We start from the raw sequence: 56,655 nt of genomic DNA, 5'->3' as shown, positions 1-56,655 counted from the left end.
ACGAGTCGGTGATCACGATTCGCGACTTCGACCGTGACATGGAACGCCAGGGGCTCACCGCCGCCCGGATCTTTCAGAACCTGGCCGTTCTGGGGACCTACTCGATGGTGCTCGTCTTCGACCTTCAACGGGTCCTGGACTCCGCGACCGCGCGCCAGGGGTGAACGCCGGCGGTGAAGGGGCCGGAGGCCGGGTTACTGGTCCGCGCAGATCTTCAGGGCCTCCGGGCGGGCGCAGGGGAGGTGGCCCTCGTTGCGGACCACGTCCTGGCCGCCCGTGCGGATCAGGTAGTTGAGGAAGCTGGATGCCAGGGAGTCGGGGGCCGGGAGGCCGTAGGTGTAGCCGTATTCGATCTCGCGGTACGGGTAGTCGCTCTCCGCGATGTCGTTCACCGAAGGCGGCTGCTCGTCCAGCGAGAGGCGGTGCAGGCCGTCCACGCCCGTGCTGGAACGCAGTTCGCTGTAGCCGATCGCGCCCCGCACATCCTTCACCGTGTTGAGCACCTGCTCCGTGGTGTCGAGCTCGCAGCGGAACGTCCGCTGCGCCGGGTCGACCTCCTGGCGGCAGTCGTCGACCGTGTGGACCTTCTGCCTCTCCTCGTCGCCCGAGAGGATCTTGCGCTCGAAGATGTCGCGGGTGCCCGACCCGTCGGCCCGGCTGATGAGTTTGATGGGCAGGTCGGGACCGGGTTCGCCGTCACTGCCGCGGACCTGGTTCCAGTTCTTCACGTTGCCGCGGTAGATGTTCCGTACATCGGTGGTGCTGAGCCCCTTGAACGGCACGTCGTCGTGGACCACCAGCGCGAACACGGAGACCGCGACGCGGTGCTCCTCCAGGTCCGGGAACCCCACGGGCTTCGGTCCGTCGGTGAGGGTGACGACCGCCTTCGACGCGTCGTTCGCCAGGTCACGGACCCCTTCGAGGCTGCCGTTGGGGTCCACCTCGATGTCCGAGTCGGGGCAGTCCTCCTCGTACGACGTCGCCAATTTCCGTGCCACGGGCGCGAACGCCGTCGATCCGGTGACGGTCAATCTGCCCGTCTCGCAGCCCAGCGGCGTCGTGTCGGCGTCACCGCGCAGCATGATGATCGAGGAGAGCGCGATCAGGCAGACCGTCAGCAGGACCGTGATGAGCCGTGCCTGGCGGCTGAACTTGGGCGGTGCCTCGTCGGGGGTGATCGCGCGGTTCACGGCCACCTGCCCTCCGGAGAGCCCGCCGCTGACCTTGACCTCGTCCCCCACCCTGCCGCCGGTCAGCAGCACCAGCAGCTTGAAGTGCTCGCCCTTGTTGAGGGGGACCTTCGGGACGGTGAGCTGACTGCCCGAGCGGCGAAAACCCCTCGCGGGCGTGAAGTTGTCCATCAGGTCGGGGTAGTCCGACGGGATCGTGACGGCGACGGCCTTGATCCTCCGGTCGGTGAACCGGACCGTCAGGCCGTGGACGTTCGGCGACGTGTAGTCCCCGGCCGAGACCGGCTGCGAGCCGTCGTTCTCCAGGCGCAGCAGTACGAGTGTCGCGTCAGCCATGTCGGGGTCGTCGTCGAACAGTCCCAGACGTACGTTCGTCTGACCGGAGAGGGCGTCGTAGCCGATCCGCTTGCTGTGCGGCACCCGGCGCTCGTACCAGACCTGCCCGGCGGAGGTCAGCACACCCAGCACCATGGCCAGGATCGCAAAGACGTTCTCCCCGCTGAACCACTCCATGATCCGTCGCCCCCCGGCACTTTCCGACCCCGTGAGGCGACGGTAGGTGGGGATTTCGCGAACAGCAGTACGGTGAAGTGCTTTGATGACGGATGTTCACGAGCCGTTCCCCGTACGGTATTCGGTGTTCAGGGAGGGTCGGAGAAGCTGTCACGGTTTCGCGATCTTCGCAGGAGCGCCACATCGGGTTCGCACGGTCTCCGGCAGGAAGGGTTAGGTTGTTGGGCGCTCGATCCTGAGTGCGAAATTGAGACAGGTCGTCGACTTCCAGGCGGCGCAGTCAGCACAGGAAGATCGCGAATGGACTACTGCACCACGTGCCGTCGGACGCTCAACGGGGTTTTCGTGTGCCCCGGTTGCGGTGCCTACGCCCCCGACATCGCCCCCACCGGCGCACAGCTCCAGCTCACCCCCACGACCGTCGCGGTGATGTCCGACATCTCGCACACGCGGGAGTTCGACGCCTTCCCGGGTTTCGCGGACCCGGACCCGGCCCCGGACGTTGCCGTGGACGCGGACGCGCCCGTCGGTCCCGCCACCCGGTCGGCCACGGGCCGCGCCGCCCGTCGGCGCCGACTGGCGGACTGGAAGAAGCAGCGGCGTCGAGCGGTGGTGGCGTCGACGGTCGCGCTCGTCGGCGGTGGTCTGACCCTCGCGTTCATGCCGTCGTCCCGGCCCTCCGCCAGCCAGGCCCAGGCCTCCACGACGCCGGAACCGGTCACGGCTCCGTCCACGTCGTCGGGGGGCTTCGTCGACACCGGCTCGGAGCCGGACGCCGACCGGACCCGTACGCACGATCCGAAGCACGCCGAGCGCGGAACGGGCCGTCCGTCCAAGGACTCCAAGGACGCAAAGGACTCCAACTCGCCTGGCAGCGCGACCGCGATCACCCCGGTGGACGCGCCGGCGAAGCGCACGACTTCGCCCCAGACGACGCCGGACAGCGCGCGTCCCACGGAGGACACGCAGACGCAGCCCGAGTCGCCCTCGACGCCCGACTCGCCGCCGCCCACGGCGGAAACGCCCACCCAGCAGCCGAACAAGCCCACCCAGCCCGCACCTCCGCCCCCGAGCGCCGAGGAGCCGACGGACGACTCGGGGCTCTGCCTGCTCGTCCTCTGCGTCGACGTCGACTAGAACGAACGGGCCCCCGACTTGCTCGTAGTGGCGCTGGTCCTGTGCGTCGGCGCGGTCGTTCTCCTCGCCGTCTCGCGGGCGCGCCGTGCGCGGGCGGAGCGGCTTCTGCGCGGAGCGGAGACCCTCTACGAGGCGGCGCTCAGGTCCGAGGACGACCTGCGCGCGGCGTTGGAGTCCACGGACGTCAACCAGCGAGATTCCGAGGGGGATTCGGCCCTGCACATGGCGTACTACTTTGGCGGGGCAAGGGCCGTCGCCCGGCTCAAGGCCCTCGGCGCGGACGAGTATGTGCGCAACAACGAGGGGCTGACCCCCGAGGAGATGCGAGACGTCGCGGCGACCGAGGTTCTGCTGGAGCGGACGACGGCTTGTATGACCCTCAGCCACTGGATCGACGAGGCGCGGGGCCGGGTGCTGTACGACGAGCTGAGAGCGTGCCCACCGCGTATCTACAACCCCGCGCTCGTCCGGCTGTTCATGAGGGAGCGGCATCGTCGGCGGCTGGTGTACCTCGCGGTGAAGGTGGGGATCCCCGATTCGAAGGAGCGGCTGGCGCTGATCCTCGGGATCCACTTCGCCGGTAAGGAGGGGCGGGACATCGCCAACACCTTCCTGAACTCCGGCTCCCACGAACTCGCGGACGCGGCCGGGCAGTGGGCGCTGAGGAATGGGTACGACATCAACTTCCGCGTCTCCGGCACAGCCGCACGCTGGGGAGAGTTCTGAAGCGGATGATCGCGGACTTCGCCCAAAGTCCGTGGTAGCTACGGCTATTCGGCCCAGCCGAGGAAAGTCGTCCAGGCCGTCGGGGCGACCGTGAAGGTGGGGCCCTCGTGGACCTTCGAGTCGCGGACGTGGACGGCGTGGGGGCAGGTGGCCACCTCGACGCACTCGCCGCCGCTGGCGTTGCTGTAGCTGGACTTGTGCCAGTCGAAGGCGATTTCCACGCAGTTCCCGCCGCCGCTGTCGCTGTAGCTGGACTTGAACCACCGCAGGGTGTTGGTCATTCCTGTTCTCCCGCCAACCGCTCGATAAGGCCCAGCGCCTCGCGAGGACCCAGGGCCTGTGATCGGATCTTCGCATAACGCTGTGTGTAGGTGCTGACCTTTGTTGGGTCGGAGACCACGAGACTCTCCTCCTGGGCTTCGAGATAGAGCAGGCGGTCGTGCTCCGGGGTCTCCAACAGGGTCATGGCACCGTGACCTCCCGCGTACTCGCCGCCCAAACCGCAGTCCAGTGGCAGCACCTGAAGCGTCACGTTACGGCGCCTCCCGCACTCCGCCAAGTGGGAAAGCTGATCACGCATGACCTCCTGGCTCCCGATCGTGCGGCGCAGCACCGACTCCTCCAGGATCACCTCGATCAACGCCACCGGCTTCCGCTCCAGCAGCGCTTTCCGCGCCAACCTCGCCTCGACCAACTCCTCCACCCGCTCCTCCGGGAGAGGTGGATAGCCGCCGCCGATCAGGGCTCGCGCGTACGCCTCCGTCTGGAACAGGCCGTGCACCACCAGCGTCGCGTACAGAGACAGGCCCACCGCCTTCTGCTCCAGCAGCACGTAGTTCTTGAACTGTGCCGGGTACTTGTCCAGCCGTACGTACTCCCGGGCCTGCTCGAAGATGCCGAGCTCGTCGCCCAGCACCCGTCCCAGCGCCACCAGCATCTGGTCGCTCGCCGGTTGCGCGCAGGTCTCCATCGCGCTGATCGCCGCCGCAGAGAAGCCCGTTTCGATGCCGACCTGTTCCTGCGTCATCCCCTTTTGCAGGCGCATCATGCGGGCGATGTGTGCCACCAACCGCGTCGCATTTCCCGCCGTCACCTTGTTTTCCGCTCGCGCCATTGCGATCACCGTTTCGACTTGACCGGACTCAACCGGACACAACTGGACTGGACTGAAATCGACCTCACGTAACGTGAGTTCTTGCAGGTCAACCGGCTCCCGACGGCTCACGCCGTGTTATGGAAACGCTAGCGGTGACTACGCAGAATGTCCGCGTGAATACACAGAATCACCGTCCATGTGTCGACTGGCTCCCCAAGACCGGATTCCAACTCCGAAAAGCCGGGGTGAGATTCGACGCTGTACGCGTGGACGGGGCCGAGGGGCGTCGGCTCGCCGACATGATGGACTCGATCACGGCGGGCGATCCCGGCCCGATCGCCACCGAGTCGAACGGGTACCGGGCGGTGTACTTCTACCTCCCGGCAGGGAGCACCGCGAACCGGGTCTGGGCGCCCGGGGTAACGCGATTCAACTCCGCGAGCGGCAGCGTGAGTTACGTACCGGTGCCGGCGCTCGACGGGCAGACGTGGCCGCTCTTCTGGTACTGCCCGCCCGCGCACTCCGAGCGCTTCGTCCATCCCGCGATCCTGCGCAACGCGGCGGCCGCGCTGTTCGGGCATCCGATGTCGTTCGGGGCCGGGGAGGGGGAGAGCCGCTGAGCTGCGACGCGGGCCCGGCCTGGGCCCCGGGGTGGGTCCGTGGACCCTTCGGAATGGGTCTCGCGCGTCCGTACTGTGCGGACAGACGCGCCACGGCTGGACGCCTGGGCCGGACATCTGAAGCAAGTTGTTGGAAGGGTTTCCCCGTGTTGGACTCACAGGGCCTGGTGTTCCAGGCCGGCACCCCCGCGCACCGCTGGGAGTTGCCGAGGTCACTTGCCGCCACCCGGGTACTGCTCTACCTGATGTTCGCGCTCACCCTGCTGGGCGGCGTCGGAGTGCTGAACTCTCTGCTGGAGCTGGGTAGCCACATCACGCCGACGCTCACTCTTGCCGCGCTCTACGCGATGGTGCCGGGTGTCGCTGCCGTGATCCTGGCGCGTCGTCTGTGGACGGGTGGGAAGGTCGTCTGGTTCGCGTTGATCGGTCTCCAGGCGTGGCTGCTGGTCGGCAGTGTCGTCAATCTGTACGCGGGTTCGGCGCGCGGGGTCAGCCAGCTGCTGTTGCCGGGTGTTCTGTTGGCGCTGGTGAGTGTGGGTGCGAGCCGGGCTTGGTTCGAACTGCCGGCGGAACAGCGGGCGGTGAGGCCGCGTTGGACGCGTGAGCGGGTGCGTCGGGCGATCCCGTCGATTCCGCACATGATCGGTTGGCGCCGGAGCCGCGGTCAGTCGACGGTCGAGTACGCGGGCATGGTCGGTGTGGTCGCCCTGATCATTGGCGCGCTTCTTCTCACCGGCGTGGGACCCCAGATCGCGACAGGTCTCCAGACCGCGGTCTGCAACATCCTCGGCGGCGACTGCGAGAGCGACACGGTCGCCGGGGGCGGCGGCGAGTCGGGCGGTGGTGAGTCCGACGGTGGTGGTGACAACGGTGGTGGTGACAACGGCGGTTCGGACGGTGGTGGTGACAACGGCGGGTCGGACGGTGGTGGTTCCGACGGTGGGTCGGACGGTGGTGGTGACAACGGCGGTTCCGACAACGGTGGCTCCGACGGCGGCGGTGACAACGGTGGTTCCGACGGCGGTGGCGACAACGGTGGTTCCGACGGTGGCGGTGACAACGGTTCCGACGGTGGCGGTGACAACGGCGGGTCGGACGGCGGGTCGAGTGGTGGTGTCGTCTGCAATCCGGTGATGGCCCCCTGGGGCATGATGCAGAGCTGCACCGAGACGGGCACCGGCGGGTCTGACAACGGTGGGTCGGACAATGGCGGTTCCGACGGCGGGTCTGACAACGGTGGGTCGGACAACGGTGGGTCCGATGGTGGCGGGGACAACGGTGGGTCGGACAACGGTGGGTCCGACGGTGGCGGGGACAACGGTGGGTCGGACAACGGTGGTTCCGACGGTGGCGGGGACAACGGTGGGTCAAACAACGGTGGTTCCGACGGTGGCGGGGACAACGGTGGGTCGGACAACGGTGGTTCCGACGGTGGCGGGGACAACGGTGGTGAGTCCGACGGTGGTTCGGACGGTGGTGGTTCCGACGGTGGTGGGTCGAGTGGTGGTGTCGAGTGCAATCCGGTGATGGCCCCCTGGGGCATGATGCAGAGCTGCACCGAGACGGGCACCGGCGGGTCTGACAACGGCGGCGGCGACAACGGCGGGTCCGATAACGGTGGGTCGGACAACGGTGGGTCCGATGGTGGCGGGGACAACGGTGGGTCGGACAACGGTGGGTCCGATGGTGGCGGTGACAGCGGTGGTGGTTCCGACGGTGGCGGTGACAGCGGCGGCGGTGACAGCGGTGGTGAGTCCGACGGTGGTTCGGACGGTGGTGGTTCCGACGGTGGTGGGTCGAGTGGTGGTGTCGTCTGCAATCCGGTGATGGCCCCCTGGGGCATGATGCAGAGCTGCACCGAGACGGGCACCGGCGGGTCTGACAACGGCGGCGGCGACAACGGCGGGAGCAGCGGCGGCCAGGACGACGACAACAAGGACGACGACAAAGACGACGAGGACAAAGACGACGAGGACAAAGACGACGAGGACAAAGACGAGGACGAGGACGACAACGACGAGGACAAAAAGCCCGACTGCCGGGACACCAACGTCGCCTACGTCGGACCGGTGACCACCGGCTCGGCCGGCGACGGGCGCTACACGCTCGCCTCGGCCGGTACTCGCAACTCCGTTGTCTACAGCGGCAGTGGCTCCCTGCTCCTGGCCGCTCCCGGGGACCCCTCCCCTGCCGACATGGCGATGTCGATCTCCGCGAGCTCCATGGCCGGCGTGGACACGTACCAGGACATCGAGAACCAGATCAGCAACGCTCTCGGTCTCACCGATCCGCCGCCCCCGCCGGTCCAGGACGATACGAAGCCGAAGCCGCCGGTCAAGCCGAAGCCCCCGCACCTTCAGGGCTGCCCCGTCAAGACTCCGATGAACGTCCTGGACGACGTTCCGAAGTACAGCGAGTACGACAGGAAGACCTGGTCGGAGAAGGTCGAGGAGGAAGCCCGGAAGCACGAGCTGACGAAGGACTTCACCAAGGAAGACGCGCTCATCATCGCCGACTACACGGGCTCCTGGGCCGAGGACGCGAACAAGTACCTCCGCGGTCAGGGCATCCCCGGCAGCCGTAAGAACTCGGTCCCGAAGTTCATCGAGAAGATGGACACCGCTCTGGACCATCTGCCGCCCGTCAAGGGGACGTTCCACCGGGGCACGTTCATGCCGGACGAGCTGCTGGAGCGGTTCGCCAACGGTGAAGAAGTCGAGATGCCCGAGTACCTCAGCACGTCCAGCGACCCGGCGAAGGCCGACCGTGCCGCCCAGAACGCGAAGGCCAACGGCCGGAGCGGCGAGAACGTCGTCATGGAGATCACCACGGACAACGGCCGCAACATCGACCCCCTGTCCCGCTACGAGGGCAAGGAGTCGGAGGTCCTCATTCCGCGCGGCGGCAAGTTCGTGAAGACGGGCGAGACGACGAAGATCATCGGTGGCAAGGAGTACAAGGTCATCCAGGTGAAGCAGGTTCCTTGAGCCCACGGGTACGGCCCTGTGCGGCGACCGGACGGTCACCGCACAGGGCCGGTGTCATGCGGGGGCTCGGTGGATCAGCTCGGCGATCAGTACGCGTAGCTGGTGTTCCCGCCGAGGGAGGCGGCCACGTTCTGCACGGCCGGGTTGGTGTTGAGCGTGTGGACCGACTCCATGCTCGACATGGTGCTGCTGTTGCCGAGCTGGCCTTCGGTGTTGTGGCCCCAGGCGAAGATGTCCTCGCCGAAGACGGCGATGCCGTGCTGGGCACCGGCCGCGACCTGCTGGGCGCCTTCGAGGCGCGGGATGTCGATGGGGGCGGTGCGGTTCGTGAACTGGCGGCTGTCCTTCGCGGCCGGGTCGGCCTCCAGGAGCTGGTTGTTCTGGTTGTTGCCCCAGCCCCAGACGCGGCCGTCGCTGTCCACGGCGTAGTTGTGGTTGGCCCCGGCCTCGATGTTCTCGACGTTCTCGATCCAGTCGACGTCGACCGGGACGACGCTGTTCTTCGTGGAGGAGTCGCCGAGCTGGCCGGAGACGTTCTTGCCCCACGACTTGACCGTCTTGTCGGCGGTCAGCGCGAGCGCGTGGTGACAGCCGGCGTCGATCTCGGAGACGTTCTCCAGGCCCTTGACCTGACGCGGTACGGAGCTGGTGGCGCGGTTGCCGCTGCCGAGCTGGCCGTAGACGCCGCGGCCCCAGGCGTACACGTCGCCGTTCTCCGTCAGCGCGAGGCTGAAGTCACAGCCGGCGGAGACCTGCTTGACCTTGGGCATGCCCTTGATCGCGTCGGGGACGGCGCGCATGTCGCCCGTACGGTTGCTGCCGAGCTGGCCGTAGTTGTTGTCGCCCCACGAGAACACGCGGCCGTTGCCGTCGAGGGCCAGGGCGTGCTCGCCGCCCGCGGCGATGTCCTTGATGTCCGTCAGGCGCGACACGGCGGTGGGGACGTTGCGGTTGGTGCGGCCGCCGTTGCCGAGCTGGCCGGAGCGGTTGTGGCCCCAGGCCTTGACGGTCTCGTCGGTGAGGGCGAGCGCGAAGGAGTCGGACGACGAGGTGCCGCCGGCCGAGATCCTCTCGACGTCACCGCGGGCGAGGGAGGAGACAGGCACCGGGGTGGAGCTGTCCTTCATGGCGCCGTTGCCGAGCTGGCCGGTACGGCCGGCGCCCCAGCTCAGAACGGACGGGTTCTCCTGGACGGGGGCGGCGGAGACCGCGGCCAGGGGGGTGAGTGCGAGACCGGCGGTGAGGGTGGCGGTCAGGAGTGCGCGACTAGGGCGCATGGGAAGTCCTCTCGTGATGGTGCGGACCCGTCCTCGCGGGACCGCACCTGATCATCGATAGGCTCGACGTCCGCCTCCTGAGGCGCGACCGGTCGCACACTCGGATGGTCCCGAACAGCGACCCGAACGGCGTGCGGAGTGTGCGCCGAGTGCGCCGTCTTGCGCCCCCTGCGCCGTGTGCGCCGCCGATGGGTGCCGGGCATCGGGTATTGGGGGTGTGCGGTCAGGACGCGGTGCCGGGGCGGGGTGCCAGGACGGGGTCCGGGAGCCGCCGGAGGGCGGGGACAACGGCTCAGCGGGCCGTGTTCAGCCGGGTCGCCGTGAACGCCAGGTCCGCGAAGCGTTCGCCGATGCGGCGGTGGGAGGCGGCGTCCGGGTGGAGCTCGTCCGGGAGGGGCAGTTCGGCGTAGTCCGCCTCGCCGTAGAGCTCCCGGCCGTCCAGGTGGTGCAGGTTCGGGTCGTCGGCGGACCGCTGCCGTACGATCCGGGCCAGCTCGTCCCTGATGACGTTCAGCGTCAGCTTCCCGCTCGCGCGCTCCGCCGGGTCGCCCGCCGCCAGGAACCGCAGCTGCCCGTCGCTGATTCGTGAGAAGTCCGGGGCGGTGGGTCCTGGGGTGTCCTCGTGGATGCGGCAGTACGTCGGCGAGACGACGAGCAGCGGTGCCGTGGGGTGGCCCTCGCGGATCGTGTCGAGGAAGCCGTGGACGGCGGGGGCGAAGGCGCGCAGCCGCATCAGATCTGTGTTGACCAGGTTGATGCCGATCTTGACGCTGATCAGGTCGGCCCGGGTGTCCCGCATCGTGCGTGCGGTGAACGGGTCGAGCAGGGCGTTGCCGCCGAAGCCCAGGTTGATCAGGTCCACCCCGGCGAGGGAGGCGGCGAGTGCGGGCCAGGTCGTGGTGGGGCTCGCGGCGTCGGAGCCGTGGCTGATCGAGCTCCCGTGGTGCAGCCACACCGGTCGGGCCCGGTCGGTTACGGGGTCGACGGGGGCGTCCGTGCGCAGGGCGACGAGCTCGGTCCGTTCGTTGTGCGGCAGCCAGATCTCGACGTCCTTCTCGCCGTCGGGCAGGCCGCCGAAGCGCACGGTGCCGGGCGGGCCGGGCTTGTGCTCGGCGGTCCCGGCGGTCATGTCGATGGTGAGGATGTTGCCGCCCGCCACGGACGCCCGGTCGGTCAGCCGGCCGTCGACCAGCAGGTCGTACACGCCGTCGGGGCGGGGCGGCGCGCCCACGTACTCCCGCTTGGTGGGCAGCACGTCCAGTTCGACGGTCGTGGCCCGGGTGCGGAGGACGAGCCGTACGCCGGAGGGCTGGTCTTCCACCATCGCCAGGTTCGGGTCGGTGTTCTGCGCGCGGGCCCAGGCGGGCAGGCGGTGCGGCAGGACGCCGTGCGCGGTCTGCTCCAGATCGATGGCGCCGCGCAGGATGCCGGTGGTGATGGGGGTGGCGGTCCAGTTCTGCGGGGAGCCGGGTGTCGCGTTCTGCGCGGTGTTCCGCGTGCTCATGATCGGTCTCACTCTGTGGGTCGGGGGGTCGGTTCAGGGGCGGGCGCGGGGTCGGACGGCGCGGAGGGGGGCCAGGTGCGGAGCAGCGCGTCGAGGCGGTCCACGATCCACACCCAGGTCTCCCGTGTGTCGGGTGCGCTGTGGCTGAATCCGCCGGCCGTCTCCAGGCTGATGTAGCCGTGGAAGACGCTGCCCAGCAGCCGTACGGCGTGTGTCTGGTCCGGCTCCGTCAGGTCGTATCCGCGCAGGATCGCCCGTGTCATCTGGGCATGGCGGGGGCCGGCGCTCGCGGCGGCCGTCTCGGGGTCGAGTGTCAGCCGGGCCGCCGTGTAGCGGCCGGGGTGCTCGCGGGCGTAGTCGCGGTAGACGTTCGCGAAGGCCGCGAGGGCGTCCTTGCCCGCGCGCCCGGCGAGCGCCGTGGCGAGACGATCGGCCATCTCCTCCAGCGAGAGCAGGGCGATCCTCGTCCTGAGGTCCTGGGAGCTCTTCACGTGCGAGTACAGACTCGCGACCTTGACGTCGAACTGCCGGGCGAGCGCCGAGACGGTCACCTGCTCGAAGCCGACCTCGTCGGAAAGCTCGGCTCCCGCCCGGACCAGGCGTTCCGTGGTCAGTCCTGCTCGTGGGGACATGGGTGTCCTTCCTGCTTGCCTGAATCAATTATGCAGCTACCTAAAGTGTTTAGGCAAATGCCATAACTGATTCAGGCGTTGTCAGACCCGTCTGCCACCGTGGGGACATGGACGAGACGCAGCCGGCGGAGACGCTGGAAACGACGTTGCAGATCACGATCGACTGCGCCGACCCGGCGCGGCTCGTGGACTTCTGGAGCGACGCCCTCGGGTATGTGGCCGAGCCGCCGCCGGACGGAGCCGCCACCTGGCGGGAGCACTGGATCGCCCGGGGACTGCCGGAGGAGGAGCTGTCCGAGGGCGCCGGCGAGACCCCGGAGTCGATCGTCTCCCCGACGGGGACCGGGCCCCGGATCTGGTTCCAGCAGGTGCCCGAGGGAAAGGTCGTGAAGAACCGCGTGCATCTGGATCTGAAGGTGGGCGGCGGGCGCGAGGTGCCGCTGCCCGTGCGGAAGGAGCGGATAACCGCGAAGTCGGACCGGCTGGTGGCGGCCGGGGCGACGGTGTCGCGGGTGATGGACGAGCCTTATATGGACTACTTCGCGATCGTGCTGGCGGACCCGGAGGGGAACGAGTTCTGCGTGGGGTAGCCGCCCGGCGGCGGTGAGGACCGACAGGGGTGAGTGCGGACGTGCGGGGGCGATCAGCCGTTCTTCGTGTACGTCACGGACTCGCCGTTCGCGGTGGTCACGCGGCGCAGACGGCCGTCCGGGAGGATCGTCAGCTCCGTCGCCGCGCCAGGGGTGCATGAGGACATCGGCCGGCCCGTCGTGATCGTGGAGGGGCCGATCTTCAGCGGGCCGGAGTCCGGTGCCGCGCTGAGCGCCGCCTCGAACACGCACTGGTAGGTGCCGCCGGTGTCGGTCGGGCCTTCCGCCGTCAGTTCGAGCACGGTGTCGCCCACCTTGCCCTGCCGGATGGAGAGTTCACGGGTGTTGCTCCCGCCCGCGCCCTCGATGGTGCCGGACCAGGCACCGAGGTACTTCTTCGGTACGTCGCCGGGCCCGGCGACGTCGGATGCCGACGGGGAGGGGGACCGGGTGGCCGGGGGCGCGTCCTCGGACGGGGTGTCGTCCCCCGAGGAGGACGAGTCGTCGGCCGAGCTCTCCGCCTGGTTGTTCGACGTGTCGTTCTTCTCGCTGCCGCTGTCCATGAAGGCGTACACCGAACCGCCCGCGGCCAGCGCGACGATCACCGCGACGGCGACCAGCGCCACCGTGCCCCGGCCGCTGCGGCGCGGCGGCTCGGGCTGCGGGACGCGCGCCGGGCCGTACGGGGGAGTGGGACCGTACGGCGAGGGATGGCCGTAGTTGGAGGGCGGCGGGCCGTACGGGGGTGTCGCGCCCCACGGAGGGAGCGGGGGCTGGCCGGGCTGTGGGTAGCCGTACTGCGGGGGGAGCGGGGGGAGTGGTGCCTGCTGGGGTTGCCGGGGCTGCTGATTCTGCGGGTAGCCGTAAGGCGCCGGCTGCTGTTGGTGCTGGGAGTTCTGGGGTGGCTGCGGTTGGTGCGGTTGAGGCGTGGGCGGCGGTGTCGGCTGCGGGGGCACCGCCTGCGGGGACGGCGTGCTGATCATCGTCGCCATGCCGTGCACGGCGTTCCCGCCGCCCTCGCCGGGGCCACCGGGCGGAGGCGTTTCGGGGGCGGGCTCCGCAGGCGGGCCCGCCGGGCTCGGGCTCGCAGGCGGGCCCGCCGGCTTCGAGAACGCCAGCTCCGTACGCGCCCCCGGCTCCTCGTGGTCCAGCAACTGCACCGCGTCGCTGCCCAGTTGGGCGAGCAGCGGGCCGGGCAGCCAGGGCTCGTCGTCGTCCGGTTCGCCCACCCGGGCCAGGACCTGCGCCGGGGTCGGGCGCCCGGCCGGGTCCTTCTTCAGGCAGTCGCTCACCAACTCCCTTAGTCCCTCAGGGAGTTCGGACAGGTCCGGCTCCTCCTGCGCGATGCGGAACATCAGCACGTGCACGGCGGTGTCCGCCGTGCCGAACGGGAGCCGCCCCGTCGCCGCGTACATGAGCACCGAGCCCAGGCAGAACACGTCGCACGCGGGCGTGACCGCGGTGCCGCGCACCTGCTCCGGCGCCATGAAGCCGGGTGACCCGACCAGGCTCCCGGTCCGGGTCAGCCCGCCGTCGGTGACCGCCTCCAGGGCGCGGGCGATGCCGAAGTCGATGACCTTCGGACCCTCGATGGTGACGAGGACGTTGGACGGCTTGAGGTCGCGGTGGATCAGACCGGCGGTATGGATGTCCTGGAGGGCGTTGGCCAGACCGGAGCCGAGTATCCGTACCGAGCGCGCGGGCAGCGGCCCGTGCGGGCCCGAGACGATGCCCTGGAGCGCGGGCCCCGCCACATAACCCGTGGCGACCCACGGCACCGGGGCCTCCGTGTTCGCGTCGAGGACCGGCGCCGTCCACCGGCCGCCGACCCGCCGCGCCGCGGCGACCTCCAGCCGGAACCGGTTACGGAACTCGTCCTGTTCGGCGAGTTCCTTGCGTACGAGCTTCACCGCGACCGTACGGCCTCGGTCCGAGCGCGCCAGATAGACCTGCCCCATGCCCCCGGCACCGAGGCGGGCCAGCAACCGGTACGCGCCGATGCGCTGTGGATCTCCTGCAGCCAGCTTCTCCATGGCCGTACGGCCCTCCCCCAAGATGCACAAGCCCAACGCGCAGAGGATAGTGCCGCGTTCGCCGGACCGCGCGCTCGCGGGCATACCGGCGGTCAACCGCCGATCAGGGCGAGAACCGACCCCACGGCGCACGAACCCGAACGAACCCGTACGCGAAGAGACTGACGCGACCGCCGATCCGTTTCCCGGCCCCGGACCGGGTCGGGGCCGGGGCCGGCGGATCGCTCACTCCGAGCGGGAGCCGAGCGCGTCCATCGCCCGCGACAGCCGCTCCAGCATGCGTACGGTCTCCGCGAACTCCGCCGCTCCCAGCTCCTCGGCCAAGCGCTTCGCGAGAGCCGCGTGGCCTGGGGTGATCTCGCGGATCGCGGCGCGTCCCTCCTCGGTCGGGGTGAGCAGTTTCGCGCGCCGGTGGGCCGGGTTCGGTTCGTACGCCGCGAGTCCGCGTTCGACCAGCAGATCCGCGATCCGCTGCACGCTCTGCCGGGTGATGCCCATCTCGCGGGCGATCCCGGAGACGGGCAGCGGCCGTGGCAGTACGGCTCCGAGGACCTGCCACCAGGCCGCCGTCAGGCCCGCCGGGGCGGCCAACTCCTCCGCGACGGAGAGGAATTGGCCGTTCAGCCGGAAGACGCCGAGCGCGGTCCTGCTGAGCAGCTCCGGGGAGTCGGCCCGGCGGCCGGTCTCGGGCTCCGGCGCGGTCACGAGTTGAGGATCTCGAACGCGCTCGCGTCCGAGTTCTTGAACAGCCGGTACCAGGCGTCCAGCTTCTCGCCCTCGTACACGCCGAGCAGCGCGAAGATCTCGCGTGCGAACGCGACGGGCTCGGTCGGGCCGGCCGTGATCAGATTCCCGTCCGTGACCGCGTCCGCCTCGGTGTAGTGCCTGCCGCCCTGATAGCCGGTGGCGTCCAGATAGTGGCTGACGGCGCTGGTGTGCTTCCGCTCGTCCAGCAGCCCCTCCCGCGCGAGCCCGGCCGTGGCGCCGCAGATCGCGGCCACCGGGTAGCCCAGCCCCAGGAATCGCCCGGCGGCGCGGGCGAACGGCGCCAGGTCGTCCCCGGCGTCCCAGAGGGACGCGCCAGGGAGGATGAGCACTGCCGTGTCGCCGGGCTCGCCGAGCTGGTCCAGTGCGACATCGGGCTCGACGCGCAGACCGCCCATGGTGGTGACGGCGTCGCTGGTGGGGCCGACGGTGCGCACGTTGAAGCCGTTCTGGGCGAGGTGCGCGGTCGCGTACCCGGTCTCCCAGTCGGCGAGGGTGTCGTAGACGGCGAGGTAAACGGTCTTGCCGGTCATGGTGGCCTCCTCGGCTGTATGACAGCATGCTGTCATGTCGACAGTGTGCTGTCAATGTCGTTGTCTAGGGATTGCGGGGGGGGGGATTGCGGGCGGCCTGGGTGGGGCGACAGTCTGCCGAGTCACACCGCCAACACCAGACACCGTGTTCGCTCCCGCCCCCGCCCGCCGCTCTCTACGCTGTTCGCATGACCCCTCACCTCGACGTCAACCCTGTTGACACCGTCGACCCGAAGGCCGGGGCCGCCGTCAAGGCCGCCGACCGCGCGCACGTGTTCCACTCCTGGTCCGCGCAGGAATTGATCGACCCTCTCGCCGTCGCCGGTGCCGACGGCTCGTACTTCTGGGACTACGACGGCAACCGCTACCTCGACTTCAGCAGCGGTCTCGTCTTTACCAACATTGGCTACCAGCACCCCGTCGTCGTCGCCGCGATCCAGGAGCAGGCGGCCAGACTCACGACCTTCGCGCCCGCTTTCGCCATTGACGTACGCTCCGAGGCCGCACGTCTCATCGCCGAGCGCACCCCCGGTGACCTTGACAAGATCTTCTTCACGAACGGCGGCGCGGAGGCCGTCGAGAACGCCGTACGGATGGCCCGGCTGCACACCGGCCGCCCCAAGGTGCTGTCGGCGTACCGCTCGTACCACGGCGGCACCACCACCGCGATCAACCTGACCGGCGACCCGCGCCGCTGGGCGTCCGACGCCGGCAACGCCGGGGTCGTCCACTTCTGGGCGCCGTTCCTCTACCGTTCCCCCTTCTACGCCACCACCGAGGCCGAGGAGTGCGCCCGCGCGCTCGAACACCTGGAGGCGACCATCGCCTTCGAGGGGCCGGGAACCGTCGCCGCGATCATCCTGGAGACCATCCCCGGCACGGCCGGCATCATGACGCCGCCGCCCGGATATCTCGCGGGCGTACGGGAGTTGTGCGACCGGCACGGCATCGTCTTCATCCTGGACGAGGTGATGGCGGGCTTCGGCCGCACCGGCGAGTGGTTCGCCGCCGACCATTACGACGTGGTGCCCGACCTGCTGACCTTCGCCAAGGGCGTCAACTCCGGCTATGTACCGCTGGGCGGCGTCGCGATCTCCGCCGCCATCGCGGACACCTTCGCGACCCGTCCCTACCCCGGCGGTCTCACCTACTCCGGCCACCCGCTGGCCTGCGCCGCCGCTGTCGCGACGCTGCGGGTGATGGCCGACGAGAAGATCGTCGAGCACGCGGCGCACATCGGGGAGAACGTCCTCGGGCCCGGCCTGCGCGAGCTGGCGGACCGGCACCCGTCGGTCGGCGAGGTGCGCGGACACGGTGTGTTCTGGGCGCTCGACCTCGTACGGGACAAGGAGACGCGCGAGCCGCTGGTGCCGTACAACGCGACGGGCGAGGCGAACGCGCCGATGGCCGCCTTCGCCGCCGCGTGCAAGAAGGGCGGGCTCTGGCCCTTCGTGAACATGAACCGTACGCACGCGGTGCCGCCGTGCACCGTCACCGAGGGGGAGGCGAAGGAGGGCCTGGCGATCCTGGACGCGGCGCTGGCCGTGGCCGACGAGCACACGCTGTAGGGCGCGCCCGAACTCCGGCCGGCCGCTCGTGGCCGGCCGGAGTGACGGCACGGCCCCGCCCGAGATCGGTCGCGAGGGCCCCTCACGATCCCTGGCTTAAGGTGTGCGAAGCCGGATGAGGGGACGACCACCAATGCCCGCCAGCGGAGCTGTGACCCGCAACACCCTGCGGCAACAGATCGCGGACGCACTGCGTGACGAGGTCTTGGCGGGGCGTTTGCTCCCGGGCGAGGAGTTCACCGTCAAGCACATCGCCGAGCAGTACGGCGTGTCGGCGACCCCCGTCAGGGAGGCGCTGGTCGACCTGAGCGCGCAGGGGCTGCTCGACTCCGACCAGCACCGGGGCTTCCACGTCCACCAGTTCACGGTCGACGACTTCCGCGCCATGGTCGAGGCGCGCTCGCTGGTCTCGGACGGGATCTTCCGGCGTATCGCGGGGAGCGGTCTCGGGCGGGTGAACTCCGAGGCCCTGGTGTCGGTACGGCGCCGGGCGGAGGAGGCCGCGCGGGCGGCCAAGGGCGGCGACCTGGACATCCTCATCGGCTACGACCTGCGCTTCTGGCGAGAGCTGACGACGCTCGTCGCGAATCAGTACATCTGCGACTTCCTGCACCGCATGCGGGTCCAGGCATGGGTGTTCTCCGTGCCCTTCCTGCGCGAGGACGACGCCTGCCGCGACTGGCTGTGGAGCGGGTACGAGCAGATGGTCGACGCGATCACCCTCGGCGACCCGGACGCCGCGCGCGCGGTCGTCGACAGCTGTCACGCGCACTCGCTTGCGTGGGCGGACCGGCTCGATCCGGAGCTGGGACGTCCGCGGAGGTGAGCGGGTACGCGATGAGCGGGAGCGGGGGTCCGGGGCCGGGACCAGGTGCGGCGCCCGGTGCGCCGGGCATACCGGGCGCGGTCGGCGCGGCGGACCTGAGCGTCGTCGTCCCCGCGTACAACGAGGAGAAGCGGCTGCGCCCGACCCTCGACGCGATCCGCGCGTATCTGCGTGCGGACCCCGAGCGCTGGGGCGACTGGGAGCTGATCGTCGTCGACGACGGGTCGACGGACCGTACCGCCGCGGTCGCGGCCGAGGCGGCGGCGGACGAGCCCCGCATCCAGCTGCTGACGAGCGACGAGAACCGCGGCAAGGGGCACGCGCTGCGGCTGGGCGTGCTGGCCTCGTACGGGCGGCGTGTGCTGGTCATGGACGCGGATCTGGCGACGCCGATAGAGGAACTGGACAGGCTGGACGCGCTGCTCGCGGAGGGGGAGAGCGCGGGCGGGGGCGAGTCCGACGCGGACGGCCTGGTGTACGAGGACGGCGACGGCGACGGCGACGGCGAGAGGTATGTCTCCGCCGCCGCCGTGATCGGCTCCCGCGCCCTCCCCGACTCGCGTATCGACGTGCACCAGCGCCCGCTGCGCGAATGGCTCGGCCGGCTCGGCAACCGCCTCATCCGGCTCGTCGCCGTACGCGGCATCCGGGACACCCAGTGCGGCTTCAAGCTCTTCGACGGCGACAAGGCGCGCGCCGCCTTCGCCGCGTCCCGCCTCGACGGCTGGGGTATAGACGTCGAGATCCTGCGCCACTTCCGCCGCGCCGGCTGGCCCGTCGCCGAGGTGCCGGTGCGCTGGTCCCACCAGTCGGGGTCGAAGGTCCGTCCCGCGGACTACGGCCGCGTACTGCTGGAGCTCGTACGGCTGCGCACCCGCGTACGCCCGGTGGATCTCGCCGTCGCCGGCTTCTTCCTCCTTTCGTCCGTGCTCCTCTACAAGGGCCTGTGGGCGGACCTCGACCGCGCGTATCTCGCGGACTCGATGCAGGACCAGAACCAGTGGGAGTGGTTCTTCGCCGTCACCGCCGACAACGTCACGCATCTGCGCAATCCGCTCTTCACCACGTACCAGGGCTTTCCCGACGGCGTGAATCTGATGGCGAACACGGTCATGCTCGGCCTGTCCGTCCCCCTGACCCCTGTCACGCTCCTCTTCGGGCCGACGGTGACCTGGGCGCTCGTCCTCACGCTCGGTCTGACGGCGACGGCCGTCGCCTGGTACTGGCTGTTCGTACGACGTATCACCCGCGTACGCCCGGCGGCGGCCCTCGGCGCGGGACTCGCCGCGTACGCGCCGCCGATGATGTCGCACGGCACCGCGCACCCCAACTTCCTCGTGCTCTTCATGATCCCGGTGATCATCGACCGGGCGCTGCGGCTGTGCGAGGCCCGCGACCGTGGCCGGCGCGTCGTACGGGACGGGGTGCTGCTCGGGCTCTTCGTGACATACCAGATCTTCCTCGGCGAAGAACCGTTGCTCCTCGCGGCGATGGGGATGCTGATCTTCGCCCTGTCGTACGCGCTCGCACGTCCCGATGTCGCGCGCGCCGCGCTGCCGTCGCTGCTGCGCGGGCTCGGCGTGGCGCTGGCGGTGTGTCTGCCGCTGGTGGCGCTCCCGCTGTACTGGCAGTTCTTCGGCCCGCAGAGCTACCACAGCGTTCTGCACGGCGACAACGCCGGCAACAGCCCGCTCGCCTTCCTGGAGTTCTCGGGACGTGCGCTGCTCGGCGACGAGACGCGCGCCGACACGCTCGCCATGAACCGCACCGAGCAGAACGCCTTCTACGGCTGGCCGTTGACCGCGCTCGCCTTCGGCATCGTGGTGTGGCTGTGGCGTTCGGCGCTGGTGAAGGCACTGACGGGCACGGTGCTCGTGGCCGCCCTGCTGTCGATGGGGCAGAGGATCCGGATCCCGTTCACGGACGTGGTGCTGCCGGGGCCGTGGCGCGCGCTGGCGCATCAGCCGCTCTTCGAGTCGGTGATCGAGTCGCGGGTGGCGATGATCTGCGCCCCGGCGCTCGGCATTCTGCTCGTGCTCGCCGCGGAGCGGATCGCGGTCCTCGAACCGCGTACGCACCGGATGGTGGGGCTGGCCGCGATCGCCGTCGCGCTGCTGCCGATCATGCCGACGCCGCAGCCGGTACGGGAGCGGGCGGAGGTGCCCCGGTTCATCACGGACGGCATGTACCGGGACTACGTCACCGAGGGCGAGAGCGTCGTGCCCGTACCCCTGCCGAGTCCGGTCGGGGCGGAGGCGCTGCACTGGCAGTCGGCGACGGGCTTCGGCTTCTCCGTACCCGACGGGTACTTCAACGGGCCCTGGGGACCGGAGCGGATGGGCATCTACGGCGCGGCACCGCGCTACACCTCCAACCTGCTGCGCGACATCCGCTACGGCGCGCGCATCCCGGAGATCGGCCCGAGCTGGCGCGCGCAGGCCAAGCTCGACCTGGCGTTCTGGAAGGCCGGCGTGGTGGTGCTCGCTCCGCAGGACAACGACGAGGCGCTGTACGAGGTCGTGACGGAACTGCTGGGGCGGCCGGGGGAGCGATTGGGGGGCGCGTGGGTATGGGATATGCCAAAGGCGCGTTGAGGACGACGGATGCCGGTGGTGCCGGTCGTCTTCGCTGATCGCGTCCGCCGCATTACGCTGGCCCGACGGCTGGTTCGTACGTAGTCGTACGTACTCGTACGAATGTGATGGAACAGACGAAACCTGAAGAATTCGAAGAATCCGAAGGAATCCGTTCGAACTCGTTGGAGAGCGAGCCTCCCTTGGCCTGTGACCTGTGGTTGGTCCCCCTCGTCGATGTGCTGTGCTACAGCCCCGACAATCCCTTCGCCGAAGAGATCGCGGTCTACGACAAGGCACTCGGCGACGCCGGGCTGCCATCCGTTCCTGTCTTCGCCTACATGCCGGGTCTCTCCGGAGATGTCGCACCGGTCGCCGGATTCGACTACGACGCGCTGCACTTCCTGCGCCGCGCGTATCTGCTCCAGATGTGCGGCCTGGCGGTGACGCCCGTGGGCGAACTGGGCGGTGACTACGAGCAGTTGCTGGAGATGTTCGAGGCGACGGCCCAGCAGTCGCATCTGGTCTGGCACTACGACCACGCGGGCGCGTACGTCCCCGTGGACTACGCGTCTCCGCTCTCCAACGAGGAACTCCTCGCGGGCGGCGGCCCGCTGGGCTCGACGCAGGGGCTGCTGCGCGAGCTGGAACTGGTGGCCCCGTCGATCGGCATCGACCCGGCCAACCCCCCGACCGCACCGGCCCCGCCGCAGGGCCCCACATCCCTGGAGGAACCGGCGGGCCCGATCCCCTACGACGACAGCCCGTTCGCCCGCGAACGCCACGTCTGGCTGGGCCTGCACGCGGCGGCGACGCGGAGCCTGGGGCAAGGCTCGATGATCATTTTCAGCTGACGAACACGCCGGCCGCACGGCGTGCCCTCAATCGCCGGACGGGCTGCATACGGAGCCGTCCGGCGCTTGAGGACCAACCGCGCACCGGGCGGACCCCGCGACGCGCTACCGCACGTCCGGGGGCCGCTGCCGGGGCATGTTCGGGCGAGTACCGGGCGGCAGCGGGAAGCGGCCCGGCGGGATCCCGCCGCCGTCCGTCCGGGCCGTGGCCCCCAGGCCGGCCACCGCCGCCGACTGCGTCACCAGCGGCGCGGGCCCGGACCGGTACTCCACCATCCAGTCCGCCGTCTCCGCCCGTACCAGCTCCGTGACGTCCTCGGAGAACCTCCGCAGCACCCCCAGGCACCGCTCCGCCGCCTCGCTCGCCGTGCCGTCCGTCGGGCCGAGCACCTCCCGTACGCACTCCGACGCCCAGTCGTACTGGAGCGCCTGCAACCGCCGCTGCACCGCCTGCGCGGTCGCGACGTTCCGCATCCAGCCGGACGTCACGCCGAAATACCGGTCACAGCCCAGACAGGCCGCGGCCAGCAGCAGCGACAGATACCCCCACCCCGTCGCCGTTCCGCCCAGCACCTCCGTCAGGTCCAGCAGCGGCAGCACCGCGCCCACGACCACGCCGAGCGCCGTCACGGCCCGCAGGGCGCGGGCGCAGCGGCGCTTGGCGACCCGCTCCGCGCGGTAGCGGGCGACCGTGCGCAGCGCGCTCGCCTCGGTCCACCGGTACAGCTCGTCGAGCCGCTGCGCGGGCTCGCTCCAGTCCCCGGCGGGGAAGGCACCGGCGAGCGGGTCCCCGACAGTGCCGCCCGGCCCCGGCAGCGGCAGCGGCCCCGGCCCCGGCAGCGGCCCCGGCACGGGCCCCGGCCCCGGCGCCGGTCCGGGCGCACCCTGCGGCACGCCCTCGTCCCGGGCCGGCCCCCCGGGCTGCATGTCGGGCTGGCTCACCGGGGCACTCCTCTGCGTAGGTGCTGGGCTGAGTGGAAGATGGAGATGTGGGACGTGGGACATGAGTGGAAGGGGAGACGACGTGGCCGCTGATGCGTACCGCACTTCCTACCGCCGAATGGTGGGCCATGCGCCCGGAATCCCGACGCTTCCACCGCATGGGCCCCGTGATCAGGTAGAGGAGGCGGGCACTCTCACCCGAAAGAGTTCGTTCCTGTGGGGTAGGGCGGCCACCGTGGTGACCACGTAGGCTCGACCTGCCGATCAACCGACGTCGATTTGCCAGGAGTGACCGTGATTCCCGGTGGTGGCCAGCCCAATATGCAGGAGATCCTCCAGCAGGCCCAGAAGATGCAGCAGGACCTCGCGGCGGCCCAGGAAGAACTGGCCGCGACCGAGGTGGACGGTCAGTCGGGCGGCGGTCTCGTGAAGGCCACCGTCAACGGCTCCGGGGAGCTGCGCGGCCTTGTCATCGACCCCAAGGCGGTCGATCCCGAAGACACGGAGACGCTCGCCGATCTCGTCATCGCCGCCGTCCAGGCGGCGAACGAGAACGCGCAGCAGCTCCAGCAGGAGAAGCTCGGCCCGCTCGCACAGGGTCTCGGCGGGATGCCGGGGCTGCCCTTCTAGCGGGGCGCCTCAGCAACTACCGTACGAGCGGTAGGAGTCAACGACTTCCGTAAGCATCTCGACAGGCATCTCAGAGCAGCATCAGGAACATCAGGAAAGGGAATCCGTGTACGAAGGCGTGGTCCAGGACCTCATCGACGAACTGGGCAGACTGCCCGGCGTCGGTCCCAAGAGCGCGCAGCGGATCGCCTTCCACATCCTCCAGGCCGAACCGACCGACGTCCGCCGCCTCGCGCACACCCTGCTCGAAGTGAAGGACAAGGTCCGCTTCTGCGCGGTCTGCGGGAACGTGGCGCAGGAGGAGCTGTGCGGCATCTGCCGCGACGCGCGCCGCGACCTGACGGTCATCTGCGTCGTCGAGGAGCCCAAGGACGTCGTGGCCATCGAACGGACCCGTGAGTTCCGCGGCAAGTACCACGTGCTCGGCGGCGCGATCAGCCCCATCGAGGGTGTGGGCCCCGACGATCTGCGGGTCCGCGAGCTGCTGGCCCGTCTCGCCGACGGTACGGTCACCGAACTGATCCTGGCCACCGATCCCAACCTGGAGGGCGAGGCCACGGCCACGTACCTCGCCCGCATGATCAAACCGATGGGCCTGCGGGTCACGCGCCTTGCCAGCGGTCTGCCCGTGGGGGGCGACCTGGAATATGCCGACGAGGTCACGCTGGGGCGTGCCTTCGAGGGGAGACGACTGCTCGATGTCTGACGCAACGCTGCACTCCACGACGCAGGACCCGGACGACTTCGCGGTCCAGATCGCCGACCAGGTCGAGAGCTTCATCGTCGCGGTCACCGAGGTGGCGAAGGGCGACGAGCCGGACAGCGCCGTGCCCTTCCTGCTTCTGGAGGTCTCCCAGTTGCTTCTGGCCGGGGGCCGGCTGGGCGCGCACGAGGACATCCTCCCCGACGAGCGGTACGAGCCGGATCTGGGCCCGGAGCCGGACGTCGACGACCTGCGCGAGCGCTTCGCGGCGATGCTGGAGCCGATCGACGTCTACTCGGAGGTCTTCGACCCGTACGAGCCCCGCAAGGCACCGGTCCCGTGCCGGATCTCCGACGACCTTGCGGACATCGTCGCGGACCTGCGGCACGGCATGGCGCACTACCGCGCGGGCCGGACGACCGAGGCGCTCTGGTGGTGGCAGTTCTCGTACTTCTCCAACTGGGGCTCCACGGCCTCGGCCGCGCTCCGCGCCCTCCAGTCCCTGGTCGCCCACGTCCGTCTCGACCAGCCGCTCCCGGCCCTCGACGGCCTGGACACGGACCAGGACCTGGGCGAGGACGCGCTGGCGGAAGAGGCGGGCAGGGTGATGGCGGAGGAACTGGGCACGCTGGGCATACGCAAGGTCGCGGACCCGGCGTAGCGGGTGCGGCCGAGCAGGACCTATTGACAGTTACCCGATCGAACCGGCCTGCGTGTAGGGCCGGATGGCCACGATGACATCCATGTCGAACGCGTTGGCTCCCGCCGCGGACGGCAGACCGAGGGCCCGGTCGAGCACGCGGTTCAGGGGGCCGCAGCCCCTGGTGCCCGGGGCGGCGAACTCCGTGTCCTCGGCGCCGAAGGCGACGACCAGGGGATCCTCGGATATCACCCGGGTGGGATCGGTGTCCTTGAGCACCAGGTGGACCGCGTCCTCATCGCTGCCCACCGAGCAGCCCCCCGACGGCAGGGCCGGCCGTCCGTACGCCGAGCCGATGGCGAATTTGAGGTCGAACTCGCCGCGCCTGGTGTCGTCGGACAGGAAGTCCGAGTAGCCGCCGTACCGCGGGGTCAGGGTCAACGGGGTGCGTCCCACCCGGATCGGCGCGGCGGTCATCTCCCCGAAGACCTGCCGGAACTCACCGTCCACACGGCCTTCCGCGAAGGCGATCTTCATAGGCCTGGTGAGCGGCTCGTCGACGGCGCCCATGCGCAGATGCCCCGTTGCGTGCATGACCTCGCAGCGCCAGGTCCCTGGGTCCGCACCCGCGGGCAGTTCATCGGCGGCCGGGCAGGCGGAGAAGTCGAACTCGGGCAGCGGATCCGCGACCCGTTCAGCTCCATGGACGGGGGCGGCCCCCAGGGCGAGTCCGGCAAGTAGAGCCCCGGCGGAGGCGCTTGCGAAGCGGCGGATCGCGCGATTCAAGGTCATTCGGTTCGGCGTCATGCGTCACAGCATTGCAGAGATTCCTCTGCAGAGGAAGGTCTGCAGAGAAAGTGCTGTGATCCGGATAGACTGCCAACATGACGAATGAGCGGAGAGCGGAAGCCGCGGAGCGCCGCACGGTCGAGAGCCCCGAGGTGCTCAAGGCCCTCTCGCACCCCCTGCGCCTGCGCATCCTGCGGCACCTCGGCACGGCGGGCCCGGCCACTTCGACCACCCTGGCAACCGCCCTCGGCGAGAACACCGGAACGCTCAGTTACCACCTGCGCATGCTGGAGCGCAGTGGCCTCATCGAGGACATCCCCGAGCGCTCCAGCGGACGTGAGCGCTGGTGGCGCGGAGTACGCGGTCTCGACATCCGCAGACCGCCGCAGGGTGAGCTGACGGAGGCCGAGCGCGCCATGTCGGCCGAGCTGGAGCGGATGAGGATGGAGGAGGACGTCGAGCTGGCCCGGCAGTTCGCCGCCGGCCAGGCGGAGTCCGAAGGCTGGATGCGGGGCTCACGCAGCCTCAGCCACCTCACGAAGGCCGAGCTGGACGCGTTCCACGACGACTATCTGGCCCTGCTCACGCGCTACGCCCGCGGCCCCGAGGACGCCCCCGACGACGCACGACCCGTACTCCTCCGCTGGTTCGGCCTCCCCGCCGACTGACCGGCAACGCCCCGCCGACCGGCACCCGGTGCCGTACGGCGTTGTATCGCCAACTCCGAGACGCGGAGCGGTATGTCGTCGAGGACGGCTCAGCCCCGCACCGCCGCGAAGGTCGGCGCCACGCTCGGCCGACGTGTGACGTCACCGCAGGTCGCCCCGGGGCTTGAGCCTCGGGCTTCGAGCCCCTTTTCAGTTGAGTGGGAGGAGGGGAGGGAACCAACCCCCCTTCCAACTCCCCCGCTGACCAGTCGAGATGACTTTCTGTGGTCAGCTTGCGTCAGAGCGTATTGACGGTTTAGCGTTCATGGCATTAAGCGGCCCCGGCGGTGCGCCAACACCAACTCCGGGGCCTGACCAACGAATCGAAAGCGACTCGATCGTGGATTCCACAGAGCTTAGTGCCGCCCTGCGCGCCCCCGCACACCCCTCGGCCAAGCCGGGCTACGGCAAGCGCTCCGCGCCCGGTCAACGGCCCCGTACCGCAAGCGATTTCGCACATCTGCGCCCGAGGGAAGCGGCGCTCGCCGCGTACATCGACCGGCTGCCCGAAGGCGCCGCGATCGGCTACAAGCCCCTGGCGGCGAACGTCGCCGACTACGGGCAGCAGGCGTGCGCCAAGGCGCTCAAGTTCCTGTCGCACGAGGGACATCTGCGGCTGGTGAAGGAACACCTGTGCACGGCGGACAACAGCTTCCGCTGGGTGACGCGGACCTACTTCTCCCGGACGTCGAGGGACGACGACTGGTGGAAGGCGTACGTGGACAGCCTGCGCGGCATCGACCTCACGGAGCTGGAGCGACGGCAGCGCGACACAACCTCGGCGGAAACGGCCGAGACGGCGCAGGAGCCCGTACGGCAGCCCGAGCCGGCCGCCCCCGCCGCACCGTCCGCCGCCTACCGCACCCTGGCCCGGCTCGGGCGTACCGACCCTCGTATGACCCTGTCCGCCGCCGAATGCGCCGCGCTCGAATCGCTTGCCGCGCAGTGGCTCGCGCGGGGTGCGACGCCGGAGCACCTGACCCGTTCCCTGACCACCGGGCTTCCGCATCCGCTGCACAGCCCCGGTGCCATCGCCCGCAAACGACTGGAGAGCAAGATGCCGCCCGAGCCGTACCAGGCCCCCGAGTACATCACCCGAGCCGTGATGGTGTGCATGGGCTGTGAGCAGCCCGAGAACGTCGTCACGCTGATCAAGGGCATGTGCCTTGACTGCAACGAGGAGATGGAGGCGTACGACGTGGCCGAGGAGAGGGGCCTGGTCATCGACGCGATTCCGGACACCTTCCGTGCCGTCCCCGCCAAACAGGAGGTGGCCCGTCGTGCGGACGCCCTGCGCGCGGCGGCCGGCTTCAAGACCCGCCCCATCCCGCGCCCGACCCACGGCGAACTCGTCCAGGCCTACTCGCCCGACGGCGCGGACCTGCTGCGGGCGGCCGAATGAGCGTCCACGAGATGCCGGTCAGGGCACCATGGAGGGGAGGAGGCGACGCCATGACCCCCAGGACCACAGACCGGCCACAGATGTCCGTCGACGAGTTCGAGGAGCTTGCCCGACGCGCGCCAGAGATGGTGCGGCTGGAATTCATCAACGGAAAGGTCCAGGTCAAGTCCGTGCCGGACGGAAACCACGGCGAGATCGTCAAGTGGCTTCAGAAGCGCTGCATGCAGTTTCGCCCCGAGTTGTGGTTGTACGCGGAGCAAGGGCTGTGCGTCGATATGTACCGCAAGGGCCGGGCCCGGCCGGATGGAGCGCTCGCGCCGGACGACTACTTCGTCGGGCAGGGAGAGTGGTCCGGGGCTGAGGGAGTTCTGATGGCTGTGGAGGTCACCTCACGTGACGCGGACACCGAGCAACGCGACCGCATCGAAAAGCGCGACGGCTACGCGGCAGCCGGTATCCCCGTCTATCTCCTCGTCGACCGCGATGCCTCCTCTCTGACTGTGCATGCCGAGCCCGAGAAGGGCGAGTACCGTTCTGTCACCATCAGGCCCTTCGGTGCTGTCGTCGAGCTTCCCGACCCGGTCGGCATCACGCTGGAGACCGAGAAGCTCAAGGATTACGCGGACTGACAGGGCGCCCCGATGCCGACGTCGCGCCTCCTGTTGAGAAGCGGGCGGGGGTCGCGATCACGAGCGCCTCGCGTTCGCCGAGGCCCGTCCGTGAGCCGGTTGACCGACGATCCCGCAGGGCCGCGAAGACGCGAGCTGCGTCGAAGTCGCCCTTGCGTGGCGCAAGTCCACGTACAGCAACTTCGAAGACGCGAGCTGCGTCGAGGTCGCCGCCTGCCCCACCGCCGTCCACGTCCGGGACTCCAAGCTCACCGACAGCCCCGAACTGGCGCTCCCCGCCGCCGCCTGGGAGGCGTTCCTCGCGTACGGGGCAGGCCAGTGCTAGCGGCCTTGTGGGTCGATGTGTCGAGAGGTCAGGGGAGTGAGCGAACTCCGGGGCGACGGCCGCGACGAGTACGTCGCGGGCGGCGGCGGAAAGGGTTCGACCGCGCCGTGGGGCCGGTGCTCTACTGTCCCCCGGTCGCCTGCCGGTCGGGTGGGCGCGGGGCGGTGGAGGAGAGCGGTACGTGTCGAACGCGGGGCATCAGGACACCGTGCCGGAGATCGGTGTCGACCTTGTGCGGGGGCTGTTGGCGGCGCAGTTTCCGCGGTGGGGCGGGCTGACCGTCACGCGGCTGGCCGACGGGGGGTCCGATCACGTGATCTTTCTGCTCGGCGACGACATGTCCGTACGGCTGCCGAGAGGCGACTGGGCCGCCGGGCAGGCGGAGAAGGAGCACGCGTGGCTGCCGTGGTTCGCGCCCCAACTGCCCCTGGCCATACCCGTACCGCTCGGGCTCGGGGTGCCGGGGCTCGGGTATCCGTATCACTGGTCCGTCACGCGGTGGCTCGACGGGAGCGTCGCGACGGCGGACGGGTTCGCCGATCCCGAGGGGGCGGCCCGTCAACTAGGGGGGTTTCTCAAGGCACTTCAGCAAGTGCCTACGGTGGGCGACGGCCACGGTCTGAGCCGCTGGTCGCTCATCGCTCGCGACGACGCGACCCGCACCGCCATCAAGGCCCGCACCGGCGCCGCCGCCGCCGACGCCATGACCCGCGTGTGGGACGCCGCGCTGGCCGCTCCCGGGTGGGACGCGGCACCCGTCTGGTACCACGGCGACTTCCACACGGGCAATCTGCTGACCGCCGACGGGCACGTCAGCGCCGTCATCGACTTCGGCGGGCTCGGCGTGGGTGATCCCGCCTGTGACCTGATGGTCGCCTGGACCACTCTTTCGGCCGCGACCCGGCCCGTCTTCCGCGCGGCGCTCGGTGTGGACGACGCGACGTGGGCGCGCGGGCGGGGCTGGGCGCTGGCAACAGGGCTGAACGCGTACACGCACTACGCGGCGACCGACCCGCGCGTGGCGGCGCAGACCCGCCGTCAGATCGACGAGGCCATCTCGGACGAGTGGGCGGAAGCGGAGGCGGAGACCGGCGCCTGGAGGTAACCCTCCGCGTACGCGTCCTGACTCCCGTTGAACCCGGCGACCAGTTCCTCCGTATAGACCTAATGACGCCTCTGTCGGCGTTGGTTGGCACTCATCGGCGTTCATCGGCGTTCTTACGGAGGCCCCCGTGTACGGAAAGATCATCCAGTGCGTCGTCGCCGGAGCCATCGCCGCCGGTGGGCTCGCCGCGGCCGGCAGTCTCCCCGCGAACGCCGCCGCCGTGCAGTCGCCCGACGAGCGGGGCAGTGCTTACGTCACGCGGCAGGACAGCGATCCCGGCCAGGGCCGTTAGACCCGGGCCTGAGCGGCCGAACAGCCGGGCAGGCGTGTAAGCGGAACCGGAACAGGTCCAACCGGGGGTGATCGGCGTGTGACCCGGCCCACGTTCGGCGTGGGCCGCCTCATACCGGGCATGGATGTCCACCGGACAGCCGCAACGCTTCCTGGGTGATCAAGGTGTGAGCCGGGTATCTCACGATGCGATATATCCCAAGTGGAATGCGGCTGCTCGTTAGACTGAGCCGACCGCAGTGATGAACGACTGCGGCATGACTGATCGAGGAGCGCACGTGGGCCTTGTCGTGCAGAAGTACGGAGGCTCCTCCGTTGCCGATGCCGAAGGCATCAAGCGCGTTGCCAAGAGAATCGTCGATGCCAAGAAGAACGGCCACCAAGTGGTCGTCGTGGTATCCGCGATGGGCGACACGACGGACGAGCTGACCGACCTCGCCGAACAGGTGTCCCCGATCCCCGCGGGTCGGGAACTGGACATGCTGTTGACCTCCGGAGAGCGGATCTCCATGGCGCTGCTGGCCATGGCGATCAAAAGCCTGGGCCACGAGGCCCAGTCGTTCACCGGCAGCCAGGCCGGCGTCATCACCGACTCCGTCCACAACAAGGCGCGCATCATCGATGTCACGCCCGGCCGTATCCGTACCGCGCTGGACGAGGGCAACATCGCCATCGTCGCCGGATTCCAGGGTGTGTCCCAGGACAAGAAGGACATCACCACCCTCGGCAGGGGCGGCTCGGACACCACGGCCGTCGCCCTCGCCGCCGCGCTGGACGCCGAGGTCTGTGAGATCTACACGGACGTGGACGGCGTCTTCACGGCCGACCCCCGCGTCGTCCCGAAGGCCCAGAAGATCGACTGGATCTCCATCGAGGACATGCTGGAGCTGGCGGCGTCCGGCTCCAAGGTGCTGCTGCACCGCTGCGTCGAGTACGCACGCCGATACAACATCCCGATCCATGTCCGCTCGTCCTTCTCCGGACTCCGCGGCACCTGGGTCAGCAACGAGCCGCAAGGGGACCAGCAGGTGGAGCACGCCATCATCTCCGGAGTCGCCCACGACGTCTCCGAGGCCAAGATCACCGTCGTCGGTGTCCCCGACAAGCCCGGCGAGGCCGCCGCGATCTTCCGTTCCATCGCGAACGCGGAGATCAACATCGACATGGTCGTGCAGAACGTGTCGGCCGCGTCCACCGGGCTGACCGACATCTCCTTCACCCTCCCCAAGACCGAGGGCCGCAAGGCCATCGACGCCCTGGAGAGGGCGAAGGGCACGATCGGCTTCGACTCGCTGCGCTACGACGACCAGATCGGCAAGATCTCGCTCGTCGGCGCCGGTATGAAGACGAACCCCGGGGTCACGGCCGGTTTCTTCGAGGCGCTGTCCGACGCGGGTGTGAACATCGAGCTCATCTCGACCTCCGAGATCCGTATCTCGGTCGTCACCCGCGCGGACGACGTGAACGAGGCCGTACGCGCGGTGCACACCGCCTTCGGCCTGGACACCGAAACGGACGAGGCCGTGGTCTACGGAGGCACCGGACGATGAGCGGGAGTCGCGGAAGCGCGGGCCGATGAACGGCCGCCCGACGCTCGCGGTCGTGGGCGCGACCGGGGGCGTCGGCGCCGTCATGCTCCAGATCCTGTCGCAGCACGCGGACGTCTGGGGCGAGATCCGCCTTCTGGCCTCGCCCCGGGCGGCCGGCCGCAAGCTGACCGTACGGGGCGAGGAGACCGAGGTCCTGGCGCTCACCGAGGCCGCGCTCTCGGGCGTGGACGTCGCGCTGTTCCTCGTACCGGACGCCGTGTCCGCCCAGTGGGCACCCGTCGCGGTCTCCCAGGGCGCCGTGGTGGTGGACGCGTCCGCCGCGTTCCGCATGGATGACCAGGTGCCTCTCGTGGTGCCCGAGCTCAACCCGCATGCCGTACGGCTCCGTCCGCGCGGCATCATCGCGAGTCCGGGCTGCGCCACGCTCTCGATGATCGTCGCTGTCGGCTCGCTGCACGCCGAGTTCGGGGTGCGCGAGCTGGTCGTCTCCTCGTACCAGGCGGTCAGCGCCGCCGGGCAGGACGGTGTCGAGGCGCTGCGCCGGCAGCTGTCGGTCGTGGCCGGTACGGAACTGGGGACGAACCCCGGCGACGTACGGCGCGCGGTCGGCGACATCACCGGCCCCTTCGGCGGGCCGCTCGCGCTCAACGTCGTCCCGTGGGCCGGGTCGCTCATGGCGGACGGCTGGTCGTCCGAGGAGATGGCGATCCGCGAGGAGACCCGGAAGATCCTCGATCTGCCCGATCTGAAGGTCGCGGCGACGTGTGTGCACGTGCCCGTGATCACCACGCACTCGCTCGCCGTGCACGCGCGCTTCGAGGGCCCGGTCACGGTCGACCGGGCGCACGAGATCCTGGCGACGTCGCCGGGTGTGGTGCTGTTCGACAATCCGGCGGCGGGAGACTTCCCGACGCCGGCGGACGTGGTGGGGACCGACCCGACCTGGGTGGGGCGGGTCCGGCGTTCGCTGGACGACGAGCGGGCGCTGGAGCTGTTCGTGTGCGGCGACAACCTCCGTAAGGGCGCGGCCCTCAACACCGCGCAGATCGCGGAGGCCGTGGCCGGGGAGTTCACCGGTCCCTAGCCGGGGCGCGTAGACGGGCCCGGGGTGTCGTGAGGGGCTGAACCGGCGGTGGGAAGCGCGCACGGAGTTGAGTGGGTGCCCTCCCGGCCGGGCCCTCCGACGGTTTGTAGAATCTGTGAAAACGCTGTGAGCAAATCGCCGGTCTGTGCCACTTGAACTGGGGTGTTCCGGTGGCGGACGATGCTCATTCGACCTGGCGCAACCGCCGGTTGACCGGAAGCGTCTAAGGGGTCGCCCCTCCGTACCGCCGTTGGCAAAAGGGGCATGTGGGGGAGAACGGTTACGCATGAGGGCAATTGGTGCATCGTCAAATGTGGTGGCGAACGCGTACAACCCTGGGCGGGGGCAGCGTGTCCAACAGGCGTGGCAGAGGTTCTCGATTTCACAGCGGTCGTCCCGGTTCGCGGCACTTCGGTGCGGCCGAGCCGTCGACCCCGCAGGCCCGGTGGTATGCCGGTGATCGCTCCCATGCCCGCGGCGCGTACGGCCGGTATTCCGGACCGGCGCGAGGGCGCTGACGACGCGATGGCCGCAGGTACCACCGTCGATCATCTGACCGAGACCTACCGACAGCACTACCGCTCACTGCTCGGCCTCGCGGCACTGCTCCTGGACGACACGGCCTCCTGCGAGGACGTCGTCCAGGAGGCCTTCATCCGTGTGCACTCGGCGCGCAACCGCGTACGCGAACCGGAGAAGACCCTGGCGTATCTGCGCCAGACGGTCGTCAACCTGTCGCGCTCCGCGCTGCGCCGCCGCATCCTCGGGCTCAAGCTGCTCTCGAAGCCGATGCCCGACATGGCGAGCGCCGAGGAAGGCGCGTACGACCTGCTGGAGCGCGACGCACTGATCAAGGCGATGCGCGGCCTCCAGCGCCGCCAGCGCGAGGTACTGGTGCTGCGCTACTTCGCCGACATGACGGAGGCACAGGTCTCCGAGACACTCGGCATATCCCTGGGCTCGGTGAAGGCGTACGGCTCGCGAGGCATCGCGGCGCTGCGTATCGCCATGGAGGCCACGGCATGAACGGGCACGAGCATGACCAGGACCACGGAAGGCCGGAGGGGCCGGACGGTCCGACGAGCGAGTCGACTGGAAATGGAACTGTGAACCACGGGCCGGAAGAAGAACCGGGCGGAGACCTGCACAGTGCGGACGACGGCACGCCAGGCGCGGAAGGCGCCGCCGGCGGTGCCCCCCAGGCCGAGGTGGATCGGCAGACGGACGTGACTCAGCCCCAGCCCCTCGCGGCGATCTTCGGCCGCGGGGAAGGGGGCGCGGGCGCCGGTGACGGCGGCGGTGGTCACGGTGACGACGGCGGTCACGGTGACGACGGCGGTATCCCCGACGAGTTGGCGCTGCGCCGGCTCCTGCACGGAGCCGTCCAGGAGATCGAGCCGTCGCCCGGAGCCCTCGACCATCTGAGGCGGGCCGTGCCCGCGAGGCGCGCGCGCAAGCGCCAGGCCTTCGTCGGGGTCGCGGCTGCGGCGCTGCTGATCAGTACGGCGGTGCCGGCTTTCGTGCATGTCGCCAACACCGGCAGCTCCTCGGACGACAAGTCTTTCAACGTGGGCCACGGCGAGCAGGTGCAGGGCGGCACCGGCTCCGACGGCGGCCCGAAGGACAGTGAGACGCAGGGCTCAGGCCCCTCCGGCAAGACCGACGACGAACAGAGCGGTCCGGGCGACGAGGACTCGCCCGAGACGGGTATCGGCGGTTCCACCGGCGGTACGACCGGTGGTTTCGACAACGACCCCGAGAGCAGCTTCACCAGCTCCACCGCCACCTGCCACGCGAGCCAGCTCCAGGTGAGCTCCCAGGCGGGCGAACCGGACTCCGAGGGCGCGGTCTACGGCAGCTTCCGGATCTCCAACGTCTCCGGCACCAACTGCTCGGTCAGCGGCCACGGGTCCGTCGTCTTCCAGACTGCGGGCGCCGCCGACCCCGACAAGATCCAAGTGGTGGACCACATCGCCGGCGACGCCGCGACCGGCCTGCCCGACCCCTCGCAGGAGGCGACCAGCCTGGTGCTGCCGCCGTCGGGGGCGTACGAGGTGAAGTTCGCCTGGGTGCCGACGGAGACCTGTCCGACCGACGAGCCGTCACCGGACCCGTCGCCCACGGAGGGCGAGACGGGCGGGGCGACGAACGGCACCGGATCGACGCCGATCGAGACGGAGCCGCAGCTCGGCAGCGACGACGGGGAGCCCGAGGACGGCAGCATCGACGTCGTACACACGCCGGAGTCCGGCTCGGAGCCGGCGGCGGCGACGATCGACAACGCGTGCGCGGGGAAGATCTACCGGACGGGTGTGCTGGAGGCGTCGTAGGGCCTGGCGCCTCTGGGCGTGAGGACGGACGCGCCGGGGTCGGGCCGCCGGGGTCGGACACGGCGGAGTCACGCCGCCGAGGTCGGACGTGCCGGGGTTACGCCGCCGTCTCCAGGCCCAGCGCGCGGTCCTTGATGGCCTCTGTCTCGCGCCGGAACAGCCGGAACCACATGAAGATCACGAACGCGACGAAGACGAACCACTCGCCCGTGTACCCGAGGTTCTGGAACGCCTTCAGGTCGAGCCCGCTGCCCTGCGGCGCCTGCGCCGGTACGGGCGTGAGACCGGCCTCGGGCTCGGTGACCGTGACCCAGGCGTCGTACACCGCGTAGGGCACGAGGTTGACCAGTGACGCCCCGCTGATGATGCCGACCTGCCCGGGCGGCAGCCCGCCGCGGGAGTCGGCGCCGTCGGTGCCCGAGTTCTCCGGCGCCTGGAGCGCGCCGGTCACACTGACCTCGCCCTTCGGGGCCGGGGGCACGGCCTCGCCGGCCGGCAGCCAGCCGCGTACGACGGGCAGCGCCCTGCCGCCGTCGGTCCGCAGGAGCGCCAGCACGTAGGACCCGGGCTTCTCGTCCAACTCCCGGTTCGGGACGACGAGTTGGTCCGCGTACCTGCCGGTCGCCGTGGCATGCCGGCCCGAGGTCTCCTGATCGACCGGCAGCAGCTCCGCGAGCGGCGCGGCGGCCCGCTTCCCCGGGTCGGGCGCGGCCTCGGCGCTCCGGTGCGAGTCGACGCGGTCCTCGAAACGGCCGAGCTGCCAGGTCCCCATGAAGACACAGAAGGGGATGGCGAGCAGCACGAAGACATTGATGCCCCACCAGCGGGGCGTCAGCAGGAACCGGTACACCCCTCTACGGTACGCAGCGCCCGCGCGGGCGCTGGGGGCGGGTTCGGGCACGAACCCCGGACGGACCGCGGGCGCGGGCCGTCCGGGCTCCCGGAACGCCCTACCGGAGGTGCCGCTCCGCGAAGTCCAGCTCCAGCCGGACCTGCTTGATCCGCTCCTCGACCACCAGGGACCCGTGCCCCGCGTCGTACCGGTACACCTCGTGCGCCGCCCCGCGTGCCGCCAGCCGGTCGACGTAGTTCTCCACCTGCTGGATCGGGCAGCGCGGGTCGTTCAGGCCGGCCGAGATGTAGACCGGCGCGCGCACGTCGTCCACGTACGTCAGCGGCGACGACGCCTCGTACCGCTCGGGGACCTCCTCCGGCGTACCCCCGAGCAGCGTGCGGTCCATGGACTTCAGGGCCTCCATCTCGTCGTGGTACGCCGTGACGTAGTCGGCCACGGGGACGGCCGCCAGCCCCAGCGCCCACGCGTCCGGCTGGGTGCCGAGCCCCAGCAGCGTCAGATAGCCGCCCCACGAGCCGCCGGAGAGCACGAGCTTCGCGGGGTCGGCGAGACCGGAGGACACCGCCCACGCGCGGACGGCCGCGATGTCCTCCAGCTCGATCAGGCCGACGCGGTGCTTGAGCGCGTCGGTCCACTCGCGGCCGTAGCCGGTGGAGCCGCGGTAGTTGACGCGTACGACCGCGAAGCCGTGGTCCACCCAGGCCGCCGGGCCCGCCGTGAAGGAGTCCCGGTCGTGCGCGGTCGGCCCGCCGTGGATCTCGAAGACCGCCGGGAACGGCCCTTCGCCCGCCGGCCGCTGCACCAGCGCGTGGATCGGGCCGCCGGGCCCCTCCACCCAGACGTCCGTCACCGGCACGGACTCAGGCGCCTTCGCCCCCGGCGGGTCGAGCACGACACCGCCCGACGTGGACCGCACCACCGGCGGGTGGGCCGCCGAGGACCACAGGTACTCCACCGAGCCGTCGGGCCTGGCGGTCGCACCCGACACCGTCCCGGCGGGCGTCGCGACCTCGATCAGCGAGCGCGTCGCGAAGTCGTAGCGCCACAGCTCGCTGCGCGCCTCGAAGCTGTGCACGATCAGCAGCGCGGACCCGTCCGGATACCACTCGGCCGATACGTCTCCGGGCAGCTCGATCGCCAGATCGGTCTCCTCGCCGGTGGCCACGTCCCACACGACGGGCTCCCAGCGGCCACGCCGCTGATGCCCGACGAGAAGGCGGGTGTCGCCGTCGACCGGGGCGAAACCGAGGACGGCCAGGCCCAGTTCGAGCTTGCCGCCGTTGGTGTCGTCCAGCTCGGCGATCGTCGTGCCGTCGAGGCGGACCACGCGCAGGGCGGAGTGCATCGCGTCGCCGTGCTCGGTGTGCTCGACGGCGATCAGCGTCCCGTCGTGCGACAGGTCGCCGACGCCGGCGGACTCGCGGTGCCGGTAGATCTCGACCGGGGTGCCGCCGGCGGGGAGGACATGGATCGTCGAGCCGTCCTCGTCCGTGGAGCACCCGACGACCGCCGTCCCGTCACGGCCGAGGGCGAGCCCGCTGGGGTAGGCCGGGGCGATGCCGGGGGCGGCGGGCTCGTCAGGGCCGGTGGGCTCGTCGGCGCCGGCGCCGAAGGGCTGCCGCTTCCACACACCGAACTCGTCGCCGTCGGTGTCGCTGAACCACCAGATCCACCGGCCGTCCGGGGTCAGCACGCCGTCCGTGGTGCCGTTCGGGCGGTCGGTGACCTGCCGCTGGGCGCCGGTGGCGCGGTCCCACGCGTACAGCTCGTACGTGCCCGTCGCATTGGACACGAAGAGCGCGCGGTCGGGCGCGTCCTCGGCCCACTCGGGCAGCGAGACGCGCGGTGCCCGGAAGCGCTTCTCCCAGTCGGGCGCCGCGTCGGGCCGCGCCGTGCCGGGTGGCTGGTGGTCGTTCTTCTCAGTCATACCTCCCATTCTGCGTCTCCGGACCCGCCCCGCGGGGGCCGGCCGGGAGATGTGCCGAGCGCGAGGAGTACGAGGTCGAAGGGCCGTCCGGGCCGGGCGCGACCTCGCGGTCCTCCGGGAGGAGTTGCCGGTCGATGAGGGTGTCCAACTCGTTCTTGAAGCGCTGATTGGGTCCCATGCCGCACGATCGTACGTTCAGTTTTCTCAGAAAACTAGCCGAACGATCGTGCTAATGTCTCGCCGGACGCGGCGCCGACGAGCGGCCGGCCCGACCCCGAGCGACCCGAAGGAGAACGCGGCATGGATCTCGCTGTGACAGTTGTCCGCACCGCCCTGAACGGCGTGTCCTACGTTTCACCGGGCCTCGCCGGCCGGGCGGCCTTCCGCCTTTTCCGCAAGCCGCGCGGCCGCAGCCGGCTCCGGCCCGACGAGCGCCCGGTGATGGACCGGGCCGAGGTGGGCGAGATCGCCGTCGGCGGGGAGAAGGCGGTCAGTTACCGGTGGGGTACGGGCGAGCGTCCGGTGCTGCTGGTGCACGGGTGGGAGTCGCGCGGTTCGCGCTTCGCCGCGCTGGTGGGCGAGTTGGTGGAGCTCGGCCTCAGCCCGGTCGCCTTCGACGCCCCCGGCCACGGCGAGGCGACCGGCGAGAGCATGACGATTCTCGATCTGCGGGACATCATCGTGGAACTGGACGCGGCACACGGGCCGTTCGAGACGGTCGTGGCGCACTCGCTCGGCGTCACCGCGACATTCGTCGCCGTCCGGGAGCGCGGCGTACGGACGGAGCGGATCGTGGCGATCAGCGGGGTGCCGGACTTCGCGTATCTGGTGGACCGGTTCTGCGCGGGCCTGGGGCTGCGGGCGCGGCTGCACTCCGGGCTCCGGGGCCGTGTCGAACGGGAGTTGTTCCCCGGCGAGGAGGACATCTGGTCGCGCTTCTCGGTCCCGCGCACGGGGGTGGAGGGGGCGTCGTTCCTGGTCGTCCACGACGAGGACGACGACCTGGTCGATCCCGTCCATTCACGCGCTCTCGCCGATGGGCTGGGCGATCGCGCGGAGCTGGTCGTCACGCGCGGGCTGGGCCACCGGCGGATCCTGGGCGACCCTCAAGTCGCCGCCGCCGTGAGGGACTTCGCGGTCAGGGAGCGGGCGGGGCGGGAGGCGGAGCCAAATCCGTCGCCACAGCCTGCAGCCGGTTGAGGATGCCCTTGGCGGCCTTGGCGTAGCAGCTGAAGTCGTCGTGCAGGACGGACTCGGCGTTGGCGCCTTCGAGGAGCGACACGAGCTCGAAGGTGAGCTGGGGAACGTCCGTGTCGTCCCGTACCTCGCCCGCCTGCCTCGCCTCCTCGATGTTCTGGCTCACGAACGCGACCCAGTCGAGCCGGGCCCGGGCCACCGCGTCGTGGACCTTGCCCTCGCGTGCGTCGTACTCGGCCGAGACCGAGTAGAAGAAGCACCCGCCGGGGAAGACACGGCTTTCCGAGTATCTGAGCCATCCGTCGCACAGCTGCCGCACCCGGGCCAGCCCGGCGGGCATGTCCAGCACGGGCCGTACGACATGGTCGATGTAGACCTTGGCGGCGGCGCGGACGGTGGCGAGCTGAAGCTCCTCCTTGGAGCCGAACAGCGCGAACACCCCGCTCTTGCTCAGCTCCAGCTCACCGGCCAGCCGGCCGAGCGACAGACCCCCCAGACCTTCGACCGAGGCGATCCGGACGGTGTGCTCCAGGATCAGTCGGCGGGTCTGGTTCCCGCGTGCGATGCGTCCGTCGGTGCTCGTGGCTGTCACACGTCCAGTGTACTAACCGTACGACCGTGCGGTCATTGGTCGCGGGCGCATCGCCCGGCTGCGGTGTCGCGGTCGGACCGCGCCGATTGTCAGTGGCACGGTGCAGACTCCCCGTATGACCGAGCTTCGGAAAACGGTGGCGACCTACTGGGCCGCCGCGGACGCCCGCGACTGGACGACGTTCGCCGGGACCCTCGCGGACGACGTGGTCTACGACCTGCCGCAGACGCGCGAGCGGATCCGCGGCAGGGAGGCGTTCCTGCGCTTCAACGTCGAGTATCCGGGGGACTGGCGGGTGCGTACGGAACGGGTCGTGGCGGACCCGGACGCCGGGCAGGTGGTGACATGGCTGCGTGTCACGGTGGGCGCGGAGGAGATGTGCGCGGTCAGTTTCTTCACGGGGGACGGACAGGGGCGGATAACGGGGATCACGGACTTCTGGCCGGAGCCGTACGAGCCTCCGGCGGGCCGTGAGCACCTGGTCGAGCGGTACTGACCGGCGAAGGGCGCTTCCGCCGGACGCGGGTCGCGGTCCAGGCTGACCTCATGACTGACATCGCACCAGGTAAGGGACCGGGTTCAGAGCCGGGGACACCCGCGGGAAGCGGCACGGGGGAGCACCGTGGGAAGCGGTACGGGACGCGTCGCCGTGGTGACGGGCGTGGCACAGGGCATCGGCCGCCGGGTCGCCGAAGTCCTGGCCGGGGAGGGGTACGCGCTGGTTCTCGCCGACATCGTGGACCCGGTGGACACCCTCGCCGCCGTCCGCGCGGCAGGGGCGGAAGCGGTGGCCGTGGTCGGGGACGTCGCGTCGGAGGCGTACGTCACCGGGCTCGCCGACCGGGCGCGCGAGGGCTTCGGCCGGGTGGACGTGCTCGTCAACAACGCGGGCGTGTCCCTGCTCGTACCGGCCGAGGAGACCACGGCCGACCAGTGGCGGCGGGTCCTGGACGTGAATCTCACCGGCCCGTTCCTGCTCTCCCGCGCGGTGGGCCGGCTGATGCTGGCAGCCGGCGGCGGCTCGATCGTGAACATCGCGTCGATCGCGGGACTCCACGGAGTCTCCGACCGCGCCGCGTACAACGCGAGCAAGCACGGACTGATCGGCCTCACACGCACGCTGGCGGGGGAGTGGGGAGGCAGGGGCGTACGGGTCAACGCGGTCTGTCCTGGCTGGGTGAAGACGGAGATGGACGCCGCCGACCAGGCGTCCGGCGGCTACAAGGACGAGGACATCGTGGAGCGGGTCCCGATGGGGCGGTTCGCCGCGCCCGACGACATCGCGCAGGCGGTGTCGTTCCTCGCGGACCCGGCGCGCAGCGGCTTCGTGAACGGCACCGCGCTGCCGGTCGACGGCGGCTGGACGGCCGACGCGAGCTGGACGTCGCTGCGCCTGCGTAAGCGGTGACGGCCCGGGGGCCATCATCGGACCGGTGAGAGTCGGCGCCTCATCGGCGGGCTCCGCGGTCTCCACGGCAGCGGATCCGGCAAAGGGCACGGGAACGGGAAACGGGAACGGGAAACGGGAACGGCGAAGGGTGAACCGAATGGCGACCGGCGCGACCAATCTGCACGACGTGCTCAACGCGCATGTCAGCGAGGGCCCGCTGCCGGGCGCCGTCGCCCTGGTGGCGCGGGGCGACCGGGTCGAGCGTGCGGAGGTCGGCTCGGCCGACGCCGCGGGCACCACGCCCCTGACCAGGGACTCGATCTTCCGTATCGCCTCCATCACCAAGCCGGTCATCGCCGTGGCCGTGCTGATGCTCGTCCAGGACCGCCGTATCGCGCTGGACGAGACGGTCGACCGGTGGCTGCCCGAGCTGGCCTCACCGATGGTCGTACGGACGCCCGCGAGCCCCGTCGACGACCTGGTCCCGGCCGTCAGGGAGATCACGGTCCTCGATCTGCTCACCTTCCGGAGCGGGCACGGCTTCCCGTCCGACTTCTCGCTGCCCGCGGTCGCCCCGCTGTTCACCGAGTTGAGGCAGGGACCTCCGCAGCCGCAGCACGTCCCCGCGCCGGACGCCTGGATGGCGGCGCTCTCCCGGATCCCCCTGCTGCACCAGCCGGGGGAAGGCTGGCTGTACAACACCGCGTCCGACATCCTCGGTGTGCTGATCGCGAGGGTCTCGGGGCGGTCGCTGCCGGAGTTCCTTGCGGAGCGGGTCTTCGAACCGCTCGGCATGGCGGACACGGGATTCGAGGTGCCGGCGGCCAAACGCGACCGGGTGCCCCACTACTACCGGCAGGACGGGTCGGGCGGTCTCGAACCGCTCGACACCCCGGACGGCCAGTGGAGCACGGTGCCGCCGTTCCCGTCGGGCGCCGGCGGTCTGGTCTCGACCGTGGACGACTGGTACGCCTTCGCGCGGATGCTCCTCGCGGACGGCAGGGCGGGCGACCGTACGCTGCTGTCCCCCGTATCCGTACGGCAGTTGACGACGGACCATCTCACCCGGCCGCAGCGCGATGCGAGCACCCTGTTCCTGGAGGGCCAGGGCTGGGGCTTCGGAGGCTCGGTGGACGTGACGGAGACCGACCCCTGGAACGTACCGGGCCGCTACGGCTGGGTCGGCGGCACCGGGACGGCGGCGCACATCACGCCGTCCACGGGCGCGGTGACCATCCTGCTCACGCAGTTGGAGGCGAACGGCCCGGTCCCGTCGACCCTGCTGCGCGACTTCTGGCGCTACGCGGCGGCCTGACGCCCGTGAACCGTACCCGCCCGCGCAGCCCACCGGTCAGCGTCGGCGGCTGCGCCCCCGTGCCTGCCACCCGGCTCCGACGCCGGCCAGGTGCAGGGCGACGAGGGTGAATCCGACGAGCATGAGACTCGTCGTACCGAAGATGACCTCGGTCGACGTCTCGGTGGCGTTGATGATGAAGGCGATGAAAAAGACCACAGCCGCCGCTATTGCGAGCATTTGCTCTCTCCTGACGATTCTGCTGGTGTATGGACAACCAAACCCGGAATGACGGTGGTTGGGTCGTTGCCGACCGTGTGCCCCGGAGAAGTCCCGCCAGTCCTGCGAGACTGTGGCGATGAGCGAAGTACCCACGGCGCGCGGCGTCCTCGGAGTGGTGGCGTCGGCGGCCGGCGGGGTGGCGACGCTCCGCACCGGTCTGGTCGAACCGGCGATGGCCCGCGGCTGGCGGGTGGCGGTGACGCTCACCCCGGCCGCGGGGCGCTGGCTCCGGGCGAGCGGCGAACTGGCCCGACTGGAAACCCTGACCGGCCTCCCGGTCCGTGACCGGCCCCGGCTCCCCACGGATCCCCGCCCCCACCCGCCGGTGGACTGCTTCGTCGCCGCCCCGGCGACGGCCAACACGGTCGCCAAACTCGCCCTGGGCATCGCCGACAACCAGGCCCTCACGCACCTCACGGAGGCCCTGGGCACCCCCGGCGTTCCGGTGATCGTCTTCCCCCACATCAACGCGGCCCACGCACGCCACCCGGCCTGGCCCACCCATGTCGCCAACCTCCGCCGGGCCGGGGTCCATCTGATCGAGGGCCCTGACGTCTGGCCCCTCCACGAGCCTCAGGCGGCCCCTCCGGCCCGCGAACTCCCGTGGGCGGCGGTCCTGCGGGCGGTGGACACCGCGACGAGGTGACACCTCGTCCGGGATGAGCCGGATGAGCGGTGCGGGCGGTGCCACGCGGCGGACATCCCCGCAAACCTCCGCACGGACCCGGCCGCCCACGGGCCGGAGTGAGGCGGGGCCGCCGCGTCCGAACCGACCTGGGCGACGGCGCGGCGGCCCACGAGGCTACGACTCGTACCAGAAGACCCCGTCGAGACCCTCCTCCGTGATCGTCCGGGTCATGACGTTCCCGTCCTGGAAGTACTTCCGGTGCTTGTCGGTCAGGAAGAGGTCGAAGGCGGCGACCGGCGTCGTGGCGTCGCAGACCAGGTCGCCGCGGATGCAGAAACGGGCGACCGGGACGCCCGGGAACTCCTCGGGGCCCGGGCCGGCGGAGGTGAAGCCGAGGGCGCCCAGGCCCTTGGGGACCTTGGCCCACAGGCCGGTGCCGGGCTGCTTCGGGTCGGCGTACAGCATGCCGTTCACCAGTTCCCGGGGGATGTCCGTGGCGCCGGCCGCGATCGTCTCCAGCACCGCGTCGGCGGCCTGCGCGCCCTGGGAGTAGCCGACGATCGTGAGCCGTGCGGTCGGGTCCTCGCGGTGGGTCTTCTCGGCCGCGGCCAGAAGATTCGTGTATCCCCGCGCGACGCTGCTGTCGAAGCTCGGAGCGAACAGGTCCGGCGCGTTCTGGCCGTTGAGCCAGGGGCCGGCGCTCGCCGGGTAGCAGACGGGGACGTGGGTGCCGCCGTCCAGGTTCTGGTTGGCGTAGTAGTACGTCAGGGTGCAGTCGGGCGCGGGCGCCGCCGAGCCGGTGCCGCCGAGCTCGATGTAGTAGCGGTGAGGTGCCTCGTCGGCGTGCGCGACGGTGGGTGTGAGAGCGGCGGCGGCGACCGTCGCCACCGCGAGGGCGACGACCCTGGCGCGGCGCGTGAGTCGTTCGGTCTTCCCCATGTGGTGTTCCCCCGGATCCGGTGCCGTGCTGGTGGTTGGTGGGACGGAGCCAGACGCTAGGCAGCGGCGATGAAATCGCCGTGAAACCGGATCAGGCGGAGGCTTCATCTCCGTCGGTGGGCCTGGACGAGATGACGTTGCAGGCGGGCGTGGCGGAACTGGTAGACCGCGCCGGCCCGGCGCAGCACACCGCGCCGGTAGGCGTCGTCGAGGAACGCGACGACCGCCCAGGGGAGGCGTCCGGTCAACGGCAGCCAGACGCGGGAGAGCAGGAACCACTGGCCCCACGCGGTCAGGGTCAGCGTGTACCCGAGGGCGCCGCCGAGGCCGCTGATGGTGCCGAGCATGCCCCTCTCCTCCGCGGCCCACGCGAGCCGGCCCAGGTGCCCTTGGAGGAGGTCGACCGCCACCCCGATGCCGAATCCGACCACCAACCCGAACGTGGGTGCCCAGACGAGCAGTTGGGTGGCAACGGTCCTGCGGTTGGTGTTCAGGACGCTGCGCGGGCTGACGGCGGAGTCGATGTCGAGAGGCGTTTCGAGGAGGCCGATGAGGCAGAAGGTGAACCCGGTACCGGCGCTGAAGACCAGACCGAAGACGATCGCCTCGACGAGCCCGTTGCGCAGCATGGCCGAAGTCCCGGCGTTCCAGCCGGAAGCATGCACGAGGCCGACCGCGAATCCGTAGGCCGAGCCGAAGAGTCCTCCGCCCAGCACCCCGATCACCAGTCGGGGGCCCGCCGTCCATGTGGTGGATTCCGGCCGGCCGCGGATCTGCAGACGTACGGCGGAGGGCGCGACCTCCTTGCGCGTGACCGTGTACGTGAGCCAGTGCACCAGCCCGAACATGAAGCCGGCGAGGAGCCCGACGATCACCGCGTCGAGGGCGGGGCCCGCGAGCGAGCCGATGAAGGCGGCAGCGACGACGCCGTCGACGAGGCCGATGGCCAGTCCGGTCATGAGGGCGGTGACGAGGGTACGGGTGGAGCGGCGCAGCCCGTTGCCGAGTCGCCACCAGGCCAGGTCGGGGGTTTCGAGCCGGGTCAGGTGGTCGGCGAGGTAACCCAGCCAGTGCCGGGCGCGGTCCGGGTCGAAGTCACGCGAACCGTGCCGGGGCCGCCGGCGGTAGACGGTGGGGATGAAGTTGTCGAGGAGGTGGTCCTCCAACTCCTCGGGGGTGCCGAACCGTTCGGAGTCGAGGAGCGAGGCCGGATCGTGGTCGGGGGTGTCGCTGTAGATGGTGCGGGCGAGCGCGACCATCAGCGGTGTCGCCAGGACCGTGGCGAGCGGCGGCACGGACCCGTCCGGTAACCGCTCGCGCAGTTTCTCCAGTACGGGGTCCCAGGCGCCCGCGCCGGGATTCGAGACGGCGGTCTTGCGGGTGGTGCGGGGCAGATAGTGGTCCAGGTCGTCCAGGGTGAGGTCGGTGAGCTCGATCGGGGCGGCGGAGGTCAGTACGTCGGTCTCGTCGACCGCGGCCTCGTACTCGGTGGGGCGGCTGGTGAGCAGGAGGGGGAGGGGCGTGGCGTTGAGCGCTTCGAGCGCGGGGCGGCGCAGCCCGTCGGCCATCTCGTCGAAGCCGTCCAGTACCGGGAGCACGCGGCCGGATTCGACCAGCGCGGCGGCCAGGCTCGCCCTGCCGGGTCCTCGGGCGGCCGTACCGGGGTGGTCGCGCACCAGCTGTTCGGTCAGCCAGTCGCGCAGGGCGAGGGTCGTGGGGTTCCAGGCGCCGATGCTGAAGACCACCGGAACGGGCTCCGCGGGGGTCCGGGACTTCAGATGGTCGAGGACGAAGCGCAGGGTCAGGACCGTTTTCCCGGAGCCGGACCTGCCGAGTACGACCAGCCGCCCGGAGGGGATGCTCCGGTACGTCTCCGCGATCTCCTCCAGCCGGCCGCTCAGGTCCAAGGGGGCGGCCGCGGCCCCGGGCGGGAGGCGGCGGATGTTGGTCCAGTGGTCGGTGAGCTTCGCGGGGGCCGCCTTCCAGCGCACGGGCAGCGGGTACGGGTCCTGGATCTGCCGCTGTTCCTCCTCGCGCTGCCACCGGGCGGCCACGGCCTTCGCGAGTTGTTCCGCGGCGTCGGTCAGCGCGTCCGGTGCCGTCCGAGGCTGCTCTTCCGGCCCCGGCTTCTCGGCAGCGGGCCCGCCGTTGTCCGGGCCTCCGGGGACGGCGGCGCTCAGCAGCTCCTCGCGGTCCTCGGGCCGTACGGCGAGCGCGTCGGCCAACCGCTGCACCGTGGTCATCCGCGGATTGCGGCGCTTGCCGGTCTCCAGCCCCCGGATGGTGCTCACGCTGATCCCGGAACGCCGCTCCAGGTCGTCCTGGGTCAACCCCTCCTGTTCGCGCAGCCGTCGCAGGACCGCGCCGAACTCACTGGCCACAAGGCAAGGCCCTTCCCCGTGAGTCGTCGCCTCAGAGTTGGTGACGTAGTTGGTGTCTTTCCGCAGGTGGGGGACTTTAGCGCGGTGACCGGTCACATATGACCGCTTCAATGCGCTGTCCACGTTTCCTCCACGTCGGCCAGCTTTGACGGCATCGACGCGATCGACCGGCCCGAGTGGAGCGACCGGTCCGGAGAACGGGGAAACCGCCATGCCGACGACGACCGCAGCCCAGGGGCAGACGACGACCGCGCCCCAGGGGCACCCGGGCGTCACGGTCCTCACCGCCCAGGAGCGCGAAGTGCTCCACGCGCTCGGATGCGGCCTGGGGGACGCCGAGATCGCCGACGCCCTCACCCTGAACGAGCGTGTGGTGGCGGGGCGGTTGGGGCGGGTCCTGGTGAAGCTGGGGCTGCGGGACCGGGCCGCCGCCATCGTGTACGCCTTCGACTGCGGTCTGGTCCGGCCCGGACAGGGCCCGCGCGGCCGGCCGGCGGCTCCGCGGATCTGCGCCCGGCAGGGGACCACCGTCCGCCAACGGACGGGCCCCGCGCCCGGTCCCCGGCTTCGGATCTCGGTACTCGGCCCGTTACGCGCATGGCTCGCGGAGCAGCCCGTGGACATCGGCCCGGTACGGCAGCAGGCCGTACTCGCGGCGCTGGTGCTGAGCCCGGACCGTACGGTCAGCAGGCGGCAACTCCTCGACGGCGTATGGGGAACGGAGCAGCCGGACGGCAACGTCGTACCGGTCTACGTGTACCGGCTGCGCAAGAGCCTGCGTCTCGGAGGGTGCCCGGACCCGGTGATCAGGCGCGACCGGTACGGGTACGGACTGGTCCGTGGTGTCGCCGAGCTGGACGTGCTGTGCATGGAGGACCTCGTCACCGCGGCCGGGGAGGCCGAGCGCACCGGTGACCTGTCCGAGGCGGTGCGGCTGTGCGCTCGCGCTCTGGAGCTGTTCCGCGGCGAGCCGCCGGCCGGACTGCCCGGCTGCCTGGCCGAGTTGGAGCGCCTGCGGCTCGCCGAGCGCAGGGTCGCCCTGGCGCGGCGGAAGGCGGACTGGCAGCTGAGGCTCGGCCGGGGCATCGAGGCGATCACCGAACTGTCCGCCCTGGCCCAGGAGGAGCCGCTGAACGAACCGGTCGCCGCGACGCTCATGCACGCGCTGCGGCGCGGCGGCCGGCGGGCAGAGGCGCTGGCCGTCTTCGACCGGGCCGGCCGGCGGCTCGCCGACGAACTGGGGGTGGCGCCCGGCGAACCGCTGCTGCGGGCACGGTGGGCCGTCCTGCGCGAGGAAGGCGCCTGCGCCGGTCGGGCGGGTGCGGCGTGAGAGAGGGGAACTCGCGTGGCCGCGAGGAGGAGTTGCTGCTGGCCCGGATCTCCGCGGCCGCCGGTCTGGCACGCCTCGGCAGACGACGCGCCACCTATCAGGCCCCGCGCACCACCCCCGGTTTCTGGCGGGCCGCCGCCGCGGGCGCGCGCCGCCTCCTGCGGTCCGTCGGCGGGAGGGGAATGAGACCCGGGGCACGGCTGGACCTGTACGAGCACGGGTTGACGCTCGCCGTCGGCGGTCGGATCCATGTCATCCGCTACGACACCACGGTGGTGCGGCGGCGCAGGGTGCCGTCCCCGAGAGGCATCACCCGCGCCCATGTGCTCGACGACGTCGACGGAGAGCAGATCGTGCTGCGCTGCGGCGACTTCGGCCTCCCGGAGGTGTGGGGGCCCGTGATCCGCCGGGCCGTCACCGACGCGCAGATGCCGCCGGCCCTGGCCGCCCTGGAGCGGGGAGAGCGGCTCGTCTTCGGCCCCGTATGGATCACCGCTGACGAGATCGGCTCCCGGCGGACGTCCCTGCGATGGGCGCGAGTTCAGCGGATCGAGATCCTCAACGGCTCCGTCGCCGTCCGCGCCGCCGGGCGGTGGCAGGTGTGGGGCACGGCCGGGTCCGGAATCCCGAACCTCTGTGTCTTCCGCGCCCTCGCCGAACACCTGGCCGGTGCCGAGGAGGACGACTACTACTGACGTAAGTGGCGTAAGGCCGCAGCGGGGATGCGGGCGGCCACAGGCAACTCACCGAGCACGGAAGGAGACAGGCGTGGCCGACAGCTACCGATACCGGTGCGGCGAGTGCGGGCACCGCACCGCCTGGGGGAGCGAATCCCGGGGTTGGCACGCGACCGAGGCCCACTACGACCGAAGGCATCCGAGGGTCGTCCCCGGCGGGATGGTCGAGTTCCGCGAGGGGTCCTCCTCCGGCGCCGGCGGATGCCTCATCGCCCTGGGAATCATGCTCCTGATCATGATCATCGCCGCCCGGTGATGACGACACGTACAACGGCCGGAAGAAGGAGAATCACGTGGTAGCGCTGGGTGGGGACATGGCGAACACACTGATCGACAAGGCCAGGGCCGAGCGCGAACGCCGGCGGAGCGGACGCAGCCGGATGACCGCACTGATCGGGCTGGTGGCGGCGGGCGGCCTCGGGCTGCTGCTGGCCCTGACGGTCGGAGGGGACCCGAACGAGGCGCCGACCTGCGACGGCGAGACCATGAAGCGCGACGACACATGCCTGATCATTTCCAGCCGCGGCGGGGGCGGATCCTTCTCGTACGAGGAGATGGCCGACCGCCGCGAGTCCGGCAACTCCGCCGCGCGCGGAATCGGGTTCGGCCTCGCCGGCCTCTGCGCGGTGCTGATTGTCCCGACGGCCCTGCGGTTGGAACCGTCCAGGCCCTGGGGTGTCCCGGCCGCCGGACCCTGCGGGATGTGCGGCAATACGAACCTCCGGGAGAAGAAGACCACGCACAGCGTCTCCCAGGGCCAGATGACGTACAGCTGCACGGGCGTCGTCGCCCTCTGCGACTTATGCGGTTCCAGCTCCGTCAGGCAGCCCTGACCGCACCGGAGGCCACCGAGCCGACGTACCCCGAGAACGAGAACACCGAGAACACCGAGCTGGAGTTTCACCCATGAACACCGACCCGGAGGCTTGACCGACTCATGTCCTTTTCCTTTCGCCCGAGCCGACGCTCCCTGCTCAGGGCCGGTATCGGCCTCTCGCTCACCGGAGCGGGAGGGCTCGGCGCCACGCCCGCCACGCCCGCCGTCGCCGCCGTCGCCGCCGGCCAGAACGGCACGCTGCTGTGCGAGCAGCCCGGCGACTCGGCCAGTCGGCAGGGACTGGGCTCCGGCGACCTCGCCATCCCCTACTACCGCGAGCACGACGGCAGTTGGGGCTACGTCTTCGGCGACGCGTGGACGGGCCCGCAGCAGGGCGGCGACTACCTCGGCTCCCCGGTGATGCTGAACCAGGCGAGCTTCGACGCCTCCGGGGCGACACCGATCTCGTTCACCTGGGCGATGCCGACCGAGGGCCGGGCCGGCCAGCTGTTCAACTACCGGCACGACACGGACAACGGGCACGGCCACGAGGTGAGCCGCATCCCCAACGACTGCGTCGAGTTCGGCGGCCGGACATACATCCACTACACGTCGGTGGCCACATGGACACCGCCGGCCGGCTACGACGGCTCTCTGATGTCCGGCGTCGCCTACTCCGACGACTACGGGGTGACCTGGCACGACTACGGCCACCACTGGCCCGGCGACACCCAGGGAGCGAACCAGTCCCTCTACGGCATGTGGTCGTTCGCCGGCATCGACCCCGACGGCTGGCTCTACATCTTCTCCAAGCGCTGGAACGGCACCCACCGGAACACGGCCGACGGCGGAGCCATCCAGCTGTTCCGCATCCAGCCGGCCGACTTCCGCGCCGGCGACTTCGGCGCCCAGCAGAACTGGGCCTACCTCAACGGCTCCTGGCAGTGGACCACCGCGGCGCCGCCATCGGTGATCCTCACCGGCCACCACACCGGCGAGTTCTCCGTCAAGCGGATCAACGGCACCTACTGCATGAGCTACTTCGACGTCACCCTGGGAGCGATCTGCACCCGCACGGCCTCCCGCCCCGACGCCGCCTGGAGCATCCCCGTCCCCCGGATCACGGCCTTGACGGTCCCCAACCTCTACGGCGGCTACATCCACCCGGCCAGCCCGAGCCCGACCTCCCTGACCCTGCTGGTCTCCCAATGGAACGGCACGCCGGGCCACCCGTACCGGGTACGCCAGTTCGACAACATCCCAGCCTGACACCGGGCGACCCACCGAGCACGGCACCTGAACCCAGGCGAGAGCCCCACGGTGGAGAGGCAGGAGACCACCCTCCGAGCCGGGCCCCCAAGGTGGCCCTCCGAGTTGCTGCTTCTGCAGTCGGGGCCGGGATTTGAACCTATGACTTCTTCGTCCCGAAGCAACTTGGGTGGGGGCGGCGCCTTGGGCTGCGGTGGTTTTCGCCTGCGCTGATGATCCGCAGACGTCTGCGGTCGTCCGCCGGTGTTCGTTGGCGTTGTCACGCAGTTAGACACTCATCGGGACACAGCCTGGACGTCCGACCTTCTGATCCGTAGCTCTAGCCAGGTCGGCACTTGCGGTCATGCCAGCCGCACCAGGGCCGTACGAGTGCGTTGCGATGGTGTTGGTTGCTGGGGTTGCCGTACTTCGCTGCTGTACCGCAATCACAGATTCACGCGGGATTCCGTCTCCGGACTCCCCCGGCGCAACACGAGGTGGGCTGACCGCATCGGTAGGCTACGAAGAATCGGCTCTATGACGTTGAAGGCGCCTTGCATCCGGACCGTAGCCGTACACCGGGACCTCGCCGGCACCGAATTCGTTCCCGTCGACCTCGCCGACTCCCCATTTCTCAACCGCCGCCGACATCACCCGCGAGGCTTCGAAGATCGCTCCACGCTCAGCCTGTGAGCCGTACTCATCGCCGCTCAGGCGGTAGTGAGCGATGACGGCCTGCTCCGGCGCCACCAACTAGGGGAGATCAGATAACGAGTCCATCCCCGCACGATCTCATCAGTCTCTGACACTGACTGTAGTCGCATCCCGTTGCGCGAGAGCGCAAGCTTTCCAAGTCTGTTGGTGGGGTGTTGGGCTGTGTGCAGGGGCGTTCACCTGCGTTCAGGATCAGCCGGTTGCCAGTGCCGGGACGGCTGTGGGTCTCGTCTGAACGACCATGAACGCGGCTGAATGAGACGGAAACTGAGACGGGCACTCTTGTCATTGCAGCATGTCGGGCGCGGATCGCCAATGCCTGCTCCCGGACCGCATCACTCGGCCCAAGTCGCTGGCATGGGCAGCGAAGTGGTGTGCAATCATGCCCATCTGCAAGCCTCGGCAAGCGGTGCCCGTGGTATGGCCGAGACCTGCAGACTTCATAAATTTCCTAGGGCGGGTTTGCTTCACCGGGAGACGAGAGCGTAGCCGGGAAGCGAGGAATCCTTGGTCGTCCAGGTAATCAGCTTTCCGTCAGTTGCTCCCGAGGCCTGAGGGAGGATGAGCGTGAAGGCCATGACCACATTGCTGGCAGACAACTTTCCCTGCACGGGAGCGTCCCTGGGCACCATGGGGTAGAGCAGCATGCCGCCTCGGGTGGACCCTGGACGGTTCGCGATCGGCTGGATGAGGGATCGGTCGGCCGGCTGTGACTTCGCCTGGAGCTTTCCATTGATGACGCGGCGACGGTGGACGCTGAGCGGTCCGACGCCTTCGATAGTCACCTGGGCGTCCAGCCCCTTGAGCTGAGGTAGAACGACATGCCAGTCCGCGATCATGTCGGGTTTCGCCTGGCGAAGGTAGTTGAGGTCGGGGCGGAACGAATCCTCCTTAGCCCATTGGAGTTGGCTCAGGATCGAGACCAAGTCCTCGTTGCTCATCTGTGTGCTCAGGACGCTGACGGGTCGCCCCTCCAAGTCGACCACCTCCGGGTTAGCAACCGCAGACGAGAGAAGCGGCAGGAACTCTCTGGTGTTCTGGTCGAGCGATGTCTCGTCGGAGACGATGGGGTAGCCACTGCTCGGTTCCTTCATCGGCGTTCGCCGTTGCTCCACCCGTGCGTTGTACATTTTGTTCGCCCCTGTCGGTTTGATCTTCGGGTGGTGCTGGGCGACGAGCGGGGGAATCTGACTAGGTGTGATCTGCGGCAAACCGTCGGCTCCAAGTGGAGCGTACTGGCGTAGTTCGTCGCGGAAGAACTCCTCGTCCTGGCAAATATCCTCAAATTCGTCGTACAGAGCTTGCGTGGTGTACAAGCGCACCAGGTCGCGGTAGCCGGTGCGATATCCGAACCAACGACCCATTTGCATCATGGTGTCGGCTTGCCGGGACTGACGCAGGTAATAGGAGATAGTCAAACCCTCGACGGTGAAACCGCGGGCTAGCTTGTTACCTCCGACAAGGACCCTCCAGACATGCGGATCTGTCGCGAAGTCGAGCTCTTCTCCCTGGATCTTGTCGCTGTTTACTACAAGGACTGGATGCCCGGTTCGTCCGATGCGGCTAACCGTGTCCCCGATGAATGGTACGAGATCGTCGAATTTTGACGGCGCTACACCACCGTCTGGACGTCCTGTAACCGGCAAGATGTCATTTTCATAGATGTCGCGCAGTCGTTCGAAACATGACGCGGAACGGTATCCGGAACGGTCCCACATTTCCTTGACCCTTTCCCGCTGTTCGCGATGAGTATCCTTCTGCATCGCTACGTGGTAGAGCATCGTGTGATGACGGAAAATGTCGCAGCTGACGCTCTCTCTATAGAGCTTTACCGCGCCAGTGAGGACGAATGTGTCAAGCGCGTGCTGGAGATCGGCATCCTGCTTTTTCTCATCTTCATTGACGATGTGTACATGAGCCTTCTCGGCGGAGTTCTCCTTGGTGCGTTCTTCGAGGGGGATATCCAGGTACAGATCGTGGAAGTCGCGCGCGCCCATGTAGCTCGGTCCTGGAGGCAGGGCGATTAGGAAGTTCTTGGGAAAGATGTCCTCGGCGTCGTTCGGATCGATGAATACGTTGGCGAAAGGAGTCGCCGTGTATCCGACGTACTGCGCTCTAGGCAGCATCTTCAACAGTTCCGCGATGTGGCGGTTGATGGCGGAGCGCTTCTTCTTCTCGTCTGCGGAGAGTGGCTTGGGCCTACTGGTGTTGACAGAGGCCTGATCGGACTCATCGTCAATGATCAGAGTAGGGACCTCTTCGAGTCGTGTCGTGATCTTATTGAGGTCTGCGACGAGTTTTTTGAGGACCCCGGCGTTTTTCTTCACTACCGCCAGGCGTGTATCTCCAGCAAATAGGTTGGATGGGTGGAAGAAGGGTAGGCGCCGTTCCCGCTTAATGAAGTCCAACGCGGAGATGCCAAGTTCCAGGCTCTTGTAGTCGAAAGACTTCTTCGTCAGCCGATAGAGGTCAGAACCGCCCCCGTCTGATGGTCGCACGCCGTGTTGGACGAAGCGGTCCCAGTCCGGGTCGCCCCTGACGTAATCCGTGGCGTCCAATGCCGCTTCGTCGTTAGACTTAACGCCTCTGAGGATGTTTTCTTGGCCGACGAGTTCCATGTCCAAGCGGCGTTGTGTCTGCGTCCGAAGCAGGTCCGTGGTTCCGCTGAGGACGATGATCAGCCGGTACCCGGCATCGATGGCCTTGGCGATTACGCCGGTGAAGTTGGCGGTCTTGCCGCTTTGGACGTAGCCCACCACGAGACCCTTGGCCTGGTAGGCCTTGGTAGCGGTCGGGTTCGCCAGCCTCTCCACAACCCGATCCGTGGCCTGCTCCAGTGCAGGGATTTCCTTCGGATCCAAATGTGGGGCGGCCTTGAGGGACTCAGAGTAGTGCTGCCAGTAGAAGTCGCGGCTACGTTTGATGTCCTCTGTGTACCAGGGCGTCCAATCGTCGGCTATGACGATGGGCTCGTCGAGGTTGGCAATGGGGATGAGATCGCCCAGCAGGGCTGCGGTCGCCTCCTCGACAGCAAGTGTGCGTAGCACGACCTCGCGGCGCTCACGCGTGTTCGGGGCGGTGTCCTCCGTCCAGGCGACACCCGCAGGCTGGTGGTCAAGTGTGGCCAGCCGCAGACTCAGCGCACGACGCAACTCGTCGTTCGGGTTGGCTTCTGCCAAGTGGGAGCGCAGCTCGGACTCTGCCACCAGTGCGGGACTCGCGGCAATGAAAGCGGCAGTCTGGCCTAGAGGACGTGGGCCGGTGCTTTCCATCATCTTCAATGCACCTAGATAGGCATCGACTAGATTCATACGGTTCCTCCGGAGGTCAGGGCTGATTGTAGGTACGAAGGAGTGTGGCGGCTGTGGGGCACCGCTGAGAGGTCGAGCCGGTACCGAACCTCAGTGATGGAGGACATATGGACGCCAGCTCCGGCCAAACTCGCTGGCGTAAGGCGTGGAAAGGTCTCGTCGACTAGATAGAGAAGCGGTGAGGTTCGAGAGCGGAGGCGTCGGCCGCCCTCCTTCGCCATATCCCTGTGCCAACCAGCAGCTGTCAGGCGGCGATCGAAGTCCGCCAACACGACTCCGCTCAGCGCTGTTCGAACCTCTGCGACGAGTTCGGCAAGCGTCCTGCCTTGACCAGGCCCTGCAGTGGTGAATTGGTGCGAGACGAACCACAACGGCTTGCCCACCGTCGGCACTAGCTGGGTGAGGCTAGAGATCCAATGCTGGCGAGCCTCCGCGAGAGTAGATTTCGCCTCAAGATCGACCCGTCGCAGGCTGAAATCGTGCTCCTCAGCGACGGGACCGAGCCATCCGCCCACAGCATCTTCCGAGTCGATGCAGCCGATCAAGGACCTGAGCGTTACCAGTTCGCTGAACAATCCGACCTCGCCCTCGGGCGAGAGTACCCCTTGACCGCGAAGCAGTTTCCCGAGGGAGTGAATGGTCTCCGTGACGGCTGCTGAGACACTGAGACTTGCAAGCTGGATTCGGTCTGCAACGAGACACAGGAGTGCGTAACCTTCGGCGAACATGTCGGGATCATCGACGACGACCTCGATGTGTTGACTGCCAGCGAGCAACACCGAGCGGCACGAAACGTGTGTCAGGCCTGTCTCGATCTTCCCCTCCCGCGAGGCCCGTGGCGCCCGCAGACCTATCTCGTGGCGAGTGGGATTGATAAAAACGCTCAGTTTCGGATTGCCCGTAATCGGGTGTTCGAAGGGTATGCCGAGGGACACAGCCTCCGCGAAGTTCTCCGGATCTAGATGGCGGTCGTCACTCACCCACGTCCACCTTCGCCGCCATGCTCAAAATCTCCTGCCACAGCTCGATGTTGTCTCGGTCGCGGACCCCTAGATACTCGCCAGTGAAGGCCTGCTCCATGAGGAGGTACAAGAGGGACTTCAGCAGCGCAGCGTCGTTCGAACCTCGGCGACTCTTCGCCGGTGGCCTGAAGCGTTCGTTTAGCCAGAGCACACGTTCGGCTCGGTCGACGCGGAAGAAGTCGTCTCTGTCCGCGCGATCGAAGCGTGTCCAGCGCATCGTGATGGGCACCTGGTGATCTTGCAGCGGTATCTCGTCTCGGATCGCGCGCTTTAGCTGCGGCGCGAAGCCTTTGCCCGGCGGGATCATCGACTTGCGTGCCCGCCGTCGCTTGCGTGACTCCCTGAACCGCTCCTCGGCGTCCGCCAGGTAGTCGGCGAACGCGGTTCCGTTGTCAGCCACTGCGGAAGCCGCTACTGCGGCGAAGTCCGGGCCGACTTGGACACGTGACTTCTCTGGATTCATTGCGAGGAGGCTGTGCGGTAGTCCATCGATGTCGACCTCGACCCGGGCCAGCTGCCGCTCACGAGTCGCGACGCTGACCCCGTCCCAGCTTCCGCCTGCCTGAAGGAGCCGGCCACGCCGATAGAAGAAAAGTCCTTGGTGTTTCTCTGCCCCCGTGACAAGGCTGAACTCCAGCATTCGCGACTGCGGCGGCCAGATGTGACACTTGAAAGCCACCTGCAGGTCACCGTGGCGTGCGAGAAGGTCCTTCGGGTAGCCCGCCTTTCCGGGTCTGGTGTAGCCGAAGGGATCGATCGCATCTACGCGCGAGCGCGGACCGACCAGGTCTTGGTCCACGTCCTCAACGTCCAAAAGGATCTCGATGCGGCCGTCCTCGATGACACGATGGAGGATCAGTCCCAAGTGGTTGATGATCTCTGTCATCGACCTGGTGATGAACTCCTCGACACGGGTGGGGTCGTCCGTGGCGGGATAGCCGAAGACCTCATCCCAACGCACGATAGTTCCTGTTCCGGACCAGGGAATTCCCCACCGGCGAGACAGCTCGGACTTGGCGAACGCTGGGGCGACGACATCGCAGTGGAATCCACGCTTATTGGGATCGGCTTCCAGGCGCCGGCCCACTGGAGCGTGCCCCGTCGCACATGACACTACGGTGACGGCCTTCGCATTGCTGAACGAAGCTGCTTTGAGCCCGATGCCGAAGCTTCCCAGGTCCTTTTCGGCATACTCTCGACGTCCGCCGAGCGTCATTGCCACGTTGATGGCTGCGTCGGTCATGCCTTTGCCGTTGTCCACCACGTACAGTCCGCGCAGCCGGCCGTGCTTGCGAACAAACCGGATCAGCACGTGGCTCGCGTCGGCGTCGATCGAGTTGTCGACCAAATCTGCGAGAGCCGTCCGCAGCGAGTGATTCTGGCCCAGGCCGTCAAGAGCGCGACGGTCGGGAGGTAGCTCGACGGTGCCATCGACTGGC

Annotated in this window: 54 protein-coding genes (2 of these 54 running past the window's edge); 33 read left to right on the top strand and 21 right to left on the bottom strand. The window is 69.4% G+C overall.

Going from position 1 to position 56,655, the window contains the following annotated elements:
- Window positions 1–164 carry the 3' end of a hypothetical protein gene (locus IEY79_RS20230; RefSeq protein ID WP_189108930.1) on the top strand. It extends 199 nt beyond the left edge of the window, so 164 of the gene's 363 nt are visible here — the last part of the coding sequence; the start codon falls outside the window, past its left edge; its stop codon occupies window positions 162–164.
- A 30-nt stretch (window positions 165–194) separates the two neighbouring features.
- On the opposite strand, the gene IEY79_RS20225 is transcribed toward IEY79_RS20230, so the two are convergent.
- Complete coding sequence (locus IEY79_RS20225) at window positions 195–1,703, bottom strand: PstS family phosphate ABC transporter substrate-binding protein (RefSeq protein ID WP_189108929.1); 1,509 nt, start codon at window positions 1,701–1,703, stop codon at window positions 195–197.
- A gap of 300 nt (window positions 1,704–2,003) precedes the next feature.
- On the opposite strand from IEY79_RS20225, the gene IEY79_RS20220 reads away from it, so the two are divergent.
- A complete protein-coding gene (locus tag IEY79_RS20220; RefSeq protein WP_189108928.1) occupies window positions 2,004–2,840 on the top strand; it encodes an SCO2400 family protein in 837 nt (278 codons plus the stop codon).
- Between the two features lie 18 nt (window positions 2,841–2,858).
- The gene (locus IEY79_RS20215) at window positions 2,859–3,566 is read left to right on the top strand and encodes a hypothetical protein (protein WP_189108927.1); all 708 of its coding nucleotides are present in this window, start codon (window positions 2,859–2,861) and stop codon (window positions 3,564–3,566) included.
- Window positions 3,567–3,610: 44 nt separating this feature from the next.
- Here IEY79_RS20215 and IEY79_RS20210 read toward each other — a convergent pair whose 3' ends face one another.
- Together IEY79_RS20210 and IEY79_RS20205 are read right to left on the bottom strand one after the other, a co-directional pair.
- Window positions 3,611–3,847, bottom strand: a complete 237-nt coding sequence (locus IEY79_RS20210; protein WP_189108926.1) for a DUF397 domain-containing protein — start codon at window positions 3,845–3,847, stop codon at window positions 3,611–3,613.
- Window positions 3,844–4,680: a helix-turn-helix domain-containing protein gene (locus IEY79_RS20205; RefSeq protein ID WP_189108960.1), complete on the bottom strand. Its 837-nt coding sequence runs from the start codon at window positions 4,678–4,680 to the stop codon at window positions 3,844–3,846. Before IEY79_RS20205 ends, IEY79_RS20210 begins: the two co-directional genes overlap by 4 nt.
- A gap of 227 nt (window positions 4,681–4,907) precedes the next feature.
- On the opposite strand from IEY79_RS20205, the gene IEY79_RS20200 reads away from it, so the two are divergent.
- Both IEY79_RS20200 and IEY79_RS20195 read left to right on the top strand, forming a co-directional pair.
- Entirely contained in the window at window positions 4,908–5,282 is a 375-nt protein-coding gene (locus IEY79_RS20200) for a hypothetical protein (RefSeq protein WP_229700986.1), read from the top strand.
- Window positions 5,283–5,428: 146 nt separating this feature from the next.
- Window positions 5,429–8,269, top strand: a complete 2,841-nt coding sequence (locus tag IEY79_RS20195; protein WP_189108924.1) for an ADP-ribosyltransferase — start codon at window positions 5,429–5,431, stop codon at window positions 8,267–8,269.
- 86 nt (window positions 8,270–8,355) lie between these two features.
- Here IEY79_RS20195 and IEY79_RS20190 read toward each other — a convergent pair whose 3' ends face one another.
- From IEY79_RS20190 to IEY79_RS20180, 3 genes are all read right to left on the bottom strand, one after another.
- Window positions 8,356–9,546, bottom strand: coding sequence for an RCC1 domain-containing protein (locus tag IEY79_RS20190; protein WP_189108923.1), 1,191 nt, complete (start codon window positions 9,544–9,546; stop codon window positions 8,356–8,358).
- Between the two features lie 292 nt (window positions 9,547–9,838).
- Window positions 9,839–11,050 (bottom strand): GDSL-type esterase/lipase family protein, encoded by a 1,212-nt coding sequence (locus tag IEY79_RS20185; protein WP_189108922.1) that lies wholly within the window; start codon window positions 11,048–11,050, stop codon window positions 9,839–9,841.
- Between the two features lie 8 nt (window positions 11,051–11,058).
- Window positions 11,059–11,682, bottom strand: coding sequence for a TetR/AcrR family transcriptional regulator (locus IEY79_RS20180; protein ID WP_189108921.1), 624 nt, complete (start codon window positions 11,680–11,682; stop codon window positions 11,059–11,061).
- A gap of 107 nt (window positions 11,683–11,789) precedes the next feature.
- Here IEY79_RS20180 and IEY79_RS20175 point away from each other — a divergent pair, with 107 nt between their 5' ends.
- Window positions 11,790–12,272: a VOC family protein gene (locus IEY79_RS20175; protein ID WP_189108920.1), complete on the top strand. Its 483-nt coding sequence runs from the start codon at window positions 11,790–11,792 to the stop codon at window positions 12,270–12,272.
- A 53-nt stretch (window positions 12,273–12,325) separates the two neighbouring features.
- On the opposite strand, the gene IEY79_RS20170 is transcribed toward IEY79_RS20175, so the two are convergent.
- From IEY79_RS20170 to IEY79_RS20160, 3 genes are all read right to left on the bottom strand, one after another.
- Window positions 12,326–14,305: a serine/threonine-protein kinase gene (locus IEY79_RS20170; protein ID WP_189108959.1), complete on the bottom strand. Its 1,980-nt coding sequence runs from the start codon at window positions 14,303–14,305 to the stop codon at window positions 12,326–12,328.
- A gap of 225 nt (window positions 14,306–14,530) precedes the next feature.
- A complete protein-coding gene (locus IEY79_RS20165; RefSeq protein ID WP_189108919.1) occupies window positions 14,531–15,010 on the bottom strand; it encodes a MarR family winged helix-turn-helix transcriptional regulator in 480 nt (159 codons plus the stop codon).
- Window positions 15,007–15,603 (bottom strand): type 1 glutamine amidotransferase family protein, encoded by a 597-nt coding sequence (locus tag IEY79_RS20160; RefSeq protein ID WP_189108918.1) that lies wholly within the window; start codon window positions 15,601–15,603, stop codon window positions 15,007–15,009. Before IEY79_RS20160 ends, IEY79_RS20165 begins: the two co-directional genes overlap by 4 nt.
- A 188-nt stretch (window positions 15,604–15,791) precedes the next feature.
- Between IEY79_RS20160 and IEY79_RS20155 the strand changes: the two genes are divergently transcribed.
- The 4 genes from IEY79_RS20155 (at window position 15,792) to IEY79_RS20140 (ending at window position 21,424) form a co-directional block, all read left to right on the top strand.
- Window positions 15,792–17,171, top strand: coding sequence for an aspartate aminotransferase family protein (locus tag IEY79_RS20155; RefSeq protein WP_189108917.1), 1,380 nt, complete (start codon window positions 15,792–15,794; stop codon window positions 17,169–17,171).
- A 133-nt stretch (window positions 17,172–17,304) separates the two neighbouring features.
- The gene (locus tag IEY79_RS20150) at window positions 17,305–17,997 is read left to right on the top strand and encodes a GntR family transcriptional regulator (protein WP_189108916.1); all 693 of its coding nucleotides are present in this window, start codon (window positions 17,305–17,307) and stop codon (window positions 17,995–17,997) included.
- An 11-nt stretch (window positions 17,998–18,008) separates the two neighbouring features.
- The gene (locus tag IEY79_RS20145; protein ID WP_189108915.1) at window positions 18,009–20,591 is read left to right on the top strand and encodes a dolichyl-phosphate beta-glucosyltransferase; all 2,583 of its coding nucleotides are present in this window, start codon (window positions 18,009–18,011) and stop codon (window positions 20,589–20,591) included.
- Between the two features lie 182 nt (window positions 20,592–20,773).
- Window positions 20,774–21,424, top strand: a complete 651-nt coding sequence (locus IEY79_RS20140; protein WP_189108958.1) for a putative DNA-mimic protein — start codon at window positions 20,774–20,776, stop codon at window positions 21,422–21,424.
- 105 nt (window positions 21,425–21,529) lie between these two features.
- Here the strand turns inward: IEY79_RS20140 and IEY79_RS20135 are convergent, their stop codons facing one another.
- A complete protein-coding gene (locus tag IEY79_RS20135; RefSeq protein ID WP_189108914.1) occupies window positions 21,530–22,366 on the bottom strand; it encodes an SLATT domain-containing protein in 837 nt (278 codons plus the stop codon).
- 294 nt (window positions 22,367–22,660) lie between these two features.
- Between IEY79_RS20135 and IEY79_RS20130 the strand changes: the two genes are divergently transcribed.
- The 3 genes from IEY79_RS20130 to IEY79_RS20120 all read left to right on the top strand — a co-directional run bounded on the left by IEY79_RS20130 (window position 22,661) and on the right by IEY79_RS20120 (window position 24,360).
- Window positions 22,661–22,996 (top strand): YbaB/EbfC family nucleoid-associated protein, encoded by a 336-nt coding sequence (locus IEY79_RS20130; RefSeq protein WP_189108913.1) that lies wholly within the window; start codon window positions 22,661–22,663, stop codon window positions 22,994–22,996.
- 106 nt (window positions 22,997–23,102) lie between these two features.
- Window positions 23,103–23,702 carry a recombination mediator RecR gene (recR, locus tag IEY79_RS20125; protein ID WP_189108912.1) on the top strand — a complete coding sequence of 200 codons (600 nt, stop codon included), beginning with the start codon at window positions 23,103–23,105 and terminating at the stop codon, window positions 23,700–23,702.
- On the top strand, window positions 23,695–24,360 hold the full coding sequence (locus IEY79_RS20120; protein ID WP_189108911.1) for a DUF5063 domain-containing protein: 666 nt from the start codon (window positions 23,695–23,697) through the stop codon (window positions 24,358–24,360). Before recR ends, IEY79_RS20120 begins: the two co-directional genes overlap by 8 nt.
- A gap of 30 nt (window positions 24,361–24,390) precedes the next feature.
- Here IEY79_RS20120 and IEY79_RS20115 read toward each other — a convergent pair whose 3' ends face one another.
- Window positions 24,391–25,131: a hypothetical protein gene (locus tag IEY79_RS20115; protein WP_229700985.1), complete on the bottom strand. Its 741-nt coding sequence runs from the start codon at window positions 25,129–25,131 to the stop codon at window positions 24,391–24,393.
- A gap of 92 nt (window positions 25,132–25,223) precedes the next feature.
- Here IEY79_RS20115 and IEY79_RS20110 point away from each other — a divergent pair, with 92 nt between their 5' ends.
- From IEY79_RS20110 to IEY79_RS20065, 10 genes are all read left to right on the top strand, one after another.
- A complete protein-coding gene (locus tag IEY79_RS20110) occupies window positions 25,224–25,796 on the top strand; it encodes an ArsR/SmtB family transcription factor (protein WP_189108910.1) in 573 nt (190 codons plus the stop codon).
- Between the two features lie 379 nt (window positions 25,797–26,175).
- Entirely contained in the window at window positions 26,176–27,237 is a 1,062-nt protein-coding gene (locus IEY79_RS20105; RefSeq protein ID WP_189108909.1) for a hypothetical protein, read from the top strand.
- 50 nt (window positions 27,238–27,287) lie between these two features.
- Window positions 27,288–27,866 (top strand): Uma2 family endonuclease, encoded by a 579-nt coding sequence (locus tag IEY79_RS20100; RefSeq protein ID WP_189108908.1) that lies wholly within the window; start codon window positions 27,288–27,290, stop codon window positions 27,864–27,866.
- Window positions 27,867–27,975: 109 nt separating this feature from the next.
- The gene (locus IEY79_RS20095) at window positions 27,976–28,191 is read left to right on the top strand and encodes a DUF397 domain-containing protein (protein WP_189108956.1); all 216 of its coding nucleotides are present in this window, start codon (window positions 27,976–27,978) and stop codon (window positions 28,189–28,191) included.
- A 181-nt stretch (window positions 28,192–28,372) separates the two neighbouring features.
- Window positions 28,373–29,296 carry an aminoglycoside phosphotransferase family protein gene (locus IEY79_RS20090; RefSeq protein ID WP_229700984.1) on the top strand — a complete coding sequence of 308 codons (924 nt, stop codon included), beginning with the start codon at window positions 28,373–28,375 and terminating at the stop codon, window positions 29,294–29,296.
- 127 nt (window positions 29,297–29,423) lie between these two features.
- On the top strand, window positions 29,424–29,588 hold the full coding sequence (locus IEY79_RS20085) for a hypothetical protein (protein WP_189108907.1): 165 nt from the start codon (window positions 29,424–29,426) through the stop codon (window positions 29,586–29,588).
- 277 nt (window positions 29,589–29,865) lie between these two features.
- Complete coding sequence (locus IEY79_RS20080; protein ID WP_189108954.1) at window positions 29,866–31,137, top strand: aspartate kinase; 1,272 nt, start codon at window positions 29,866–29,868, stop codon at window positions 31,135–31,137.
- A 25-nt stretch (window positions 31,138–31,162) separates the two neighbouring features.
- Window positions 31,163–32,221 (top strand): aspartate-semialdehyde dehydrogenase, encoded by a 1,059-nt coding sequence (locus IEY79_RS20075; protein WP_189108906.1) that lies wholly within the window; start codon window positions 31,163–31,165, stop codon window positions 32,219–32,221.
- A gap of 450 nt (window positions 32,222–32,671) precedes the next feature.
- Window positions 32,672–33,247: a SigE family RNA polymerase sigma factor gene (locus IEY79_RS20070; RefSeq protein ID WP_189108905.1), complete on the top strand. Its 576-nt coding sequence runs from the start codon at window positions 32,672–32,674 to the stop codon at window positions 33,245–33,247.
- A gap of 200 nt (window positions 33,248–33,447) precedes the next feature.
- The gene (locus tag IEY79_RS20065) at window positions 33,448–34,551 is read left to right on the top strand and encodes a hypothetical protein (protein WP_229700983.1); all 1,104 of its coding nucleotides are present in this window, start codon (window positions 33,448–33,450) and stop codon (window positions 34,549–34,551) included.
- Window positions 34,552–34,648: 97 nt separating this feature from the next.
- Here IEY79_RS20065 and IEY79_RS20060 read toward each other — a convergent pair whose 3' ends face one another.
- The 3 genes from IEY79_RS20060 to IEY79_RS20050 all read right to left on the bottom strand — a co-directional run bounded on the left by IEY79_RS20060 (window position 34,649) and on the right by IEY79_RS20050 (window position 37,512).
- Entirely contained in the window at window positions 34,649–35,401 is a 753-nt protein-coding gene (locus tag IEY79_RS20060; RefSeq protein ID WP_189108903.1) for an SURF1 family protein, read from the bottom strand.
- 100 nt (window positions 35,402–35,501) lie between these two features.
- Window positions 35,502–37,334, bottom strand: coding sequence for a S9 family peptidase (locus tag IEY79_RS20055; RefSeq protein WP_189108902.1), 1,833 nt, complete (start codon window positions 37,332–37,334; stop codon window positions 35,502–35,504).
- Window positions 37,327–37,512: a hypothetical protein gene (locus tag IEY79_RS20050; RefSeq protein WP_189108901.1), complete on the bottom strand. Its 186-nt coding sequence runs from the start codon at window positions 37,510–37,512 to the stop codon at window positions 37,327–37,329. The genes IEY79_RS20055 and IEY79_RS20050 overlap by 8 nt, the downstream gene beginning before the upstream one ends.
- 122 nt (window positions 37,513–37,634) lie before the next feature.
- On the opposite strand from IEY79_RS20050, the gene IEY79_RS20045 reads away from it, so the two are divergent.
- A complete protein-coding gene (locus IEY79_RS20045) occupies window positions 37,635–38,534 on the top strand; it encodes an alpha/beta hydrolase (RefSeq protein WP_189108900.1) in 900 nt (299 codons plus the stop codon).
- On the opposite strand, the gene IEY79_RS20040 is transcribed toward IEY79_RS20045, so the two are convergent.
- On the bottom strand, window positions 38,473–39,123 hold the full coding sequence (locus IEY79_RS20040) for a TetR/AcrR family transcriptional regulator (protein WP_189108899.1): 651 nt from the start codon (window positions 39,121–39,123) through the stop codon (window positions 38,473–38,475). The two genes, IEY79_RS20045 and IEY79_RS20040, sit on opposite strands and share 62 nt — an antisense overlap.
- A 115-nt stretch (window positions 39,124–39,238) precedes the next feature.
- On the opposite strand from IEY79_RS20040, the gene IEY79_RS20035 reads away from it, so the two are divergent.
- From IEY79_RS20035 to IEY79_RS20025, 3 genes are all read left to right on the top strand, one after another.
- Window positions 39,239–39,619: a nuclear transport factor 2 family protein gene (locus IEY79_RS20035; RefSeq protein ID WP_189108898.1), complete on the top strand. Its 381-nt coding sequence runs from the start codon at window positions 39,239–39,241 to the stop codon at window positions 39,617–39,619.
- Between the two features lie 126 nt (window positions 39,620–39,745).
- Window positions 39,746–40,531, top strand: coding sequence for an SDR family NAD(P)-dependent oxidoreductase (locus tag IEY79_RS20030; protein WP_189108897.1), 786 nt, complete (start codon window positions 39,746–39,748; stop codon window positions 40,529–40,531).
- A 139-nt stretch (window positions 40,532–40,670) separates the two neighbouring features.
- The gene (locus IEY79_RS20025) at window positions 40,671–41,828 is read left to right on the top strand and encodes a serine hydrolase domain-containing protein (protein ID WP_189108896.1); all 1,158 of its coding nucleotides are present in this window, start codon (window positions 40,671–40,673) and stop codon (window positions 41,826–41,828) included.
- Window positions 41,829–41,864: 36 nt separating this feature from the next.
- Here the strand turns inward: IEY79_RS20025 and IEY79_RS20020 are convergent, their stop codons facing one another.
- On the bottom strand, window positions 41,865–42,047 hold the full coding sequence (locus IEY79_RS20020) for a hypothetical protein (protein ID WP_189108895.1): 183 nt from the start codon (window positions 42,045–42,047) through the stop codon (window positions 41,865–41,867).
- A 118-nt stretch (window positions 42,048–42,165) separates the two neighbouring features.
- On the opposite strand from IEY79_RS20020, the gene IEY79_RS20015 reads away from it, so the two are divergent.
- Complete coding sequence (locus IEY79_RS20015; protein ID WP_189108894.1) at window positions 42,166–42,735, top strand: flavoprotein; 570 nt, start codon at window positions 42,166–42,168, stop codon at window positions 42,733–42,735.
- 156 nt (window positions 42,736–42,891) lie between these two features.
- On the opposite strand, the gene IEY79_RS20010 is transcribed toward IEY79_RS20015, so the two are convergent.
- Together IEY79_RS20010 and IEY79_RS20005 are read right to left on the bottom strand one after the other, a co-directional pair.
- Entirely contained in the window at window positions 42,892–43,656 is a 765-nt protein-coding gene (locus IEY79_RS20010) for a PE-PPE domain-containing protein (RefSeq protein WP_189108893.1), read from the bottom strand.
- A 104-nt stretch (window positions 43,657–43,760) separates the two neighbouring features.
- Window positions 43,761–46,037: a helix-turn-helix domain-containing protein gene (locus IEY79_RS20005; RefSeq protein ID WP_189108892.1), complete on the bottom strand. Its 2,277-nt coding sequence runs from the start codon at window positions 46,035–46,037 to the stop codon at window positions 43,761–43,763.
- Between the two features lie 211 nt (window positions 46,038–46,248).
- Between IEY79_RS20005 and IEY79_RS20000 the strand changes: the two genes are divergently transcribed.
- From IEY79_RS20000 to IEY79_RS19980, 5 genes are all read left to right on the top strand, one after another.
- A complete protein-coding gene (locus IEY79_RS20000) occupies window positions 46,249–47,367 on the top strand; it encodes an AfsR/SARP family transcriptional regulator (RefSeq protein ID WP_189108891.1) in 1,119 nt (372 codons plus the stop codon).
- The gene (locus tag IEY79_RS19995; protein ID WP_189108890.1) at window positions 47,364–48,062 is read left to right on the top strand and encodes a DUF6585 family protein; all 699 of its coding nucleotides are present in this window, start codon (window positions 47,364–47,366) and stop codon (window positions 48,060–48,062) included. The genes IEY79_RS20000 and IEY79_RS19995 overlap by 4 nt, the downstream gene beginning before the upstream one ends.
- Window positions 48,063–48,135: 73 nt before the next feature.
- Window positions 48,136–48,360: a hypothetical protein gene (locus IEY79_RS19990; protein ID WP_189108889.1), complete on the top strand. Its 225-nt coding sequence runs from the start codon at window positions 48,136–48,138 to the stop codon at window positions 48,358–48,360.
- 58 nt (window positions 48,361–48,418) lie between these two features.
- Window positions 48,419–48,937: a hypothetical protein gene (locus tag IEY79_RS19985; RefSeq protein ID WP_189108888.1), complete on the top strand. Its 519-nt coding sequence runs from the start codon at window positions 48,419–48,421 to the stop codon at window positions 48,935–48,937.
- Between the two features lie 104 nt (window positions 48,938–49,041).
- Window positions 49,042–50,190, top strand: coding sequence for a glycoside hydrolase family 183 protein (locus tag IEY79_RS19980; RefSeq protein ID WP_189108887.1), 1,149 nt, complete (start codon window positions 49,042–49,044; stop codon window positions 50,188–50,190).
- A 1,160-nt stretch (window positions 50,191–51,350) separates the two neighbouring features.
- Here the strand turns inward: IEY79_RS19980 and IEY79_RS19975 are convergent.
- The 3 genes in view from IEY79_RS19975 to IEY79_RS19965 are tightly spaced (each overlapping or abutting the next) and all read right to left on the bottom strand, a layout consistent with a single transcriptional unit that may run on beyond the window.
- The gene (locus IEY79_RS19975) at window positions 51,351–54,194 is read right to left on the bottom strand and encodes a Z1 domain-containing protein (RefSeq protein ID WP_189108886.1); all 2,844 of its coding nucleotides are present in this window, start codon (window positions 54,192–54,194) and stop codon (window positions 51,351–51,353) included.
- Window positions 54,191–55,174, bottom strand: a complete 984-nt coding sequence (locus IEY79_RS19970; protein ID WP_189108885.1) for a PD-(D/E)XK motif protein — start codon at window positions 55,172–55,174, stop codon at window positions 54,191–54,193. Before IEY79_RS19970 ends, IEY79_RS19975 begins: the two co-directional genes overlap by 4 nt.
- Window positions 55,167–56,655: the 3' portion of an ATP-binding protein gene (locus tag IEY79_RS19965; RefSeq protein ID WP_189108884.1), read on the bottom strand. 71 nt of this gene lie beyond the right edge of the window; only the last 1,489 of its 1,560 coding nucleotides appear in the window; its start codon lies off the right edge, out of view; the stop codon is at window positions 55,167–55,169. The genes IEY79_RS19970 and IEY79_RS19965 overlap by 8 nt, the downstream gene beginning before the upstream one ends.

The organism is Streptomyces camponoticapitis (assembly GCF_014646115.1).
Classification (GTDB): Bacteria; Actinomycetota; Actinomycetes; order Streptomycetales; family Streptomycetaceae; genus Streptomyces; species Streptomyces camponoticapitis.
This window is presented reverse-complemented; position numbering and strand designations above follow the sequence as displayed.

What these genes read in the sequence shown, in the direction of transcription:
- IEY79_RS20225 (WP_189108929.1), bottom strand. Translation starts at nt 1,703, where the DNA reads ATGGAGTGGTTCAGCGGGGAGAACGTCTTTGCGATCCTGGCCATGGTG.
- IEY79_RS20220 (WP_189108928.1), top strand. Translation starts at nt 2,004, where the DNA reads ATGGACTACTGCACCACGTGCCGTCGGACGCTCAACGGGGTTTTCGTG.
- IEY79_RS20210 (WP_189108926.1), bottom strand. Translation starts at nt 3,847, where the DNA reads ATGACCAACACCCTGCGGTGGTTCAAGTCCAGCTACAGCGACAGCGGC.
- IEY79_RS20205 (WP_189108960.1), bottom strand. Translation starts at nt 4,680, where the DNA reads ATGGCGCGAGCGGAAAACAAGGTGACGGCGGGAAATGCGACGCGGTTG.
- IEY79_RS20190 (WP_189108923.1), bottom strand. Translation starts at nt 9,546, where the DNA reads ATGCGCCCTAGTCGCGCACTCCTGACCGCCACCCTCACCGCCGGTCTC.
- IEY79_RS20185 (WP_189108922.1), bottom strand. Translation starts at nt 11,050, where the DNA reads ATGAGCACGCGGAACACCGCGCAGAACGCGACACCCGGCTCCCCGCAG.
- IEY79_RS20180 (WP_189108921.1), bottom strand. Translation starts at nt 11,682, where the DNA reads ATGTCCCCACGAGCAGGACTGACCACGGAACGCCTGGTCCGGGCGGGA.
- IEY79_RS20175 (WP_189108920.1), top strand. Translation starts at nt 11,790, where the DNA reads ATGGACGAGACGCAGCCGGCGGAGACGCTGGAAACGACGTTGCAGATC.
- IEY79_RS20170 (WP_189108959.1), bottom strand. Translation starts at nt 14,305, where the DNA reads ATGGAGAAGCTGGCTGCAGGAGATCCACAGCGCATCGGCGCGTACCGG.
- IEY79_RS20160 (WP_189108918.1), bottom strand. Translation starts at nt 15,603, where the DNA reads ATGACCGGCAAGACCGTTTACCTCGCCGTCTACGACACCCTCGCCGAC.
- IEY79_RS20155 (WP_189108917.1), top strand. Translation starts at nt 15,792, where the DNA reads ATGACCCCTCACCTCGACGTCAACCCTGTTGACACCGTCGACCCGAAG.
- IEY79_RS20150 (WP_189108916.1), top strand. Translation starts at nt 17,305, where the DNA reads ATGCCCGCCAGCGGAGCTGTGACCCGCAACACCCTGCGGCAACAGATC.
- IEY79_RS20145 (WP_189108915.1), top strand. Translation starts at nt 18,009, where the DNA reads ATGAGCGGGAGCGGGGGTCCGGGGCCGGGACCAGGTGCGGCGCCCGGT.
- IEY79_RS20120 (WP_189108911.1), top strand. Translation starts at nt 23,695, where the DNA reads ATGTCTGACGCAACGCTGCACTCCACGACGCAGGACCCGGACGACTTC.
- IEY79_RS20115 (WP_229700985.1), bottom strand. Translation starts at nt 25,131, where the DNA reads ATGACCTTGAATCGCGCGATCCGCCGCTTCGCAAGCGCCTCCGCCGGG.
- IEY79_RS20110 (WP_189108910.1), top strand. Translation starts at nt 25,224, where the DNA reads ATGACGAATGAGCGGAGAGCGGAAGCCGCGGAGCGCCGCACGGTCGAG.
- IEY79_RS20100 (WP_189108908.1), top strand. Translation starts at nt 27,288, where the DNA reads ATGACCCCCAGGACCACAGACCGGCCACAGATGTCCGTCGACGAGTTC.
- IEY79_RS20075 (WP_189108906.1), top strand. Translation starts at nt 31,163, where the DNA reads ATGAACGGCCGCCCGACGCTCGCGGTCGTGGGCGCGACCGGGGGCGTC.
- IEY79_RS20070 (WP_189108905.1), top strand. Translation starts at nt 32,672, where the DNA reads ATGCCGGTGATCGCTCCCATGCCCGCGGCGCGTACGGCCGGTATTCCG.
- IEY79_RS20055 (WP_189108902.1), bottom strand. Translation starts at nt 37,334, where the DNA reads ATGACTGAGAAGAACGACCACCAGCCACCCGGCACGGCGCGGCCCGAC.
- IEY79_RS20050 (WP_189108901.1), bottom strand. Translation starts at nt 37,512, where the DNA reads ATGGGACCCAATCAGCGCTTCAAGAACGAGTTGGACACCCTCATCGAC.
- IEY79_RS20045 (WP_189108900.1), top strand. Translation starts at nt 37,635, where the DNA reads ATGGATCTCGCTGTGACAGTTGTCCGCACCGCCCTGAACGGCGTGTCC.
- IEY79_RS20035 (WP_189108898.1), top strand. Translation starts at nt 39,239, where the DNA reads ATGACCGAGCTTCGGAAAACGGTGGCGACCTACTGGGCCGCCGCGGAC.
- IEY79_RS20025 (WP_189108896.1), top strand. Translation starts at nt 40,671, where the DNA reads ATGGCGACCGGCGCGACCAATCTGCACGACGTGCTCAACGCGCATGTC.
- IEY79_RS20020 (WP_189108895.1), bottom strand. Translation starts at nt 42,047, where the DNA reads ATGCTCGCAATAGCGGCGGCTGTGGTCTTTTTCATCGCCTTCATCATC.
- IEY79_RS20015 (WP_189108894.1), top strand. Translation starts at nt 42,166, where the DNA reads ATGAGCGAAGTACCCACGGCGCGCGGCGTCCTCGGAGTGGTGGCGTCG.
- IEY79_RS20010 (WP_189108893.1), bottom strand. Translation starts at nt 43,656, where the DNA reads ATGGGGAAGACCGAACGACTCACGCGCCGCGCCAGGGTCGTCGCCCTC.
- IEY79_RS20000 (WP_189108891.1), top strand. Translation starts at nt 46,249, where the DNA reads ATGCCGACGACGACCGCAGCCCAGGGGCAGACGACGACCGCGCCCCAG.
- IEY79_RS19985 (WP_189108888.1), top strand. Translation starts at nt 48,419, where the DNA reads ATGGCGAACACACTGATCGACAAGGCCAGGGCCGAGCGCGAACGCCGG.
- IEY79_RS19980 (WP_189108887.1), top strand. Translation starts at nt 49,042, where the DNA reads ATGTCCTTTTCCTTTCGCCCGAGCCGACGCTCCCTGCTCAGGGCCGGT.
- IEY79_RS19975 (WP_189108886.1), bottom strand. Translation starts at nt 54,194, where the DNA reads ATGAATCTAGTCGATGCCTATCTAGGTGCATTGAAGATGATGGAAAGC.